The sequence below is a fragment of the Psychromonas sp. L1A2 genome, from assembly GCF_009828855.1.
Classification (GTDB): domain Bacteria; phylum Pseudomonadota; class Gammaproteobacteria; order Enterobacterales; family Psychromonadaceae; genus Psychromonas.
The window spans coordinates 57,672-115,342 of record NZ_WUAG01000001.1 but is presented as its reverse complement, the minus strand read 5'-3'; the positions used below and the strand labels follow the sequence as shown (position 1 = coordinate 115,342).

Annotated in this window: 47 protein-coding genes (2 of these 47 cut by a window edge); 17 read left to right on the top strand and 30 right to left on the bottom strand. The window is 36.7% G+C overall.

Annotated features, from left to right (window positions below):
* Window positions 1-23, top strand: the 3' portion of a protein-coding gene (locus tag GQR59_RS00455) for a DEAD/DEAH box helicase (RefSeq protein ID WP_160060223.1). Its footprint begins 1,741 nt before the window's first position; the window shows 23 of its 1,764 coding nt (coding positions 1,742-1,764); its start codon lies beyond the left edge, outside the window; its stop codon occupies window positions 21-23.
* A 359-nt stretch (window positions 24-382) separates the two neighbouring features.
* Here the strand turns inward: GQR59_RS00455 and glmU are convergent, their stop codons facing one another.
* The 4 genes from glmU to GQR59_RS00435 form a co-directional block, all read right to left on the bottom strand.
* Complete coding sequence (glmU, locus tag GQR59_RS00450) at window positions 383-1,744, bottom strand: bifunctional UDP-N-acetylglucosamine diphosphorylase/glucosamine-1-phosphate N-acetyltransferase GlmU (RefSeq protein WP_160060222.1); 1,362 nt, start codon at window positions 1,742-1,744, stop codon at window positions 383-385.
* Window positions 1,745-2,099: 355 nt separating this feature from the next.
* Window positions 2,100-2,828, bottom strand: a complete 729-nt coding sequence (locus GQR59_RS00445; protein ID WP_160062292.1) for an amino acid ABC transporter ATP-binding protein — start codon at window positions 2,826-2,828, stop codon at window positions 2,100-2,102.
* 25 nt (window positions 2,829-2,853) lie between these two features.
* Window positions 2,854-3,801 carry an amino acid ABC transporter permease gene (locus tag GQR59_RS00440; RefSeq protein WP_160060221.1) on the bottom strand — a complete coding sequence of 316 codons (948 nt, stop codon included), beginning with the start codon at window positions 3,799-3,801 and terminating at the stop codon, window positions 2,854-2,856.
* Window positions 3,802-3,872: 71 nt separating this feature from the next.
* The gene (locus GQR59_RS00435; RefSeq protein ID WP_160060220.1) at window positions 3,873-4,670 is read right to left on the bottom strand and encodes a transporter substrate-binding domain-containing protein; all 798 of its coding nucleotides are present in this window, start codon (window positions 4,668-4,670) and stop codon (window positions 3,873-3,875) included.
* Between the two features lie 437 nt (window positions 4,671-5,107).
* On the opposite strand from GQR59_RS00435, the gene nadE reads away from it, so the two are divergent.
* Both nadE and asd read left to right on the top strand, forming a co-directional pair.
* Window positions 5,108-5,941, top strand: a complete 834-nt coding sequence (nadE, locus tag GQR59_RS00430) for an ammonia-dependent NAD(+) synthetase (RefSeq protein ID WP_160060219.1) — start codon at window positions 5,108-5,110, stop codon at window positions 5,939-5,941.
* A gap of 242 nt (window positions 5,942-6,183) precedes the next feature.
* Entirely contained in the window at window positions 6,184-7,296 is a 1,113-nt protein-coding gene (asd, locus tag GQR59_RS00425; RefSeq protein ID WP_025564995.1) for an aspartate-semialdehyde dehydrogenase, read from the top strand.
* A 134-nt stretch (window positions 7,297-7,430) separates the two neighbouring features.
* On the opposite strand, the gene GQR59_RS00420 is transcribed toward asd, so the two are convergent.
* From GQR59_RS00420 to GQR59_RS00400, 5 genes are read right to left on the bottom strand one after another with little or no spacing between them, the layout of a single operon-like run.
* Window positions 7,431-7,670, bottom strand: a complete 240-nt coding sequence (locus GQR59_RS00420; protein WP_160060218.1) for a hypothetical protein — start codon at window positions 7,668-7,670, stop codon at window positions 7,431-7,433.
* A 23-nt stretch (window positions 7,671-7,693) separates the two neighbouring features.
* The gene (gene gpsA / locus GQR59_RS00415; protein WP_160060217.1) at window positions 7,694-8,698 is read right to left on the bottom strand and encodes an NAD(P)H-dependent glycerol-3-phosphate dehydrogenase; all 1,005 of its coding nucleotides are present in this window, start codon (window positions 8,696-8,698) and stop codon (window positions 7,694-7,696) included.
* A 28-nt stretch (window positions 8,699-8,726) separates the two neighbouring features.
* Complete coding sequence (secB, locus tag GQR59_RS00410) at window positions 8,727-9,188, bottom strand: protein-export chaperone SecB (protein WP_025563746.1); 462 nt, start codon at window positions 9,186-9,188, stop codon at window positions 8,727-8,729.
* A gap of 40 nt (window positions 9,189-9,228) precedes the next feature.
* Window positions 9,229-9,477 carry a glutaredoxin 3 gene (grxC, locus tag GQR59_RS00405; RefSeq protein ID WP_025563744.1) on the bottom strand — a complete coding sequence of 83 codons (249 nt, stop codon included), beginning with the start codon at window positions 9,475-9,477 and terminating at the stop codon, window positions 9,229-9,231.
* A gap of 7 nt (window positions 9,478-9,484) precedes the next feature.
* Window positions 9,485-9,913, bottom strand: a complete 429-nt coding sequence (locus GQR59_RS00400) for a rhodanese-like domain-containing protein (protein WP_160060216.1) — start codon at window positions 9,911-9,913, stop codon at window positions 9,485-9,487.
* Window positions 9,914-10,125: 212 nt separating this feature from the next.
* Between GQR59_RS00400 and gpmM the strand changes: the two genes are divergently transcribed.
* From gpmM to panM, 4 genes are all read left to right on the top strand, one after another.
* Window positions 10,126-11,655: a 2,3-bisphosphoglycerate-independent phosphoglycerate mutase gene (gene gpmM, locus GQR59_RS00395; protein ID WP_160060215.1), complete on the top strand. Its 1,530-nt coding sequence runs from the start codon at window positions 10,126-10,128 to the stop codon at window positions 11,653-11,655.
* A gap of 282 nt (window positions 11,656-11,937) precedes the next feature.
* Window positions 11,938-13,182, top strand: coding sequence for a murein hydrolase activator EnvC family protein (locus GQR59_RS00390; protein WP_236546609.1), 1,245 nt, complete (start codon window positions 11,938-11,940; stop codon window positions 13,180-13,182).
* Window positions 13,183-14,022 (top strand): divergent polysaccharide deacetylase family protein, encoded by an 840-nt coding sequence (locus tag GQR59_RS00385; RefSeq protein ID WP_160060214.1) that lies wholly within the window; start codon window positions 13,183-13,185, stop codon window positions 14,020-14,022. It begins immediately after the preceding gene.
* A gap of 18 nt (window positions 14,023-14,040) precedes the next feature.
* Window positions 14,041-14,469: an aspartate 1-decarboxylase autocleavage activator PanM gene (gene panM, locus GQR59_RS00380; RefSeq protein WP_160060213.1), complete on the top strand. Its 429-nt coding sequence runs from the start codon at window positions 14,041-14,043 to the stop codon at window positions 14,467-14,469.
* Window positions 14,470-14,548: 79 nt separating this feature from the next.
* Here the strand turns inward: panM and GQR59_RS00375 are convergent, their stop codons facing one another.
* The 3 genes from GQR59_RS00375 to gpmI all read right to left on the bottom strand — a co-directional run bounded on the left by GQR59_RS00375 (window position 14,549) and on the right by gpmI (window position 18,222).
* Window positions 14,549-15,151, bottom strand: a complete 603-nt coding sequence (locus GQR59_RS00375; protein ID WP_160060212.1) for a DUF4136 domain-containing protein — start codon at window positions 15,149-15,151, stop codon at window positions 14,549-14,551.
* 9 nt (window positions 15,152-15,160) lie between these two features.
* Window positions 15,161-16,135: a tRNA dihydrouridine(20/20a) synthase DusA gene (gene dusA / locus GQR59_RS00370; RefSeq protein WP_160060211.1), complete on the bottom strand. Its 975-nt coding sequence runs from the start codon at window positions 16,133-16,135 to the stop codon at window positions 15,161-15,163.
* 581 nt (window positions 16,136-16,716) lie between these two features.
* Window positions 16,717-18,222, bottom strand: a complete 1,506-nt coding sequence (gpmI, locus tag GQR59_RS00365; protein WP_160060210.1) for a 2,3-bisphosphoglycerate-independent phosphoglycerate mutase — start codon at window positions 18,220-18,222, stop codon at window positions 16,717-16,719.
* A 369-nt stretch (window positions 18,223-18,591) separates the two neighbouring features.
* Here gpmI and GQR59_RS00360 point away from each other — a divergent pair, with 369 nt between their 5' ends.
* On the top strand, window positions 18,592-19,476 hold the full coding sequence (locus tag GQR59_RS00360; protein ID WP_160060209.1) for a fructose bisphosphate aldolase: 885 nt from the start codon (window positions 18,592-18,594) through the stop codon (window positions 19,474-19,476).
* Window positions 19,477-19,879: 403 nt separating this feature from the next.
* Here the strand turns inward: GQR59_RS00360 and GQR59_RS00355 are convergent, their stop codons facing one another.
* The 6 genes from GQR59_RS00355 to GQR59_RS00325 all read right to left on the bottom strand — a co-directional run bounded on the left by GQR59_RS00355 (window position 19,880) and on the right by GQR59_RS00325 (window position 33,241).
* Window positions 19,880-23,467, bottom strand: a complete 3,588-nt coding sequence (locus GQR59_RS00355) for a restriction endonuclease (RefSeq protein ID WP_160060208.1) — start codon at window positions 23,465-23,467, stop codon at window positions 19,880-19,882.
* A gap of 735 nt (window positions 23,468-24,202) precedes the next feature.
* Entirely contained in the window at window positions 24,203-25,798 is a 1,596-nt protein-coding gene (locus GQR59_RS00350; RefSeq protein ID WP_160060207.1) for a BCCT family transporter, read from the bottom strand.
* Window positions 25,799-26,538: 740 nt separating this feature from the next.
* Complete coding sequence (locus GQR59_RS18420; RefSeq protein ID WP_201287993.1) at window positions 26,539-29,382, bottom strand: TRAP transporter permease; 2,844 nt, start codon at window positions 29,380-29,382, stop codon at window positions 26,539-26,541.
* Window positions 29,383-29,617: 235 nt separating this feature from the next.
* Window positions 29,618-30,583 (bottom strand): TAXI family TRAP transporter solute-binding subunit, encoded by a 966-nt coding sequence (locus GQR59_RS00335; RefSeq protein ID WP_160060206.1) that lies wholly within the window; start codon window positions 30,581-30,583, stop codon window positions 29,618-29,620.
* Between the two features lie 286 nt (window positions 30,584-30,869).
* On the bottom strand, window positions 30,870-31,760 hold the full coding sequence (locus tag GQR59_RS00330; RefSeq protein ID WP_160060205.1) for an aspartate aminotransferase family protein: 891 nt from the start codon (window positions 31,758-31,760) through the stop codon (window positions 30,870-30,872).
* Window positions 31,761-31,909: 149 nt separating this feature from the next.
* Window positions 31,910-33,241: a D-serine ammonia-lyase gene (locus tag GQR59_RS00325; protein ID WP_160060204.1), complete on the bottom strand. Its 1,332-nt coding sequence runs from the start codon at window positions 33,239-33,241 to the stop codon at window positions 31,910-31,912.
* A gap of 305 nt (window positions 33,242-33,546) precedes the next feature.
* On the opposite strand from GQR59_RS00325, the gene ushA reads away from it, so the two are divergent.
* Complete coding sequence (gene ushA, locus GQR59_RS00320; RefSeq protein ID WP_160060203.1) at window positions 33,547-35,283, top strand: bifunctional UDP-sugar hydrolase/5'-nucleotidase UshA; 1,737 nt, start codon at window positions 33,547-33,549, stop codon at window positions 35,281-35,283.
* A gap of 122 nt (window positions 35,284-35,405) precedes the next feature.
* Here ushA and GQR59_RS00315 read toward each other — a convergent pair whose 3' ends face one another.
* From GQR59_RS00315 to GQR59_RS00295, 5 genes are all read right to left on the bottom strand, one after another.
* Window positions 35,406-35,939: a DUF6436 domain-containing protein gene (locus GQR59_RS00315; protein ID WP_160060202.1), complete on the bottom strand. Its 534-nt coding sequence runs from the start codon at window positions 35,937-35,939 to the stop codon at window positions 35,406-35,408.
* Window positions 35,923-37,272 carry a methyl-accepting chemotaxis protein gene (locus tag GQR59_RS00310; RefSeq protein WP_160060201.1) on the bottom strand — a complete coding sequence of 450 codons (1,350 nt, stop codon included), beginning with the start codon at window positions 37,270-37,272 and terminating at the stop codon, window positions 35,923-35,925. The genes GQR59_RS00315 and GQR59_RS00310 overlap by 17 nt, the downstream gene beginning before the upstream one ends.
* A gap of 537 nt (window positions 37,273-37,809) precedes the next feature.
* Window positions 37,810-39,201 (bottom strand): ethanolamine permease, encoded by a 1,392-nt coding sequence (gene eat, locus GQR59_RS00305; RefSeq protein ID WP_160060200.1) that lies wholly within the window; start codon window positions 39,199-39,201, stop codon window positions 37,810-37,812.
* A 65-nt stretch (window positions 39,202-39,266) separates the two neighbouring features.
* Window positions 39,267-40,100 carry an ethanolamine ammonia-lyase subunit EutC gene (gene eutC / locus GQR59_RS00300; RefSeq protein ID WP_160060199.1) on the bottom strand — a complete coding sequence of 278 codons (834 nt, stop codon included), beginning with the start codon at window positions 40,098-40,100 and terminating at the stop codon, window positions 39,267-39,269.
* Window positions 40,097-41,497, bottom strand: a complete 1,401-nt coding sequence (locus GQR59_RS00295; protein ID WP_160060198.1) for an ethanolamine ammonia-lyase subunit EutB — start codon at window positions 41,495-41,497, stop codon at window positions 40,097-40,099. Before GQR59_RS00295 ends, eutC begins: the two co-directional genes overlap by 4 nt.
* 175 nt (window positions 41,498-41,672) lie before the next feature.
* Between GQR59_RS00295 and GQR59_RS00290 the strand changes: the two genes are divergently transcribed.
* From GQR59_RS00290 to GQR59_RS00275, 4 genes are all read left to right on the top strand, one after another.
* Window positions 41,673-41,861 (top strand): hypothetical protein, encoded by a 189-nt coding sequence (locus GQR59_RS00290; protein WP_160060197.1) that lies wholly within the window; start codon window positions 41,673-41,675, stop codon window positions 41,859-41,861.
* Window positions 41,862-41,985: 124 nt separating this feature from the next.
* Window positions 41,986-42,717, top strand: a complete 732-nt coding sequence (locus GQR59_RS00285) for an AraC family transcriptional regulator (RefSeq protein WP_160060196.1) — start codon at window positions 41,986-41,988, stop codon at window positions 42,715-42,717.
* 233 nt (window positions 42,718-42,950) lie between these two features.
* Window positions 42,951-43,388 (top strand): transcriptional repressor, encoded by a 438-nt coding sequence (locus GQR59_RS00280; protein WP_160060195.1) that lies wholly within the window; start codon window positions 42,951-42,953, stop codon window positions 43,386-43,388.
* 43 nt (window positions 43,389-43,431) lie between these two features.
* Window positions 43,432-43,896 carry a chemotaxis protein CheX gene (locus tag GQR59_RS00275; RefSeq protein ID WP_160060194.1) on the top strand — a complete coding sequence of 155 codons (465 nt, stop codon included), beginning with the start codon at window positions 43,432-43,434 and terminating at the stop codon, window positions 43,894-43,896.
* Window positions 43,897-44,063: 167 nt separating this feature from the next.
* Here the strand turns inward: GQR59_RS00275 and polA are convergent, their stop codons facing one another.
* The 7 genes from polA to trxA form a co-directional block, all read right to left on the bottom strand.
* Window positions 44,064-46,862, bottom strand: a complete 2,799-nt coding sequence (gene polA / locus GQR59_RS00270; protein WP_160060193.1) for a DNA polymerase I — start codon at window positions 46,860-46,862, stop codon at window positions 44,064-44,066.
* A gap of 380 nt (window positions 46,863-47,242) precedes the next feature.
* Window positions 47,243-48,352: a 1-acyl-sn-glycerol-3-phosphate acyltransferase gene (locus tag GQR59_RS00265; protein WP_160060192.1), complete on the bottom strand. Its 1,110-nt coding sequence runs from the start codon at window positions 48,350-48,352 to the stop codon at window positions 47,243-47,245.
* Window positions 48,353-48,425: 73 nt separating this feature from the next.
* Window positions 48,426-49,610: an HDOD domain-containing protein gene (locus GQR59_RS00260; protein ID WP_160060191.1), complete on the bottom strand. Its 1,185-nt coding sequence runs from the start codon at window positions 49,608-49,610 to the stop codon at window positions 48,426-48,428.
* 75 nt (window positions 49,611-49,685) lie between these two features.
* A complete protein-coding gene (fre, locus tag GQR59_RS00255; RefSeq protein ID WP_160060190.1) occupies window positions 49,686-50,381 on the bottom strand; it encodes an NAD(P)H-flavin reductase in 696 nt (231 codons plus the stop codon).
* A gap of 82 nt (window positions 50,382-50,463) precedes the next feature.
* Window positions 50,464-51,933, bottom strand: a complete 1,470-nt coding sequence (gene ubiD, locus GQR59_RS00250; RefSeq protein WP_160060189.1) for a 4-hydroxy-3-polyprenylbenzoate decarboxylase — start codon at window positions 51,931-51,933, stop codon at window positions 50,464-50,466.
* Between the two features lie 249 nt (window positions 51,934-52,182).
* Entirely contained in the window at window positions 52,183-53,451 is a 1,269-nt protein-coding gene (rho, locus tag GQR59_RS00245) for a transcription termination factor Rho (RefSeq protein WP_160060188.1), read from the bottom strand.
* Window positions 53,452-53,616: 165 nt separating this feature from the next.
* Window positions 53,617-53,943: a thioredoxin TrxA gene (gene trxA, locus GQR59_RS00240; protein ID WP_025563658.1), complete on the bottom strand. Its 327-nt coding sequence runs from the start codon at window positions 53,941-53,943 to the stop codon at window positions 53,617-53,619.
* 124 nt (window positions 53,944-54,067) lie between these two features.
* On the opposite strand from trxA, the gene rhlB reads away from it, so the two are divergent.
* The 4 genes from rhlB to GQR59_RS00220 form a co-directional block, all read left to right on the top strand.
* Window positions 54,068-55,327: an ATP-dependent RNA helicase RhlB gene (gene rhlB, locus GQR59_RS00235; RefSeq protein ID WP_160060187.1), complete on the top strand. Its 1,260-nt coding sequence runs from the start codon at window positions 54,068-54,070 to the stop codon at window positions 55,325-55,327.
* A gap of 1 nt (window position 55,328) precedes the next feature.
* A complete protein-coding gene (locus tag GQR59_RS00230) occupies window positions 55,329-56,246 on the top strand; it encodes a Ppx/GppA phosphatase family protein (protein WP_160060186.1) in 918 nt (305 codons plus the stop codon).
* A 279-nt stretch (window positions 56,247-56,525) separates the two neighbouring features.
* On the top strand, window positions 56,526-57,173 hold the full coding sequence (locus GQR59_RS00225) for a hypothetical protein (protein WP_160060185.1): 648 nt from the start codon (window positions 56,526-56,528) through the stop codon (window positions 57,171-57,173).
* Window positions 57,174-57,616: 443 nt separating this feature from the next.
* On the top strand, window positions 57,617-57,671 hold the 5' end (the start) of the coding sequence (locus GQR59_RS00220; RefSeq protein WP_160062286.1) for an MIP/aquaporin family protein. The gene runs 770 nt beyond the window's last position; the window shows 55 of its 825 coding nt (coding positions 1-55); the start codon lies at window positions 57,617-57,619; its stop codon lies beyond the right edge, outside the window.

Here is a 57,671-nt window from a genome sequence, read left to right as displayed (position 1 = left end):
CGTTAAACCTTAAAAAAGTCTAAATTTAAATAAGACTTTATATCAAGGAGGCCTCGGCCTCCTTTTTTTATATCTGCAATTTAAGCATCCCTTTCAAAAGCACCTTCTAATACCAATCTAAGTAATTATCTAGTCATTTATGCTTGTTAAAATGAAGCCTAAATAGACCATTTATTTATCCAGATTGGAATAATCTAGACTTTCGATTTCTCATTAAACAGACTTCATTACGTAATAAATGATGTGATTGATATAATGAAGAAGGGTTAAAAAATACAAAATAAAGTACAGTGGGTCTCGATAACCCTATTAATCCGATGCAATAAAAAAGGCCGATAACCTAAGTTACCGACCTTCTATAATATTGCTTAACAATTAAGTATTATTTTTTCTTAACTGGACGAGTCCAACCTTCAACATTACGTTGCTTAGTGCGTGACACACATAATGTATTATCAGGTACATCCGTAACAATTGTTGTTCCAGCACCTGTTGTTGCACCATTACCAATCGTCACAGGCGCGATAATTTGGCAATCACTCCCCAAAAACACATCATTACCAATAATGGTTTGATACTTGTTAACACCATCGTAATTACATGTGATCACACCAGCACCAATATTAACGCCGCTACCCACTTGGCTATCGCCAATATAACTTAAGTGTCCGCATTTAGTGCCTACGCCTAACGTTGATTTTTTCACTTCAACAAAGTTGCCAATATGTACTTCATTAGCAATAACAGTATCAGGGCGAAGTCGTGCGAAAGGTCCAATGGAAGCGTTTTCACCAATACTCGCACCTTCAATGATAGAGTTTGCTTTAATTTCAGTATTATCAGCAATCTCACAGTTCTTTAGAATACAACCAGCACCAATTTTAACGCCATAACCTAACGTCACTTTACCTTCGATAATAACGTTGATATCAATATCAACATCTTGACCACACGTTAATTCACCACGTAAATCAAAACGAGTTGGGTCACGTAACATCACACCATCTAATAATAAATTATTAGCATTTTGTAACTGGAAAGCACGTTCTAAATTAGCAAGTTGTAAACGGTTATTCACACCTTCAACTTCAAACGCATTTTCAGGCTGAACCGTTTCAATAGAACAACCCGCTTCATGTGCCATTTTAATAATGTCAGTAATATAGTATTCACCAGCCGCATTATCATTAGATAACGCAGGCAACCAACGGTTTAAATCGTTAGCATTTGCCACAAGAATGCCAGTATTCACTTCTTTAATCGCTAGCTGAGTTGGATTTGAATCTTTCTGTTCAACGATGCCCACGACTTTATCGTCAAGACGTTCTATACGACCATAACCTGTAGGATCATCTAACTTAATCGTTAATAGCCCAATTCCGCCTTCTGGTTGTACTGCAATCAGTTTTTCTAATGTCGTTGCTGATAATAAAGGAACATCACCGTAAACCATTAAGATTTTTTCATCTGCTTTAAAGTGAGGTTGTGCAATTTGCATTGCATGCCCGGTACCCAATTGTTCCGTTTGTTCAATCCAATTTAAACGACTATCTGTAATATTTTGCTTCATGATGTCGCCACCATGTCCGTAAATTAAGTGGATATTGTCAGCGCCAATCCCTTTCACAGTATCGATAACATGTTGCACCATCGGTTTATCTGCAATTTTATGTAGTACCTTAGGTAAAAGAGAACGCATACGAGTACCTTTACCAGCAGCAAGAATAACAACACTTAAAGACATAATTGGAACCTTAATATAATTAATATAAAAGAAATCAGATGATCATTTTAACGGAGTTTGTAGCGAGAACGTATAATAAAATAAAAATTAATACCGATTACATTAAATAAGTAATCTAAATTTTGCGCAGGAAAAATGAGTTAGTTCAAGGCGAAAATTGAGCTAAATTGTTGATCCCTTTACGAAATTTACAACGAAGAAATAAGTTATTTTAACAAGTAAAATAGATAACTTAATTAGTGTGATTGGTATAACAGGTTTGAATAAATAATATAAAGGTCAAAAGGGAGCAGGGCGACAGAAATATATTTCTGAATTCAAGCCATGCCCCTTTTAAAATAATTTAATAAAGTCATTATAAAATGTTAGAAAGGAATTTTTGCAGTCTTGGGTGATTTGCAACTTTACCAAAAATATTCTCTGGAATGTCATCAACTAATAATGCGCCATCTTCCATAAAGATAACACGGTCTGCGACCTCATTTGCAAAGCCCATTTCATGCGTCACCACCACCATGGTCATACCTTCAGCTGCCAATGACTTCATTACATCCAATACTTCACCTACCATTTCAGGATCAAGCGCTGAGGTCGGCTCATCAAATAACATCATATCAGGCTTCATTGCTAAGGCCCTTGCAATCGCTACCCTTTGTTGTTGCCCACCAGAAAGATGGCTTGGGTAGATATCCATTTTCTCAGCAAGTCCAACACGGGTTAATAATGCTTCGGCTTCTGAAGTCACCTCCGTTTTGCTTCGTCCAGTTACTTTTAATGGTGCCAGCATGACATTTTCTTTAACTGATAGATGTGGAAATAAGTTAAACGATTGAAATACCATACCGATATTTTCTCTCAACTTATTAATATTTGTTTCTCCGCCATACATTTTGACACCATCAACTATAATTTCACCGCTCGTGATAGTTTCTAATTGATTTAAAGTACGTAAGTAGGTGGATTTACCTGAACCAGAAGGGCCAATAATCACAACCACTTCGCCACGTTGAATATTGGTTGTTACTTTTTTTAATGCATGACAACCATTAGGATAAATTTTATCAACATCAATGGTCACGATCATATCGTTACCTTTATATTTTTTCTTATCAATCATTAGTCGCTAACCTTTTTTCAATACGCTGAATGGCCCAAGATAAAGTTGATGTTAACAGTAAATACAAGGCTGCAACCGTAAACCAAACCTCAAAAGTAGCAAAGCTACCACTCACTACTTCTCGCCCTGCTTTGGTTAAATCAGTGATTGATATGACTGATACTAATGAAGAATCTTTAATTAAGTTAATTAATTGTCCAGCCATTGGCGGTAATGTTCGTTTGAATGCTTGTGGCAAAATGACATACATCATCGCTTTAGGGTAAGTCATTCCTAAAGAACGAGCCGCTTCCATTTGCCCAGCAGAAATAGATTGAATACCAGAACGTAAAATCTCTGCAACATAAGCCCCGGTAAAGACTGATAAAGCAACCACGCCTGCAGTAAATCGGTCTAAGTCAAAAATAGTGCCTAAGAAGAAGTAAACGATGAATATTTGCACCAGTAAAGGCGTCCCTCGAATAACTTCTATGTATAAAATGGATAGGTTCTTACTAAATGGATTATCTGAAATACGCATTAAAGCAGTCATCAAACCAATCACAATAGAGAAAAACAGTGAGATCACTGAAATCTTCAAAGTCATATATAAGCCATCAATTAAAAGACCACTTTTTATACTTTCCGAACGTGCAACGAGATCGCCTTCAAAAATCAAATCACCATCATAAATAAGCACTTCACTTGCGTTAGTAATGATGGTGTCAGGATCACCGTTATCATAAGTTAAGGTTATCACTCCTTCAGCATTAATCGCTGCATTTGCATCACTTTGAGCAATAATATCAATAGGCGCCGTATCAACAATATAAGGCCAGACAAGATGCCATTGCCATTTATAATTAATACTTTGCGATGCAGAATAAATACCTGCAGCAAGTAGACCAATCGTAAAAATAAATAGCAGATGCCATTTTAATTTATTAGATTTTTCGTTCATTAAATTCACCGGTAACAGAAAAACAAAAACCAGAGATATGCTCTGGTTTTAAAGGGTTTACTTAAAAGGAATTACTGAACTTGGCTTAACCAAGTATCGCTTTTAAACCATTTATCATAAATACGTTGGTAATCACCATCGCCTTTAGTTTGTCTTAAGAAGTTATTAAGAAAATTTAAGATATCTGGATCTCCTTGCTTAACAGCCCAGCCTAATGGCTCATAAGTAAATGGTTCAAGGATTGCCGTTGTTTTGCCTTCTGACTGTGCAGCATAAATTGATATATATGGCATATCGTAAATCATTGCATCGGCTTTACCATTAACAACTTCAAGTGCCGCATCTGTTTGTGTTTCAAAGGCATTATAAGATGCTTTTGACAGCATTCTTTTAATAGCTTGCTCGCCTGAAGTGCCTAATTTAGCAGCAATGGTATACTCAGGACTGTTTAAATCTTTATAGCTAAGCACTTTATCTTTATGCTTTGGATTCAATAAGATAGATTGACCAACGACGATATAAGGGTCAGCAAAGTTAACACGCATATTGCGTTTTGCATTCACAGTCATACCAGCCATTATAATGTCACATTTACCCGTTAATAATGCTGGAATAATACCATCCCATGCGGTATTTACTGGTACATACTTAACCCCCATTTGCTTCGCCATCAATTTACCTAAATCGATATCAAAACCAATGAATTTACCATTTTTAGCTTTCATTTCAAACGGCATATAACCCGCATCAAAACATGCTCTTAACTCACCGGATTTACTTATATCATCTAATGTACCTGCATTTGCAAAGCCTGCGGATAATGCAAGGAAAGAAGTGGCTGTAACGAGTTTTCCGAGTTTTTTTTTCATTTAAAAAATCCTTTTTTTGTTTTTAAATTGAAATGAATAATACTGTTAAGCAATAGTGCTTTTTATTCACTTTTTTATTAATAGAATAATAGCAGCAATAAGTGCGCCAAGAATAAAGGAGTCACCATAGACGTCATTGTTATAAATAATCAATTGAAATATCAAACGGCACAAGGCTCGCACAATAAAATCGACTAAAATACGAACATAATTTTACATCATTCTAATGCATAAAAATTATGAATATTTTACTTTAGCACTCAAAAAGAGCGCAAGCACCAATTAAGTGCAGTTATTGTAAGGTAATGTAGATTCAAAAGAATCGATGATGTTGATAAACATCGTTAATTAAAACGAGTTTTTCCTATAAAACATGGCTATTTTTTTGCATAATAATTAATAGCAATGCATTCACCTTCAAACTAACGGACAACATCATGAAACAAAAAATACTACAAGAGATGTGTGTTTTAGCAGACATCAATATAGAAAATGAAATTGAACGTCGTATTAGTTTTATTAAAAGCACATTAAAAAAAGCCTATTGTAAAACACTAGTATTAGGTATCAGTGGTGGTGTTGACTCAAGTACAGCTGGGCGACTATGCCAGCTATCGATAGACCAATTAAATCAAGAAGAAAGTACTAACGACTATCAATTTATCGCAGTACGCTTACCTTACGCAGTACAGAAAGATGAAGATGAGGCACAACTAGCCGTTAGTTTTATTAAACCGACAAACTGCATCACCGTTAATGTTCAAACTGGCGCAGATGGTATCCATGAAACAACCGTCGCCGCGCTACAAAACAGCGAAGTAAAATTAGCTGAAAATGCTAACTTTGATTTTGTAAAAGGTAATGTGAAAGCGCGAATGCGTATGATTGCACAATATGAAATTGCTGGGTTAACTGGTGGCTTGGTGGTGGGAACCGATCACAGTGCAGAAAACATTACCGGTTTCTATACTAAACATGGTGATGGTGCCTGTGATTTAGCGCCTTTATTTGGCTTGAATAAACGTCAAGTAAGATCACTTGCTAAGCATTTAGGCGCACCTAGTCTATTAGTCGAAAAAGCACCGACAGCTGACTTAGAAGAAGATCAGCCACAGCTTGAAGACGAAATTGCATTAGGCATGACTTACGATCAAATTGATGATTTCTTAGAAGGCAAAGAAGTAGCAAAAGAGATTGAAGATAAACTTATTGCTATTTATCTGCGCACTCAGCATAAACGCCAGCCCATTCCGACAATTTACGACGAATAAAAGCCACTTTAACGCTAAATAGTAAGTCATATTTATTTGCTGATTTTAACGATTATCAGCACACCAGCCATAGCTTACCTTGATGATTTGATAAAAATTAAGCAATCAAGGTAAGTTTCTACACTTTTTCCCCTACAAACCATCAAATAACTAGCCTTAATAACGCCTCTAATGATAGATTCTCTGTTCGGTTAATGATTAACCATTTTATTTAAACTATCAAATTTAAGGAAATATAGACCATGAAAAAAGTGGGTTTAGTTGGTTGGCGCGGTATGGTTGGATCTGTTCTTATGCAAAGAATGCGTGAAGAGAATGATTTTGCAACGATTGAGCCTGTATTTTTCACCACCTCACAAGTTGGTCTAGCTTCTCCAGATATTGGTAAAAAAACCGAAACCTTAAAAGATGCCTCTTCAATTGAAGATCTAGCGAAAATGGATATCATCATTACGTGTCAAGGTGGCGATTACACTAACTCTGTTTACCCTGCACTACGTGCAAGCGGTTGGAATGGTTACTGGATTGATGCAGCTTCTTCATTACGTATGAAAGACGACAGCATTATCGTATTAGATCCTGTCAACAAAGATGTGATTCAACAAGGCTTAGCTGACGGCGTAAAAACTTACGTTGGCGGTAACTGTACTGTTTCACTGATGTTATTAGCATTAGGTGGTTTATTCGAAGCAGACTTAATTGAGTGGGTTTCTCCACACACTTACCAAGCTGCATCAGGTGCTGGTGCACGTAATATGCGTGAATTAATTAGCCAAATGGGTGCAATTGAATCATCAGTAGCAGATGAGTTAGCAGACCCTGCATCTGCTATTTTAGAAATAGATAAAAAAGTTGCTGAATTCATTCGTAGTGATGCATTACCAACTGAACAATTTGGTGCGCCATTAGCAGGTAGTTTGATCCCGTGGATTGATGTACCAATGCCTTCTGGTCAATCTAAAGAAGAGTGGAAAGCACAAGTTGAAGCGAACAAAATTTTAGGCACATCTGATAACCAAACGCCAATTGACGGTTTATGTGTACGAATTGGTGCAATGCGTTGTCATAGCCAAGCGATCACAATGAAACTGAAAAAAGATGTATCAGTGGCTGAAATTGAAAAGATCTTAGCTTCTCATAACGAGTGGGTTAAAGTGATTCCAAATGAACGTGAAGCAACGGTTTCTGAGCTTTCTCCTGCTAAAGTAACAGGTACATTAAGCATTCCAGTGGGTCGTATCCGCAAACTAGCAATGGGCCCTGAATATATCAGTGCGTTCACTGTGGGTGACCAACTATTATGGGGTGCAGCTGAGCCATTACGTCGTATGTTAAACATATTACAAGACGCTTAATTTGGATTGGCTTTATCGCTTAAATTAAAAAAGCGCTTAAATTAAAAAAGGCCTCGAATGAGGCCTTTTTTGTGTCTAGCGTTTTAAAAGTATGCTTATGCCAATCACACTAAATAACTGATCTATTTTACTGATTAAAATAACTTATTTAATATAATCGGCATTAATGTAATCGGCATTAATGTAATCGGCATTAATGTAATCGGCATTAATGTAATCGGCATTAATGTAATCGGCATTAATGTAATCGGCATTAATGTAATCGGCATTAATGTAATCGGCATTAATGTAATCGGCATTAATGTAATCGGCATTAATGTAATCGGCATTAATGTAATCGGCATTAATGTAATCGGCATTAATGTAATCGGCATTAAAATCTTAAAGAAACGAAATATTATTCGCCTTTCTTACTACGTGATAACAAGTCCATAGCCGCTTCTTTTACCGCTTTACCTTGATAAAGCACGTAATAGATTTGTTCACAAATCGGCATTTCGATGTTAACGCGTTTAGCAAGGTTATAAACTTCTTCAGTATTACGGTAGCCTTCAACAACTTGGCCAATTTCAACCTGTGCTTCATCAATACCTTTACCAGAGCCTAATGCTAAACCAAAACGACGATTACGAGATTGATTATCTGTACAAGTTAAGACTAAATCACCTAAACCTGCCATGCCCATAAATGAAGCCTCAGTAGCACCTAAAGCGACACCTAACCGCGTTAACTCCGCTAAACCACGCGTGATTAAAGCAGTACGAGCATTCGCACCAAACCCTAAACCATCAGCCAAACCTGCACCAATTGCAATCACGTTTTTAACAGCCCCACCTAATTGCACGGCAGTGAAGTCTTCCGAAATATAGGTTCTAAAATTACTATTATTATGGAAAAGGTCAGCAATATGTTGGGTAAAGTGAGTATCAGTACCCGCCACAGCAACGGCTGTTGGTAAGCCTTTAGCGACTTCCATCGCGAAAGTAGGGCCTGATAAAACAGCAAGGGGATAATGGTCACCCACGATATCTCTCGCGACTTCTTGTAACAAGCGGCCTGTTTCAGCTTCTAACCCTTTTGTTGCCCAAGCAATACGATGCTCTGGACGCAATAAAGGTTTAACTTGAGATAATACCAAACCAAACACATGGCTAGGCACCACCAACAAAATAGTATCGGTTGCGGCAATACATTTTGCTAAATCACTTTCAGGTTGGAGACGTTCAGGAAATGTGACTCCTGGTAGAAATGCTTTGTTTTCACGATCAGTTTGTAGGCGTTTAATGTGATCATTTGAGTGACCCCAAATTAACGTATTATGTCCGTTACGAGCCAATGATACAGCAAGAGCAGAGCCGTATGACCCTGCTCCTAATACTGTAATGGCAGTTTTTTCAGCCATTAGATTACCTATTTAAGAAAAGACTTAATTAAGAGTTTAGTGTTTCTACTTCAGCTTGCTTACTCGCCATTGCTTGCTGGAATAAAGCATCAAAGTTTACTGGCGCTAAGTTTAACTGTGGGAAAGTACCACGAGTTACTAAGCTAGAAACTGCTTCACGAGCATATGGGAATAAGATGTTTGGACAAAATGCATTTAAACAATGAGCAAGTTGTGGACCTTCAAGGTCTGAAACAGAGAAAATACCTGCTTGTTGTACTTCACATAAAAACGCAACTTCACCTTCAACGCTAGCTGTTGCTGTTAATGATAATGTCACTTCGTATACACCTTCTTCTAATTTCTTAGATTGTGTATCGATGTCCATTTTTACTTCTGGAGCCCATTCTTTTTTGAAGATTTCTGGTGAATTAGGACATTCAAAAGAGATATCTTTAACATAAACACGTTGGATGTTGAATTCTACTTGTTTTTCTTGTTGTTCTGGCATGATCTTTCCTTAATCGTTAAAAATATTTAATCGTAGTAAATTAGCTTAATAGTTTATCAAGTTCGTTAGCGCGCTCTAAAGCGTATAACTCGTCACAACCGCCTATCGGCTTATCATTAATGATAATTTGCGGAACCGTTGTGCCACCCGTAATTTTAGTCATATTAGGGCGAAGAGAACGGTCTGATACATCAATTTCTTGATACTCAACTTCTTTGCTGTCTAATAATTGCTTTGCACGCATGCAATATGGGCAATACGGTGTCGTATAAATAGTGATAGTAGCCATAATATAATTACTTCTTAGTTGTTGGTAAGTTTGCAGCCGTCCAGCCACTCATACCTGAAAAAAGATTATTTACTTGCTCAAATCCAGCTTTAGCTAATTTATCGCCTGCGCCGCCTGAACGAGTACCTGTTGCACATACAACTATAATGGGGGTCTGTTTGTCATTTTCAATAGCAGCAAACTTTCCTTCATCAATTTGTGACACAGTTATGTTTTTAGCATTTACAATATGCCCTTTTTTAAACTCTTCAGCAGAACGAACGTCAACAACAACCGCATCTTGTTTGTTAATTAATAACGTCGCTTCCTGAGGATTAATGTTGTTTGTTTTACTTAATTTAGCTTTTACTACACTATGAATTAACATTGCAGCAATCACTACCCAAGCAATCGCAAGCATTGGGTTATTAGTAACAAAATCAATATACTCTTGCATAACTTTTTTCTTCTTCTATAAGGATAAATTCGAATCTGAGTATACCCTGTGGAAAACAGAATATCAGCCTTGAGATTTAGAATAATAAATGAAAATGTCTTTTTTTTGTCTATTTCAACTTGCTTTGATCTCACACTAGGCTTTTTCAGTGACAAGCCGCACAAATGTTGTAAAATCAACAGCAGATAATTTGAACAATAAAGAGGTTTAATATGACAACTCCTAAGAAACCATTAGTACTATTAATTCTAGATGGATGGGGCTACCGTCCTGATATGCCAGATAACGCAGTATCGAATGCAAAAACACCTGTTCTAGACCAACTATGTAAAGATTATGCAAATAGTCTTATTTCAGCTTCGGGCATGGATGTCGGTTTACCAGATGGTCAAATGGGTAATTCAGAAGTGGGCCATACTAATATTGGTGCGGGTCGTACTGTTTACCAAAACCTAACTAAAGTGACTAAATCTATTGCTGACGGCGATTTTTTCGAAAATCCTACCTTTGTTAATGCAATAGATAAAGCAATTGCAGCTGATAAAGCAGTTCACATCATGGGGCTAGCTTCACCAGGTGGCGTTCACTCTCACGATGACCATATCTTAGCCGCAATAGAACTAGCAGCAAAACGTGGCGCTAAAAAAATATTCGTACATGCATTCTTAGATGGTCGCGATACACCACCTCGTAGTGCAGCGGGTACATTAGCTAAATTTGAAGAAAAATATAAAGAAATGGGCGTTGGTCGTACGGCTTCATTAGTCGGTCGTTACTTTGCAATGGATCGTGATAATCGTTGGGATCGTGTTGAGCAAGCTTATAGCCTACTAACAGAAGCAAAATCAGAATACACAGCAGAAAGTGCATTAGACGGTCTTGAAAATGCGTACGCTCGTGATGAAAACGATGAATTTGTTAAAGCGACAGTCATTGGCGAAGCTGCGCCAATGTCAGATGGTGATGCAGTCTTGTTCTTAAACTTCCGTGCAGACCGAGCACGTGAAATTACTTACACATTTACTGATGAAAACTTCAGTGGTTTTGAGCGTGCCGTAACGCCTAAGCTAAATTTTGTAACGTTAACTGAATATGCAGCAAATATCACTGCACCAGCCGCTTACCCAAGTGAAGAATTAACTAACACGCTTGGTGAATGGCTATCTAAAGAAGACAAAACACAGCTACGTATTTCTGAAACTGAAAAATACGCACATGTTACTTTCTTCTTTAACGGCGGTGTTGAAGATGAGTTCCCAGGTGAGCACCGTACTTTAATAAGCTCTCCAGCGGTTGCAACTTATGACCTACAACCAGAAATGAGTTCTGTTGAATTAACAGAGAAACTAGTAAGCGCAATCAAGAGCAGCGAATACGATGTGATCATTTGTAATTACCCGAATGGCGATATGGTTGGCCATACTGGTGTTTATGAAGCAGCAGTTAAAGCATGTGAAGCAGTTGATGCTTGTATTGGTGAAATTGTAGGTGCATTAAAAGAAGTCGGCGGCGAATGTTTAATCACTGCTGACCACGGTAATGCAGAGCAAATGATTGATCCTGAAACAGGTGGCATCCATACCGCGCATACTAACTTACCAGTACCATTTATCTATGTTGGCCGAGAAGCAACAATGGCTGAAGGTGGTCGCTTGTGTGATATCGCACCAACAATGTTATCGCTAATGGACATGAAAATCCCAGAACAGATGACAGGTAAGCCATTAATTACTATTAAGTAATTAACTTATCTTAGGTGCTCTATACATACATGGAGCACCTAAATTTCCCTTTCAAACGAAGATAAATTATTTTCAGCTGACTTTTCACTTAATCACAACAATTTTTTCTTTCATCTAATACAATAGTCCTTTAATCTCAATTATTTTTATCTAACTTTTCTAAAGTTTGTAAGTCATATTTAACATTGCTTAATTGATAACTTAATAATTAACTTACTATAACTAAGTTAATAGATGGTTTAATTCAAAATATTGTTTCCGTTTATAAGGTCGAAAATTACAGTGACATTTAATCTACTTTCTTTCAATAAGCTAGCGCGTGTAAGCCAATTAATCTGTATTTCTTTTCTGATAGCGACTCTTTTTAATACTCAAGTTTCAGCAGCTAACCTGAATAATTTGCAACAGCAAATAAAAGAGAGCAAGCAAACTAAAGCGCAAAAACAAAAACAACAAAGATTACTTGAAGAAGAATTATCTGATAGTGAACAAGCCATTGCTAAAGTGTCTCAACAAGTCAACGAAACCAAAGAAACCATCGAAAAAAAGCGAGCTGCGCTAGTATCGTTAAAAAAGAGCACTGAACAGCTCGAAGAAGATAAAATAAAACAACAATCATTATTACAACAGCAGTTAGTCAGTGCTTATATGACAGGTCAAAATGACCTTATCAAACTAATGCTAAACCAAGAAGATCTAAGCAGAATTGTTCGTGCTAAAAGCTATTATCAATACCTCAATGAAGCACGATTAGAAAGTATAGAATCTTTACATTCCACACAACAAAAACTGCTCAGTAATGAGAAAGAGCAAACAGCAACACTTGCTGCATTAGAAAAAATGTATAAAGACCAAAAAGAAAGGCAAGATACTGTTAACGCTCAAAAGATAAAACGTAATAAAGCATTAAGCTCACTAAGAAAAGATATCAATTATCAAAATCAAAAATTATCAGAACTCGGCAATTCAGAGAAGGCATTACGTGAACGCCTCAAAAAAGCAGCAAAAGAACGCAAGATAAAAGAATTAGCGGCAGCCAAAGCACAAGCAGCTAAAGAACTTGAAGATAAAAAGAAAGCAAAAACAAAGTTTTTATCAAAAGCAAAAGAAAATACATTTTCTAAATTAGCCAGCCAGAAAGGTAAGTTACAATGGCCGATACGCGGCAGTGTTTTACATCGTTTTGGTAGCTCACGCAGTCGCAGCAGCGAAGTAAAATGGAAAGGTATTGCGATAGCCGCTAATGAAGGTGAAAAAGTAAGGGCCGTTGCGACAGGGCGTGTTTTATTTGCAGGTTACTTTAAAGGTTACGGTATGGTGATTGCACTTGATCACAGTGATAACTACATCACTTTATATGGTTACAATCAAACGTTGTTACAAAAAGCCGGTGATGTGGTATTACAAGGTGATGCGATTGCTTTAGCTGGACATAGTGGCGGCCAAGAAAGAACAAGTTTATATTTCGAGTTAAGCCATAAAGGCAAAGCAGAAGATCCATTACGTTGGTTAACGAGAAAAAAATAAGTGCTAAAATTTTTTAATCTATTCAATAAAGCGTTTCTCTGCTTTTGCCTATTTAGTTGTTCTGTTAATACAGCAGTAGCAACACCCATTGGCAAAATTGCCATTATCATTGACGATATGGGCTATAACCGCCATAACCAATCATTTTCTAAACTACCTAACCCTATTACTTTTGCTATTTTGCCATTCACACCCTACTCGCAAAAAATTGCTAACGCGGCTCACCAGCAACATAGAGAAGTCATACTGCACATACCAATGCAAGCTCAATCCCACAATCACTTATTAGGGAAAGGCGCATTAATGGAACAAATGACGAAGCAATATTTTCAACATGTATTAAGCCATGGTTTAGCCGATATTCCTTATGCGATTGGCGTTAATAATCACATGGGCAGTAAACTGACTGAAGAAATCATTCCTATGCAATGGACAATGGAGTTACTGTCTAAACGTGGTTTATTCTTTGTTGATAGTCTAACCACTGCGCACAGTGTGGCACAAAGTAGTGCAGTATCAGCTGGATTACCGTCATTAAGAAGACATATATTTTTAGATAATATTCGCACTTCCGCAGCAATGGACAAACAGTTTCAACAAGCGATTGAGCATAGTCTAAAAGCGCCCTACACCATTCTTATTGGCCACCCTTACCCTGAAACATTGCAGTACTTATCGCAACGTTTAGGTGCGCCAAACAAAGATTTTCAATTGGTTAAATTAAGTCAATTGATCCCAGAAAAACAACGTGTCATGTTAGAAAATAAAAAAGTACAATATCAACAAGAGAAACAATACAACCTGCTTTATCCATTAACAACCACCTCAAAAATTCAATAATATTATAGTGAGTACTGTATGCGATTATCCGTTTTCATTGCCAACACCGTATCAACACAACTGGTTATAGATTTACAAAAGATCTACGCAAATTACCTCCCTGAAGCATCATTAACAGAGCAAGCCCTTGCAGAGCTGATAACCCAATCGTCATCTCGACTTTATATGACGATGTTTAACGAGCGTCATATCGGTGCGGTTAAAGTACAAATAAATGCAACTCAAGCAACGTTATCGCAATTAACAATTAGAGATCTAACTCGTCGTCGTGGTGTAGGTAAAAACCTGTTAAAACAGCTAGAGAAGTCTTTAACGGCAGAAGGCATGACTGATATTGAATACAACTTGAAAGAAGTGGCAGAAGTAGAATTGTTAGCCACTCAAGCGTTTTTATCAGATAGCGGATATCAACTGAATAACCATATCGCGACTAAAAAACTGTTATAAAAAAGCGACAGACCGCCCATAAAAAAACCACACAATTGTGTGGTTTTTATTAACAGTATGATGAATAAGCTATAATGACTTATTGACCCGCTTCAGGAAAATCTTTCAGCATCATATTTAAAATCCCCTGCATCCGAGTTGAACCAGACTCTACTTTATCTTTTTCTAAATCAACGAAACCTTGTACCGCTGAACGCCAGTAAATAGTCTTTTGTTGATTATCTAATACCGTTAATAACAGAGAACCTTTTTCATAACGAGGGTCGCTGGCTTTAGCGCGTCTTAAACCGGGCAATAAACCAAAACGCTCTTGAATAGTTCGATCAGCAATGGCATCTTCTAACGCAAACAAAAAGCCAAAAACTACATTCGCTTGTTTAGGATCTGCTTTATATTCATAGCCTTTAGTACTTAAATAAGCTTTTATTTGATCGCGAATATAGGTTTTAAACTCTTGTTGATTTTGTCCTGCAACACTCGATAAAACTTGATTGTATTCTTCACTCCAACTGTAAGTAGTAAAAGCAGGTAATACCTTAGAAGGTTTACCGCTACTGACAATCATTAAACGCTTCGTTTCAGTCTGTTCTTGTACTTCTTTTACAGGTGTTGTTTGTGTACTACAACCAACAAGGGTAAGTTGCATACCGACTAATACGAATAAAAAATACCATTTTTTCATCTTATTACCTTATTCTTCGTTAACAAATGACGCTGCTTTTTGCATCACTTCAATACCTGAACCTGGTATATGTCCATTTTCACTTAAATGACGTCGCCATGCACGTGCTCCAGGTAACCCTTGAAACAGCCCTAACATATGTCGAGCAACACGATTCAAATGTACACCATCAGTTAACTGAGACTCAATATAAGGGTACATTTTTTCTAATACTTCAAAACGTGTTAAGGGTATTTTATCACAACCAAATAGCTGTTGGTCAACACCACTTAATAAGTATGGGTTCGCATAAATCTCTCTTCCTAACATCACACCATCAACATGCTGCAAGTGAGTTTCACATTCAGAAAGTGTTTTAATGCCACCATTAATCGCAATCGTTAACTCAGGGAAGTCTCGCTTTAACTGATAAACGCGTTCGTAATCTAACGGTGGAACATCACGATTTTGTTTAGGGCTTAAACCACTTAGCCAAGCTTTACGTGCATGCACAATAAACGTATCACAACCTTGCGACTTTACTTTTTCAACAAAGTCACATAAAAACTCATAAGAATCTAAATCATCAATACCAATACGGGTTTTTACTGTAACGGATAAGCCACTAGCATCTTTCATCGCTTTTACAGCATCACCAACTAACGCCCCTTCCGCCATCAAACACGCACCGAAACGTCCATTTTGAACTCGATCTGAAGGACAACCCACGTTTAAATTAATCTCATCAAAACCACGCTCAGCCCCTGCTTTAGCAGCTTGCGCTAAATCTAAGGCTGCAAAGCCACCTAACTGTAATGCGACTGGGTGTTCAGCTGCATCTCGTTGTAAATAATCGCCTTTGCCATATAAAATTGCGCCAGTCGTCACCATTTCAGTATACAAGAGAGTATTTTTACTCATTAAACGATGAAAGTAACGACAATATTGATCAGTCCAATCAAGCATCGGAGCAATAGAGAAACGGTTTGTAGGGAAATTTTGCATAAAACACCAAGATTAAAATGAAAGACGATCAATAAGCCAGATCAGAGTACTAACCCGTCCACATTAAAAATGTGATGACGACTAACCTTCAACTGGCATTTCAAAAGAAGAATTATAACAGAAAATCATTACTTAAAAATGCCATTTAACAACTGTTTAAAGCCATAAAAAATGACCAATACAATCATCAATAAGGAAGGAAAAAGGAGAAAAAGTGCTTCTTGCAATAATAGCTAGCCACATAATTAATAAACTAAAGGATTAAAAACACAGTTAAATAGACAGCCTTACAAAGACATTAAAAACACTTTTATGCGCCAAAAAATGTCAAATAGAACACTTTAATGCGCATAAAAATGTAATAACTTGCTTTTTTATGCGCATTAAAGTGTAACAAAACAAATGATTTGGGATTAAGGTGTAAAAGTGTCGATATGAAAAGATCACGCATAAACAGATTAATTGAGTGGAAAGAAAAGGAAGCACGTAACCTCCTATTAATCGATGGTGCTCGTCAAACAGGTAAAATGAAAAACTAGACGCCATAACTTTTATTTGCGTATTCTTTCATACCAAAATATTTAATATAACAACAAACTGTGGCCGGTCATCACCTCAGGTTTGGGTAAATCGAGTAATTCCAGAATAGTTGGCGCTACGTCAGCAAGGCTACGCCCGATACCCAATTGCACATTTTTTTCTCCGATTAAGAGGCACGGTACCGGGTAGGATGTATGCTGGGTATGTGGCTCCCCTGTTTGTGGATCAACCATTTCATCACAATTCCCGTGATCAGCCGTGAGAAGTATTCGCCAGCCACGTTGTAACGCACTTTGTATAATACGCGAGCTTTGCAGGTCAACGGTTTCAACTGCACTAATGACTGCCGGACGCACCGCTGTGTGACCAACCATATCAGTATTGGCAAAGTTTACTAAAACAAATTGGTATGAATCACTTTCAATGGCAGTAATAACCTCGTTAGCGACTGCAGGGGCACTCATTTCAGGTTTTAAATCGTAAGTAGCAACCGCAGGTGAAGGAATGATTTTACGGGTTTCTCCAGGGAAGGGAGGTTCAACTCCACCGTTGAAAAAATAGGTAACATGCGGGTATTTTTCAGTTTCAGCACAATGGAACTGTTGCATGCCAGCTGCACTGATGATCTGTGCTAGCACTTGTTGTGGTAATTGTGGTTCAAATAAAACTGGAAACGGAAATTGTGCGTCGTATTCAGTCATGCAAACTATTGAACGCCCTCCTTCGTTGGCACGATCAAAATCATTAAATGTCTCTAGACCAATAGCCGCAGCCAACTGACGAATACGATCGCTACGAAAATTGAAGGACAAGACGGCTTCATTCTCAGCAATTCCTTTGTAATCACCAATGATGGTCGGTTGAATAAATTCATCGTTTTCATCGCGCTGGTAAGCCGCTTCTAAGGCATTGCGTGCAGTATCACTCTTTAATCCTTGGCCCGTGACTATAGCTGACCAAGCCTGTTGGGTTCGATCCCACTGATTGGTTCTGTCCATGGCTAAGTAGCGACCGCTTAATGTTGCAATTTTGCCAGATCCCAATTGCTGTAATTTGTCTTCTACTTGTTGGATATACATTTGTGCAGAGCGTGGTGCAGTGTCTCGCCCATCGCTGATCATGTGTATGACGGGTTCGATGCCTGCCTTCACTAGCAATGGTAAAAGTCCACAAAGGTGGTCAATATGAGAATGCACTCCGCCATCTGATACTAAGCCGACTAAATGTAAGCGCGGTGACTGACTAAGCATGGCCTGCCACTTAAGGTTTGAGGACAATTTATCACTGCTAATCGCGTCTGAAATACGTGGCAGTTCTTGTTTCAAAACACGACCAGATCCGAGAGTTAAATGTCCCACTTCTGAATTTCCAAACTGACCATCTGGAAGACCGACAGCTTCTCCTGATGCATTTAATACAGTGTGTGGCCAAGTAGAAAAATAATGGTCAAGATGAGGCGTTTTCGCTAATGCCCAGGCGTTATGAGCTCGACTAGGATTAACGCCTAGGCCGTCTAATATAATTAGTAAAACAGGTGTTTTTTTCATTATTTATGCCTTTATGTATTTTCTGCCTTTGTGTATTTTTCCAGTTTATCTACTCATCGAATTATTTTAAAAATTGAATATTTAGCCATCTTTAATGTGTATTTTACAAATATCTCCATCCAGATTATTCCAATCGTTGCAGATAGTAAATAGGTTATTAATCGACCTATAAATATAGCAGCAACGCCGCAATCGTTGCTGTTTTTATATTGTTGTTAGCATCTGTTCGGGAAGATAAAATAGGAAAACGCTGGCGAACTGTAAAAAGTAATTATGTTGTAAGTTTGATTTGACTATAAGCAAAAATAAGCTCACTTTGAATGATAATAATATTAACGGTTACTGATATTTATTATTTGGAGGTTTTCGATGAATAAAAAACAATTAGAACGAATGAGAACAGGAAAAGGTTTTATCGCTGCACTTGATCAAAGTGGAGGGAGCACCCCAAAAGCGTTAAAAGGCTATGGTATTGAAGAAAGTGAATATCATTCTGAAGAAGAAATGTATGACTTAGTCCAAGCGATGAGAAGTCGAATAATACAAAGCCAATCTTTTACCTCTGAACATATTTTAGCTGCTATATTATTTGAAAAGACAATGGATAGAAAAATAGAGGGGTTGTATACAGGCGATTATTTATGGGATAAAAAAGGCATAGTACCCATTCTAAAAGTAGATAAAGGACTTGCAGAACAAAAGGATGGCGTTCAGTTAATGAAGCCGATGCCAGATTTAGATCGTTTATTAGAAAGAGCGAAGGATAGGAATATCTTTGGAACAAAAATGCGCTCAGTAATACATGAAGCAAATGCAGCTTCTATTAAAAAAATTGTAGAACAACAAATCCAAGTTGGTACACAAATAGCTGCAGCAGGGCTAGTGCCAATTCTTGAGCCAGAAGTAGATATTCATAGTAGTAGCAAAAAAGAAGCTGAAATAATGCTCATTGCTGAAATTGAAAAGCAACTATCGCAATTAGATAACTCAGTTAAAATAATGTTAAAAGTATCTATACCAACGGTTAGTGGTGTTTATAGCACATTAATGAATGATGCTCATATCGTTCGTATTGTCGCTTTATCTGGCGGGTATAGTCGTCAAGAAGCCAATACATTATTAGCAAAAAATCCTAATTTAATTGCAAGCTTTTCACGTGCGCTACTTTCAGATTTATCAGCAAAACAAACACCAGCAGAATTTGATAAATTGTTAGCAACAGCGATTAACGAAATATATAAAGCTTCAGTTTAAAATATCCCGATGTTTTGATGGCTCATCTGCGGTCGTTCATTCTTTATAACTCATTATAACTTGGTGTTTCGCCACATCTCTGTGGCGAGTTTAGCTAGCACGTCTGCTCATAACCCAATACAGTCGTATAATTACTGCCTTAGCTTACTAAAGGCAGTGATTAATTCAGAAAAACTCAATGGAGGGATTTAACCATATTGTTCATTTTAACTTGTTAACTTATTGATATTATTTAATTAAATGAGTGGCTGTCCAATAATTTTTTATTTTTCATTGGATAAGATTCTATCTCTAAATTATATCTAATCACTAAGTCGCTTTCGCCCCAAAGCGAGTTAGAGACCTATAGTTATAGAGCTAAATAGTACTAACACAACTAATTAATGAATTACGTTACTTTCTATTAATTAATATCGTTGCTTTCCAACCAAATTTTATAAATTCTTTCTATACAAAGACTTATAGGCTTAACTCGCTTTTTTTCGAAAATTTCTAATTGTTCTTTCGTTATCAAAGTTAGAAACACATTTATGTACTTTTCAAACATCTGCGCATTAATATGGTCCCAATCATATTCAATAAAGGACTCTAGAAACAAATTTGCTAATCTGTCATCCCATTCGTTTTTGCAAACATGTTCTATTGTCGGGTAGAACATGTAGTGCGATAGGAGTATCAATAAATATTTTTCCATAAATGATATAGGAGAGAAAGCTAAGTCGTTGATAAGCAAGTAGTTAATTGCACTAATTTTTACATCTGGATCGATTATTCTATTAGAGTAATAATTAAGCTTTTCCTTATCAATGGAAGAAAGTATTTTAAGCTTAATGATCTTATTATCGTCTGAGCATTCAGTGTCTATCAATAAGAATTTTATAGCATCTTTTTCGCATAAGTTTATGTCTTCACATTTTTTATCTGATAGAAAATCAAAAATCATATTATATTCAAAGAAAGAACCAATATAATTTTCTCTAGCTATGCTTTCTGGCGATAAATGCCTTAGTTTTTCTGTTATTTTTTTGTTTATTAAACTAAGAGCAAAACTTTTAGACTTATGTTTGTAATAATAATGGATATAATATTGGAATATCCCTTCATATTTACCATTGAGGGATTCGAAATAATCATCTATTTTTTGTTCTAGGGAGCTATCTATAGTTAACTCATCGGAATAAGAAAGATAACATATGGCATTATTGATTTCTTCTGGAATTTTTCTTTCATAAGCGAGTGCTACTATAGGCAAAAAAGATCCAGGTTTTCCATTTCTTGCTAAACTCCATATTAAACGGTTGTAGTAGAAGTCATCTTTAAACCCTAGGCTTTTATAAACGCTTATCAATATTTTTATTTTTTTATCATCTAACTTCGTTTTTTTAATAAAATCAACTAGCTTACCCAATGAATACAAGTGTTCATCTCTCGCTAATTCTTCTTCTTTTTTTTCACTTTGCTCTATAAAGTAATTAAACTCATCATCCACACTGCACTCAATCCCTATTGAAAAAAGGAATTGTTTTGCCCAGTATAAAGTTGATTGCTTTTCAGTTATTATCTTTGAGAGAGCCTCAATGAGAGAGTTATTGTCTATTTGAAAAAGGGCTTTCGCTGCATCGTAAAACTCTTGTTCCTCATCGGTATTTTCTAAAACAGAAATTAGCATATTAATATCAAAACTATCTCCAAATAACGCAAGAGTCCGTAAACTCATGCATAAGGGAGGCCGTTTGTTGTTCAACCATTCTTCAACACGACCTCTAGCAATGTCAGTAATAATTGCAGGAGGAGAATTAAACCATAAATCGTATTCACCTCCAGATATTTTTATTGGAGCTTGTACTTGATGTTCATTTTCACTAATTATTTTAAGCAAAATCTCTCTATCACCATTAAGTGCTAGTGCTCGGAGCCTTTGATAGGGGTGGTGTTGGTCTTGATACCCCTCTTGGGATTTTAGCCTATTGTAGCAACTTTCAGTTCCCAATATTCCTAACGCAGAAATGGCATTGCTTCTTGTAAGAACTTTGCTACATTGCTCAAGGTTTAAAAGTCTATTTTGGATTTCATTTGTGTAACTTCCTTGAAATTTATTTGCAATCTTTGCTCCTAGGCAAATATCAAAATTGAACACTGTATTTAAATAATCTTCTCTATCTTCATTAACTATGAAATTACTGCAATATAACCAAATATCGTAATGTGAATTGATAAATGTAGATTTATATTTACGCCATTTTCTAGAAAGTAATTTAGAAGACAAGTAGTCAGATATTATTGCGTGTGGGGTTGTGTAATAGCCATCAGTATTTTGATATAAAATTTCATAATGATGCACCATAGAGATGAACTCATGAAGGTCCAATAGCCTTGTTAAGTGCCCCTTGTAAGAAGCTAATTCATCATAAGACTCTTCTATTAATTCTATGAAAGTGTCTTCAGATATTGATGTAATATTTTTCTCAAAGCTAGCTTTATAAAGAATTAATGAGAAGGCCTCTTCAATTTTACTAACTGGAACTCTATTTAATTTTATAGTTACATCTGTAACCCTTTTTTTATCGCTTTTTATTTTATTTGATATCCAATCTTCAATAACATCTTCTATACTTTTAGGTAAGCTGTTATTTATCTTGTAATAATCTATAGATAATGACAAAACAAAAGGGGATGAAAGGAAGTTATAGCCAATAGTACTAAGTTTGTTTCTGTATTCAGAATAGAAACCTAATAGCTCATCGCCTTTAAATATATCACTAGCGATGTTAAAAGCACTTCTATACGATAATGGTTGAATTGAGAAGCAAGCATGAATAGATTTAGAACTTGTCTCAACGCCTATCCCAGTATCTCTCACTGTAAGAATATAGTTATGCCCCCCTACCGTAGAAGCAAGATTGTCATAGAATGCTTGTGTATCATGCTGCAACATTTCATCAAGCCCATCAAAAAGAAAAATGAACTTAAATGGTAGGCTTTTCCATGATCCATAAGTTATTCCTAGTTCATGCTCTATCATGTTATTTAATGTGTTTCTTGAATAACTTCTCAGCTTTATTTTAACAGGGATATACTCTACGTCACTTTGAATGCATACTAACTTTTTTTCAATTATCGATAGCGAGCTTGACTTTCCACTGCCTCCTGGAGAAGATAAAACGATACACTTACTTTGCTTTAACAACGATATTATTGCATCTATTGAAAAAACAGAATCTCCATATCTCTCTAGTTTAATTTCACTTTTTAAGTTGTTCGGTAATAGTGATTGGTTATAGTACAAAGGAGCTAATTTTACTTCTTCTTCCAATTTTTTATTTAGATATACATTGAGATTAAAGTCGGGCGTTGGTTTATCTTTTAATACAGCCTCGATTGAAAAGTTTTTTTCTAATACATCATGTAAACTACTCCATATGCAGAGCAATTCATTTTGAAAATCCACACCAGACCATACTAATAATTGATCTAAAGAATCTATATATTTTTTTACGGCACTTATTGGATCAATACTATTATTCTTTACCTTCTGTAATAGTGCAGGCTGGAATCTTTCGTTTTCTATTATTTTTTTACATTCGTCTTTAAGTGATAAATAGTTATCTTGACGAAGTATTTGACGTAAAGTTCCAGATACGGTTCCTGAAGTTATTATATAATGTTGTTTAACCGTTGATCTATTTAAGATCCCCTCTAAAGCAACTTTAATAACCTCTTCTGCAACTGTTTTTTTCTGTAATGTTGTGTTGTATCGTTTACACTGGATACAAATTAGTTCATTGCTTCCTTTTGTCTTAGCTGTGCAATCAAAGCCTTGATCGCCAGAAGGTTGCCGACCACTTTGCATTTCAAATCGTTTTGATTTACCTAATAGTGATAACGCTTGGTAGACGAAGTCTTCAAAAGAATCAGGAGAAAGGTCACATATAGGAAGTGGAAAGCCCCGATGAAGAGTGGGTTTAATTGCTGATTCTATATTTTGCGTCATAAGTTCAGTTCAATCTTAATAATTAGAATAATAAAAGATTAAAACATATCATATATCGAGTTTCTGGGGGCCGTTCTTGCCTTTTGCTCTTTTGTTTTATCGATCTAGGAATTTTAAGGCGAAAAATGCGTACCCACAGCTCCCATTTGTGTTTTCCTTAGGCGATGAATCACTTCAGTGTCAATCGGGTCGCGTCTTGCCTTTTGACTTTATTAAACTGAAATTGATTAGTTTCACAGATAAACGCAGTAAAATTTCCTATCTCGGTTTGTGCCCCTTAGCGACCTAGAAAATGAAAAAATTGTCGTGAATATAATTAAATGAAAAGTATAAAATAGATCTAGATATTAGCTTTGAAGTTAGAGATTAATGCAGCCAATTGGAGCGATAACTAAAACCCGTTCAACCCAGTACGCCTTATAGCTTAACATTAAAATCTAAAAATAACGGTACGCCGATAGCACTCCAAAAAACAATAGAATGCCAACAATAGACTAAAAATCAAACCTATAAAACAGTCTGTTATCAAATTTATTACTAACAACAATCACACTAATTAATTGACTTATTTCACTTGTAAAAATGGCAATTTAGGGACTCGAATTAGTTCTGAAATATAATCAGTCCCTAAACGCAAAAAACTCCCTTATACAGAGTACAAGAGAGTTTCATTATAAAGCCTCAATATCAGCTAAGCATTTGCTTTTGGGGTTGCTTATAGAATTACTTTTCTTTTTATTTAATCACTGATTTTGGTTTTTCTACTTCAGTTAGTAACCCTTTCACCAAGCTAACGCAACCAAGCAGTAAAATGATAGTAAAAGGCAGTGCTGCGATGATAGTAATTGATTGCAGTGCTTGAATAGACTGGGTTCCACCAATCCACAACATCACCATGGCGATCACGCCAGAGATAACAGCCCAGACTATTTTCTGTTTCATTGGTACTTCTAACTTACCACCTGCTGTCATGCTATCGATAACGATAGAACCAGAGTCTAGAGTTGTCACAAAGAAAACAACAATCAGTACCACTGCGATCACTGATAAAATATCACCAATCGGGTAAGCGTCTAACATATAAAAGAGGCTTAGCGATACATCGCTAATACCTTGTTCTGCACCTAGTAAACCAATATTATCAATGATTTGCTCAATCGCTACGCCACCAAATACTGACATCCAAAGCGTTGTTACTACCGTAGGAATAACCAACACGCAAACAAGGAACTCTCGGATCGTACGTCCTTTAGAAATACGTGCAACAAACATCCCAAAGAAAGGCGCATAAGCAACCCACCACGCCCAATAAAATACAGTCCATCCATGCAACCATGCTGTATCATCACGGCCCGAAGATTGACTTAAAGGAATAATATTTTTCACATAACCAACCACAGCCGTAGCCAAAGAATCTAATACGGTTGTGAAATTCAATGCAGCAATTAACCCAAGGAATACAAAAGCAATAACCATATTGAGATTACTTAATAACTTAACCCCGCCATCCATGCCACGCGTGACAGACAGAATAGCTAAGCCCATAATTAATACAATAATGGCCTGCTGAAGATAAAGACTGTTTTCGAAACCAAACACATGGCTAATACCGCTGGCGGCTTGTGTTCCACCTAAACCAAGTGATGTTGCTAAACCAAATAAGGTCACTAATACTGTCATGATATCAATAATATCACCGGTTATTCCCCACACTCTATCACCTAGAATAGGGTAAAAAACAGAACGCATTGAGAGTGGTAAGCCCTTGTTATACACAAAATAAGCTAAACAAAGTGCAGTCATACCGTAGATAGCCCAAGCGTGTAGCCCCCAATGGAAAGCCGTTGCACCTAATGCAAGTTCACGAGCTTCTGGTGTAAAGGCTTCAACGTTTAACGGAGTACCATACCAGTTAGTGAAGAATGCGGTAGGCTCTGCCACTCCCCAGAAAATTAACCCAATGCCCATGCCGGCAGCAAATAACATTGAAATCCATGACATTGTTGAATAGTCAGTATTGGCGTTATCACCACCTAGTCTAATTTTACCTAAAGGTGAAAATGCGATGACAACAGCAAACAACAATAAAGCGTTTGCTCCCCACATAAATAGGAAGTCAAAATTAGAGAGTACTGCCCCTTTAATTGAATCAATGCCCGCTTTTGCGACGGCAGGATCTAGCATTAATAATGAGACGATAAAAATAATTGATAAGCCTACGGAAACCGTAAAAACGGTGTTATGGACATCAAAGCCCCATTTATTGATGTTATCCTGACCAACTTGATAATCGGTGGATTCAATACTGTATTTGTTCGATTTAAATTTCATAAATGACGGTATTTATCTATTCGCATTAATGAATAGAAAAAACCTGCTCCATATTTAATTAATATTTGATTAATATTCAATCAGCTAACTCACACCATAAAAACGATGGTCAAGCTCGCTCTATTTAAATGAGTTTAGGCATCATGCTAATCTCAGGTTGCGCACTCTACCATAAAAATATGTATTAACAGGTTCTAACTATGTCCCTCAGAAAAATAGAAAAATTAAAGGTAGAGAACTTACTCACCATGGATAAATTTAAGAAGGTAAATACAAAAAGTGCATAAAAATAAAGAGTAATTAATGAAGTTTTAAACTCGTATTTATATCGATTACATTAAATAAGTGATCTAAATTTTGAGCAGGAAAAATTAACACTAATAAGGCGTGAGTTGTAGGAGATAGTTGTTCTCACTTCAAAACTCACAACGCAGTTAGGGGTGATTTTAACCAGCAAGAATGGTCATCTTATTAATTCTTTTTGTATTAGTGTTGCACGCAAAATGAAATCAAATGAAGAACAATATTTAACTTGTCATCGTCTGCAGGGGAATAAATAAAAAGAGGTTAGTTAGTGTTGTTGGTATATACCCGTTACCATTCAAGGTACAAAATCCAGTAAGCGGTGAAGTGACAGATGCTAGGCAGAAAGAGGAAGATCTAACGGGTATGAATAGCATAATCAAATAAGCATCCGTCATCAATACATTGATGACGGATGCTTATATTAACCGAATACTTTATGCGCTAACGGTTTGGCTAGTGCCTTTATCGGTATTGCCTAATGCAGGACCATCCTTGTCACGACGTCGACGTTGTAGTCGAATAATCAGAGCAAGCAATAATAGTGCAGGTATAAAGAACCATTGTTTAGCAGGTCGTACTACAGGTACACCAACATCTACAATAATTTGGTCGAAATCAAAACCAACTTTCTCAGCCGTACTATCAAAGCCAATACCATCAACCATGATTGAACCATCACTCTGTGGAAGCAGTTCTAATCCATAGTTTTCTACGCGTTCTTCACCTGTTGTGCCTTCGCCCACTTCCATTAACATAGTTAATGTAACTGGGTCACCAACATCATTTTGGCCATTAACCAGAATACGAAGCTCTGTTCCTGGCTCTACTTCTGACATAACGTTCACTAGCTCAGTACCAGGTCGCTCATCATAAGGTGGAATAACGTAATCTAACCAGAATCCAGGACGGAATAGAGTGAATGCAATAATTAATAACGCAAAAGACTCCCATAGTCTTGATTTAGCCACAAAGTAACCTTGGGTTCCGGCTGTAAATATCAACATTGCCATGGTGGCGATAATAAATACTGCGATCCCCTCCATAAAGGTCACATCCATTAATAACAAGTCTGTATTAAAGATGAACAAGAAAGGCAATAAGGCGGTTCGTAGGGAATAGAAGAAGGCAATAAAGCCCGTCTTAATAGGGTCACCTCCGGATACCGCGGCGGCGGCAAAGGAAGCTAAGCCAACAGGAGGTGTTACATCGGCCATAATACCAAAATAGAATACAAACATATGGACTGCGATAAGCGGTACAATCAAGCCATTCTGCTGCGCTAAACTAACAATAACAGGCGCGAGTAAAGAAGATACAACAATATAATTAGCGGTGGTTGGTAAGCCCATGCCTAAAATTAGACTAAGAATACCAGTCCATAATAGCATCAGCATAATATGCCCCATCGATAGAAACTCAACGAGAGCAGCTAGCTTTAGACCAATACCTGTTTGCGATACAGCACCTACTATAATACCTGCGGCAGCTGTTGCGATCGCAATACCAATCATGTTTTTAGCACCAGTAATTAAACCATCGACTAACTCATTAAACCCCTGTTTAACCATACCTGATGTTGATTTTTTGCGGAAAAATGCAAACAGATGACGTTGTGTTAACAGAATAAATAACATCAACGCTGTTGCATAAAATGCTGAAAGCCCTGGCGATTTACGTTCAATCATTAAACACCAGATCAACACAACAACAGGTAATAAGAAGTGCAAACCAGATTTAACCGTTGGTCCAACTTCAGGAAGACTTAACACTGGTGAATTTGGATCATCCATTATTAAATCAGGGTAAGCAGAGCTGATTTTAGCTAGTACAACATAGGTAACAAGGACCAGTGCAGCTATCGTCCAAAACATAAAATCAGGCGCGATAAAAGATTTTAAAATGCTAATTAAAAAGAATAATCCGAAGGCGCCAATCACCATATTACCTAGTACAATTGCACCAGTAGAAATGGTTTTAGCAAGCTTATCTTTGCTTGTGTTAGCTTTCAGCTTTTTAAATACAAAGTACTGAATTGCTATCACGGCTAACACACTGCTTACTCTTGCAGCAGGTGTTGCTAAGGCTTCATAAAGCTCTGAAAGGTAAAAAGCACCACCAGCAAGTGCAATGATAGGTAATAGTGTCATTGCCCATGAAATCAATACGTCTTTCGCTGTTTTACCGGTATCTTCTCGAGTCAGACCTTGCATGTTCAGTTTCACAGCTTCTAAATGAACAATGTAAACTAATGCAATATACGAAATAATCGCAGGTAAGAAGGCATGTTTTACAACATCAAAGTAAGGAATATTAACGTATTCCACCATTAAGAAAGCAGCTGCTCCCATTACTGGCGGCATAATTTGGCCATTTACTGATGAAGCAACTTCAACTGCCCCTGCTTTTTCGGCAGAGAATCCAACACGTTTCATCATTGGAATTGTAAAAGTACCCGTTGTCACTACATTGGCAATAGAAGAGCCAGAAATAAGCCCAGTCATACCCGATGCAACAACGGCTGCTTTTGCTGGTCCACCACGTAGATGTCCCATCAAAGAGAAAGCAACCTTAATAAAGTAATTCCCTGCACCCGCTCGGTCTAATAGTGCACCAAATAATACAAATAAGAATACCAGATCGGTTGAAACACCTAATGCAATACCAAAAACACCTTCAGAAAATAACCATTGGTGATCCATTACGCCACCAAATGATGAGCCTTTCCAAGCGATAAGCTCAGGCGCATAAGGCCCTAAAAAGGTATAGCCTAGGAAGATCATCGCAACAATCATTAAGGGAAGACCCAATGCACGTCTTGTTGCTTCTAAAAGCGTTAACATACCAACAATGGCGACACCAATATCAAAAGGTTTAGGTGCACTTGGTCGGTCACTCAAACGCATTCCAAATAAGCTATCAACAATCATTGAGTCAGCAATCAGTGGATAAAGCGCACAAAGACAGGCAATAATCGCTAACGCCCAATCGGCCATGGGTATTTTGTTTCTTGAAGAGGCTTTAAATGCTGGGTACGAAAGAAAAGCTAAGAAGATAGCAAAGCCTAAATGAATCGATCTTGCTTCACCACTTGAAAACACACCCCAACCAAATGTAAAAGGTAAAGGAGAGGCTATCCAGATCTGAAATAATGACCAAGCTAGTGCAACACCAGTTATCAGTTTTACTATTGATTTATTGCTTGGATTTCGCCCACCCGTGTCGGTAGAAGCAACAAGGTCTTGCAGTTCCTCATCGCTCATTAACGTTTTTTCAGTCATCAGAAATTTCCTATTGATACGCATGTCTCTGCGATTTTTTAAAATTAAACCACTCTATATGATGCGTGTTTGATGCTTTTAGATTGCTTGTATTTATACCCAAACCACTTCGAATAGTACTTCGAGTTAAAGTAGCTTGGGTATATTTTCTTTTAAAATGTTCTTTTAACGCCGTATTTTAAAAAAAAAACAGCGGAAGTATCACTACTTCCGCTGTGTTTAATTTACTGGTTAATTACATCCAGCCTTTTTCTTTGTAGTAACGAACTGCACCGTCATGAAGAGGTGCTGATAGATTTTTAGTAATCATATCGCTCTCTTTTAAGTATGCAAATGCAGGGTGCATCTTTTTGAAACGCTTAAAGTTTTCAAATACTGCTTTAACCATTTGGTAAACAGTTTCTTCATCCGTTTTAGTTGAGCTAACAAACGTTGCAGCAACACCAAAAGTAACCGTATCTGTATCTGTACCGTTGTACATGCCAGCAGGAATACTAGTCATTGCGTAATATGGGTTATCAGCTGCTAATTTTTTAGCCACTGCATTATTAACAGGAATTAAGATAGCATCACAAGACGTTGTTGCTTCTTTAATTGAACCGTTAGGGTGACCAGCAGTGAAGATAATTGCATCTACTTTTCCGTCACATAAAGCGGCAGCTTGCTCTGATGATTTAAGTTCTGAAGCAACTGCAAAGTCACTCATTTCCCAACCCATCTTAGCCATTAATACTTCCATTGTGCCACGTGAGCCAGAACCTGGGTTACCAACGTTTACTTTTTTACCTTTTAGATCATCAAAGGTCTTAATGCCTGAATCACTACGAGCAACTACCGTAAATGGTTCTGCATGTACTGAGAAAACAGCACGTAATTCTGTAAATGCACCATCAGGGAACTGGTCTGGCGCTGTACCATTGTAAGCATGGAACTGCCAATCTGATTGAGCAACACCCATATCTAGATCACCAGATTTAAGGCCATTGATGTTAGTAACTGAACCACCTGTTTTATGTGTACAATTGATTTCATGCTCAGCTGTACCTCTGTTAACTAGACGACAAATAGCACCACCAACCTGATAATAAACACCAGTTTGACCACCAGTACCGATAACAACGTGCTTAGTTTCTGCAAAAGCAGATGTTGTCATTAACGTTGCGCCTACAGCAGCCGCCATAGCTAATTTTTTAATAAACATATTTAACTTCCTTTTAGGTTTCATTTCAGTGCTACTTTCCTATATAGGCAAGCAAGAATCAAGCCTACCACTTAAAATATGTGGCCTCTCAAACACTTACTTACTTAACTGATTTAAAATCACACATAATGATTGTTAATCAACCACTTAAAGTGTGTTTTTTTGGTGCACTTTTTATTTCTTTTGCAACAAAATAGAGCAATATATTTTAAGTATTAATTTCATTTTTGAGAGCTTAATATTTTAATCTTTGAGTATTATGCTCATAGATTGATATTATCCTTAATTAAACACTGTCATTAGCCATCGCATCGTAAATTTCATTACTCACAACAACAGCACCAATTGGTTGGTAACCTGCGCCAAGCCCTTTGGCAATCGTCACTAGGTCTGGCACAATTTCATCTTGTTCGAAGGCGTAAAAATTACCCGTACGGCCAATGCCACACATCACTTCATCAAGAATTAACAAGACATCATATTTATCACAGATCTCACGAATACGTTTAAAATAGCCAGTCGTAGCAGGTAGTGCGCCAGCCGTTACGCCAACAACTGGTTCAGCAACAAATGCCATCACATTTTCAGCACCCATTGTTAATATTTTACTTTCTAGTTCATCAGCAACACGATGGGAGTAAGCTAACTCAGTTTCATTTTCTCGTTGGTCGCGATAGGCATAACAAGGAGAGACATGCTCAACTTCTGCCAATAAAGGCCTAAAGTTTTCTTTTCGCCATTCATTACCACCGACTGCAAGCGCACCTAGCGTATTACCGTGATAGCTTTGACGTCTCGCAATGAATTGTGTTTTATTAGGTTTACCTATTTCAACAAAATACTGACGGGCCATCTTCAAAGCAGATTCCACCGCTTCAGAACCACCACTCACAAAATAAACATGATCAAGATTATCAGGCGCTAAGTCTGTTAGTAACGTTGCCAGGTCTTCACTTGGCTGATTAGTAAAAAAACCAGTATGAGCGAAAGGAATAGCTTCAACTTGCTCAATAATAGTTTTTTTAACCGTCGCATGACTATGTCCTAAATTAGACACTGCAGCTCCACCACAACCATCCAAATATTTTTTACCTTCGGTATCAAATAAATAGACACCATCACCTGAAGAGACAGTAGGAAGTTCAGCATGGCAGTGACGGTGCAATAGATGAGTCATTTTAATAAACCTTATGTGATGACCGAATGAATAAGAATAGATATTCATCCTTTTTTATTCATTTCACAAAGGAATTAAAATTGAGGGGGTTGAGCAAGAGGAATATCCTTACTCATATTAAACATTAAATAAAAGCGATAAGACGTTAACTATAAAGCAGACTTTGCAAGATACGATACCATCTCTTTTTTCGGCACCATACCGCCGCCAGTAGCCCAGACAAGATGGGTGGCATTTTTCATTTTGGTTTCATCAAAACCAAGACGCTGTTTATATTGTGTATTTTGGGTGACGATAATTGGTCCAATCACACCAGCTAATGCTGAAGGCTCTAATTGAATATTCTCTAATTGGTTCATATCACCTAAGTGACGATACATACGCTGATCTGAAATAGTGTAATAACCATCTAATAATCGTTGCATTGCTCTGCCAACAAAACCAGAAGCACGCCCTACCGCCAGTCCATCTGCAGCGGTAATATTATCTATTCCAATATCTTGCACTGAAATAGTATCTTGTAATCCAGTATGTACACCTAACAGCATACAAGGTGAGTGTGTTGGCTCAGCAAATATACAATGTACATTATCGCCAAAAGCCATTTTCAAACCAAAAGCGACGCCACCAGGCCCACCGCCAACACCACAAGGTAGATAAACGAATAAAGGATGTTGTGAATCAACTTCAATATTTATCTCATCGAACTGTTTTTTTAAACGCCCACCAGCAACAGCATAACCAAGAAAAAGTGTTTGTGAATTTTCATCATCAATGAAGAAGCAATTAGTATCACTTTCAGCTTCTTTACGACCTTGTTCGACCGCTATGCTGTAATCTTGTTGATACTCCACCACATTTACTCCATGAGCACGAAGCTTATCTTTTTTCCATTGGCGTGCATCAGCAGACATATGGACAGACACTGAAAAGCCTAATTTAGCGCTCATAATACCGATAGACATACCTAGATTACCTGTCGAGCCTACCGCAATGCGATATTGGCTGAAGAATTCTTTAAACTCATTTTGACTGAGTTTACTGTAATCATCTGACTCTTTTAATAATCCCGCTTTTATTGCTAACTTTTCAGCATGAGTGAGCACTTCATAAATGCCACCACGCGCTTTAATTGATCCTGATATAGGTAAGTGACTGTCTTTTTTCAACATTAATTTTCCAGAAATAAGCGAGGTATAATCTTGCTCTAATTTTGCTTTCATTTTAGGAATGCTAACAACATCAGATTCGATAATGCCATGCTTCACAGCTGTTTCAGGAAATGCGCTAGATAAATAAGAAGCGAACCGGTCAAGCCGATCACTTGCCTCTTTAATGTCATCCGCACCCAGCCCAACATAAGGTAACCCCACTTTTAAACTGGTAATGTTTGGATTAAACCAACTTACTTCTTTCAGTTCAATCAATTCAATAAGCAAAGGGTACTTACTAATCAGCATTTTTATATTAAATGTATTCATGTCCGTTCCTAATGTTAATGATGAATGAAAGCATTTAGTGATCAACGCTCATATCAAAATACTCATAAAAAGGTAAAAAATAATAAAAATTAAAAATAAATGGTGCATATTCAAATAACTATAGGTAGTTTATTTCAGTAGTTGACTATTCGGTCAGCTGAATGCCACTAATATTATTAAATTTACTTGTAATGTTAGATTTTAATTAATCTGTCATCTTGCATGCGTAAATTTACTGTGATCGATAATACTATCGAAATTAATATAAATAATAATAAAAGCATATGAAAATATAAGGGAAAATCATGTTAAACAAAAAAGTAAACGGTATTACTTGTGCCTTACTAGCAGCAGGCATTTTATCTGGATGTAATAGTGATAGCACTGACAGTACGGACATAGAAGTCCAAGAAAAAGTAACATTTACGATATTACACACTAATGATAACCACGGTCGTTTTTGGCAAAATGATGACGGTGAGTACGGTATGGCAGCCCGTAAAACGTTAATCGATACAATCCGTGCAGAAGTAGAAGCGGAAGGTGGTGTTGCATTAGTATTATCAGGTGGCGACGTTAATACAGGTGTACCAGAATCTGACTTACAAGATGCTGTACCTGATTTTATTGGTATGAATAGAATTGCATACGATGCGATGGCTGTCGGTAACCATGAATTTGATAATCCACTTCAAACATTAGAAATGCAAAGAGATTTAGCTAATTTCCCAATGCTTTCGGCGAATATTTATAATGCAGATAATAGTCGTTATTTTGATGCTTATAAAACCTTTGATATCAATGGCGTTAGCTTAGCATTAATTGGCTTCACAACAGATGACACAGCAAAACTATCAAACCCAGAATTTATTGGGGATCTAGTCTTTACTGACCCACAAATAGAAGCGCCTACTGTCATTTCAGAGATCGAGGCGGACGGTGGTGCTGATATTATTATGGCTGTGACCCATATGGGTCATTACGCTAATGCTGCTAATGGTAGTAACGCACCGGGCGATGTTGCTTTAGCGCGTTCTTTGGAAGAAGGTCAACTAGATGCAATCATCGGTGGTCATTCTCAAAACCCTGTCTGTATGGAACCTGGTGATAATACTGCTTACGCTGACTTTACCCCTGGTGATGATTGTGTACCTGATCAACAAAATGGCACTTACATCATGCAAGCACATGAATGGGGTAAATACGTAGGTCGTGCTGACTTCACATTCGAAAATGGAGAATTAACATTAGATAGCTATGCATTGATTCCAGTTAATTTAAAAGAAGAAGTCATAGTACTTGATGAAAATGGTGAACCTGAACTTGATGATGACGGTGAAGCAATAACTGAACTAGTATTTATTCAAGATGAAATTACAAAAGATCCTGAATTATTAGCAACATTACAGTTTTATCAAGATCAAGGTTCAGCAAGTTTAGATGAAACATTAGCAACATTAACTGGCGGCCCCCTGAATGGTGAGCGAGCTGATGTGCGTAGCAAGCAAACTAACATGGGTCGTTTAATTGCGATTGCTCAAAGTGAAAACGTCAATGCTGATTTTGGTGTGATGAACTCAGGTGGTGTACGTGCGTCTATTGCAGAAGGTGATATTACTTACCGTGACGTATTAACCGTGCAACCTTTTGGTAATACAGTGACATTAGCAACGATGACCGGTACAGAAGTTAAAGAGTACTTAAGTACTGTCGCAACGTTCACACAAGGTGCAGGTGCATATGCTCAAATCACCGATGTTAACATGACAGTCGACTGTACTGCTGGTTCAGTAGATATCATTAGTATTGGTAACAAAGACTTCTCTGAAACAGATGAATACACTTTCTCTATCCCAAGCTTTAACGCGGCAGGTGGTGACGGTTACCCTGAACTAGAAGTGATTGATGGCGGTACGGTTGATGCAGATGCTTTACAAGCATTCTTTGTAGAACAAGGTAGCATTGTAGCAACTGACTATGATCCGATTGGTGATATTATTTACGCTAACTCTACAAGCTCTGAGGGTTGTGTTGCAGAGTAAGTGATTTAAAGCGCTTAACGTGTAAAGTCATTACTGAATTAAATCGATAATAAATAAAAGCCTCAATTTTAATAAAATTGAGGCTTTTTCACTTCTTCGCTTCTAGAACATTTCAAATACCATCACAAGTTACAATAACAACCCGATGCATCACTTAAGATTAAATCCGAACGATAACCTTTGCCATAATTTTTCATCACTGTTTCAACATAACCATTAGACTCAGTACAAGCTAGACCAATTGAATAAGGGCCCAAATAGAGTAAATCTTGTGTATCACTCACAATCATTATGGAAGGTGTCGAAGGGATAATAGTTGATAGTTTTGCAGGTAAGTTAACGTTAATAACCTTAAAACCCGTTAACCCCGCTTGTTCATTAATCTCTTTTTTATGTGCTTCAGAATATTGTGTGCAAGCACAATGGTCACTAGTGAAATGAATGATCGTATCACTTAGATCGACATTGTTAAGTTGCGCTATTTTTCTCAACTCCTGCATTACAAAAACACTGTTTTGACCGGTTAGCTTTTCTTCTGGATCATAACTGACTAAACGGCTACTAATGAAATAAATAGCCGCAATGACAGTAAAAACAAGCCAAATAATAAAAACCATATAGTGAAAATGCGTGATTTTACTATTTGAATCTTGCAATGCTTGCTTCTAATAATGTAACCGAATGAGAGATGTTATCGGCTTCTTGCGCCAACATATCTACTTTTTTAGCATCATCCCTGCTTAGTGAACTCACTTTCTCTGTGCTTTGTGCAATATCGTTGGTCGCTATAGATTGCTCTTCAACAGCCGCAGCAACCGAATGAGCAATATCATTAGATAATGAAACTAATGAAGAAGCATTAATGATTTCTTTATTAGCTTGCCCTGCTACAGAAATAACAACATCGACAGCATCAATGCATTGAACCATAGATTGAGTAGATGATTGTGAATGGTTAGCAAGTTCTAATAAGGTTTCATTAACTCGTTGTGTGCTATCTTTAGTTCGGTTTGCAAGCGCTCTAACTTCATCTGCAACTACGGCAAATCCACGCCCTTGTTCACCTGCTCTAGCAGCTTCAATGGCAGCATTAAGTGCTAATAAATTAGTTTGATCGGCAATACTAGTAATCTCTGATAAAACCTTAGTAATCACATCACTTGCATTAGCCAAAGCAGTTATTTCAACACTGGTTTTATTTAATATCCCTGTAAGCTCGGCATTTTGAATATTTATTTCATCAATATAGTCATTCGCTTTTTGTGTTGAGGACGTTGCATCTTTCATCTGGTTACTTAACTCATTAGTATCCCTTGCTATTGACGCAACAGTCACTGCCATCTCTTCCACCGAAGAGGCAATATTTTCAGTTTCTGCTTGTCTGTGATTAGCTGAAACTTCAAGTTCAGTCTTAGCTGAGGTGAGATGATTTGAATTAACGATGAAATCATTCGTTTGATTCTTAACGCCCATAACTACATTATCAAGTACCGTTAAAAGCTCATTAAACCCTTTCAATACAATATTGTTATTAGCATTAGCTCGTACTTTTAAGTCAAGTAAGTTTTCATTTTCAGTTAATATTTTTGTTACTCGGGCTAATTCTTTTCCTACTTGGCTATCGTCGTATAATATTTTTGCAATATATCCAGCAATAATAGCTTCTACCACAGCGTAAACAGCATGAATAATAACGGTCGAGAAAAATAATCGATCTAAATCAAATATATAAACGCCAGATCCATTCACTTGCATAAAGTAGAAAGAAAGGTGATGCACTGCAATTAATAAAGTAGCTGAAATATACACTTTCCAATCGCTAAAAATAATTAGAATGGCCATTAATATAAATATTTCAAAATGGACTTCTATCAATCTATTCATTTGGTGTATATGTAAACAAGCGAAGATCATCGCTGCTAATGCAGAAGCATGCTTTGTTAATGTTGCATTAGGTGCACTTTGCAACAACCATAATGGAACTAACATGGCAGGCAAACCTATTAATATCGCTTCCGCAAAAGTCCCATAAATAAAAGCAAGTCCGATTGACTCAACAAATAATAATACTAGGACACTCGAAAACGCTTTATTTATTTTATTAATTATTCACCTTTGCATATTCAATATAAAAATATGCATTTAATTAATATGCTCAAAAAGGAAGCGGATGATACGGTAAAAAAGATAATATAGATCATTTAATCGTCATATATTACCTAAAAATGATTAAAAAATATAAAGTTCGATCATAGTTCACACATGACGTATTGATTAGTAGAAGTAGGTATTAAAGCGAAGTGTAAATAGTTAGCAATAAATTCAGAGAGTTAAAAAATGTTGTTAATAATACCAATCATAATAAATAGCTTACTATTTTACTGGTTAAAACAACTCACTTTACGCCTTAAATTGAGCTGTTTTAACAAGTAAAATTTAGACAGCATATTTAATGTAATGGGTATAAAGTTAAAACCTACCTTATTCAGATAGGTTTTAACTAGATGATAACTTATCTGTTAAATATTAATTAGTCACAAGCTCATCTTCAGCACGAGATAACATCGCAAACTCTTCTTCAGCAGATGAAGCCACTAGGCTATTTCTACCAATTAAAGCGTAATAAAGCATGCCAATAACAAATAACACGAACGTAAAGTAGAAAGCTCTTACATCGTAAGCATAAACACCCGTTAATGCGATTAAAGACAATACGAATGAAATACCAGAAGTCACAACACCGCCTGGTGTTTTGTATGGACGGTTAAGATTAGGTTGTTTAATACGTAATAATATATGGCTACCAGACATCATTGCGTATGACACTGTTGCACCAACAACCGCCATTGATAACATTAGGTCACCTTCACCCGTAAGTGATAATAGAAAACCTAATACACCAGGAACGATCAATGCACGTACTGGGACTTTACGTTTACTGGTTAATGAAAGCTTCTGTGGTAAATAACCTGCACGAGATAATGCAAAGACTAAACGGCTATATCCGTAGATAATAGAGAAAAATGACGCGACTAATCCAGCTAAACCTAATACATTAACCATAGTGGCAATATTTGGGTTACCTGTCATTTTTAATGCATCAACTAACGGTACAGCACTACCTGCTGTTACTTGCGCACCAGCGGCACCTGCCACTAATACAACAACAAGGATTGCAGTAAACAATAAGAAAATCATCGCAGCAATAATACCTTTAGGCACATCTTTCGCTGGATCTTTTGCTTCTTCTGCAGCAAGCGGTACACCTTCAACGGCAAGAAATAACCACATTGCAAAAGGTAACGCAGCCCAAACACCGTAATACCCCATTGGCAAGAATTCTGTACCACCAGCTGAAGGTACGATATCAAATAGATTATCTACATTGAACTCAGGTAATAAAACAATACCTGTGACGATGATTGCTAATACCGCTAACGCGCTGATCACCATCATCACTTTTAATGCTTCACCCGCACCAAAGATATGGATACCGACAAAGATAAGATAAAAAGCAGCATAAACAAGCGGACCATCAAGCCCTAGTAGTTCATTAACAGAAGAACCAATGAAAATAACAATGGCAGCAGGTGCAAGCGTATATTCAATTAATACCGCTAAACCTGTGAGGTAACCACCAGCTGGCCCCATTGCTTGACGCGCAAAACTATAACCACCACCAGCAGCAGGGATCGCAGCTGACATTTCAGCAAGTGATAATACCAATGTTAAGTACATAATGCCCATCAGTACTGCAGCAATAACAAAACCACCCCAACCTGCTTGAGCAATACCAAAGTTCCATCCTGCGAAATCACCAGAAATAACATATGAGATCCCTAAGCCTGCAAGCAAGATCCAACCTGCCGCTCCCTTCTTTAATTGTCTTTGAGCAAGATACTCTTCGTTATTAGACATAATACTTCCTTTTTTATTTTGGTTAGATAGTTAAAATTAATTGTTATATATGAAGCAATAACGGCTTAAACCGTTAAGCAAAATTGTTGTGTATCATCGGTATCAATCAATGAATCTTCAGAACGATCTTTTAAATTCACCCCTGTTAGCTCAAGACGATGGGATTCAGTTAATAAATAATGTCCTTTATGTACCGCAGCTTGATACTTCAAGCCTTCAGGGCGAATATTTGAAATGCAATTACGTAATGAATCTTCAATACCGCGTTTAGCATTCCATGTTAGATACATCCCCATACTGTCAGGTGAACTTAACCCCGGACGTTCACCAATAAGAAGTACAACTTGTTTAGCATTCAAGGCTTCACAAACATCGTCTCCCACTGCAACTCGGCCTTGTTGAACCACACAAATAGGGGCGATATTTAATTTTTTGTTGGGCTCTTCATTGAGACGACTAATAAATAGTTCTATAAAGTTTTTAGCATGGTGGCTAATCGCGTAAGAAGATAAACCGTCAGCAAGCACAAATACTAAATCGTAGCGGTCACCTGTCGCAGGCTGTAAAGCAGAGATAGATTGCTCATCTAATTGACGGCCTAAATCGGGACGTTGTAGATATTCCATACGGTCACGTGCTTTACTATGTAGTTTCTGCATTGGTAAATAAGGTTTTAATATTTCGGACTGTTCAAATTGTTCACATAATTTATCGACATCCAGTGGTACATGAACTGCATCAATAGCTTGCGCATGAGAAAGCTGAAAACGTAGTAGTTCTGATGTTGGAAGACTCGTGCCAACACGGCCTAATCCAATACGAGCATCAGTAAACTGACGTAATTTTTCCCACGGGTCTTTATGTACTATGTTTGACTCGTTAGGTTTAATGTCACTCATAAAAGCTCCTTGATCATATTTAATGGATGAGCAAAGCGATCAGGCAATGTGTTACTTAATTGAGTAAGGTTATCAGCGGGTGCGATTTGCATTTTTTTAAGCCACTGATCAAATTCAGGTGCAGGACGAAGACCTAATACCTGACGAGCATAAAGTGCATCATGGAATGAAGTCGTTTGGTAATTAAGCATGATGTCATCGGAACCAGGAATTCCCATGATAAATGAGCACTCAGCAACACCTAGCAGTGTCAGTAAGTTATCCATATCATTCTGATCGGCATAAGCATGGTTGGTATAACAAATATCACAGCCCATCGGTAAACCAAGTAGCTTCCCACAAAAATGGTCTTCTAAACCGGCACGAATGATTTGTTTGCCATCAAAGAGGTACTCAGGACCAATAAAGCCAACCACTGTATTAACTAATAATGGCTTAAATTTACGAGCTACCGCGTAAGCACGTGTTTCACAAGTCTGTTGATCTACGCCGTGATGACCATTGGCAGAAAGTGCACTACCTTGACCAGTTTCAAAGTACATCACGTTATTACCGACAGTACCGCGCTTTAATTCTAGTGCCGCTTGATGAGCTTCATTTAAGACGTTTAGGTTTACACCAAAACCTTGGTTGGTTGCTTCTGTGCCACCAATTGATTGAAAAACAAGATCCACGGGGGCACCCAGCTCTATCGCTTCAATGGTATTTGTCACGTGAGTTAATACACAAGACTGAGTTGGAATTTCATAATGTTGGATAACATCATCCATCAATTTCATTAATTTCACTGCTTGTGAAACACTGTCCGTTGCAGGGTTAATGCCTAATACCGCATCGCCATTACCGTACATCAAACCATCAAAAATAGTTGCTGCAATACCGTTTACATCATCGGTTGGGTGGTTAGGTTGTAAACGTGTCGATAAGTGTCCAGGTAGGCCAATCGTATTACGAAATTGAGTAATAATATTGCACTTTTTAGCGACCAAAATAAGGTCTTGATTGCGCATTATTTTACTCACTGCAGCCACCATTTCAGGTGTAATACCGGCGCGAATACGTTTAAAATCAACTTCAGTTGTTGTTTCTTGTAATAACCAATTACGAAAATCGCCAACGGTTAAATGAGAAATTTCCGAAAATGCGTTTGCATCGTGTTCATCAATAATAAGACGCGTTATTTCATCTTTTTCATAAGGGATAAGTGTTTCTTCGAGAAACGTTTTTAACGGTAATTCTGCCAATAACATTTGTGCGACAGCACGTTGCTCTGATGAAAGAGCTGCAACACCGGCTAGTTGATCACCTGATCTCATAGGTGATGCTTTTGCCATCAAATCGGCAAGATTATCAAATCGATAAAGATGGCTACCTAGCTGATAGCGATAATTGGACATGTTAAGTACCTCAAAACATTAAATTCGGCGCAAACTTTGCAAACTAATTACACCGCAAAGTGCGAGGATCGATCCAACTGAATAACGCTATTGCGCAAAATAAAATAACGATTCAAAACAATAAGTTAAATGAAGTTTGCCTCAAATTGAGGCATAAATGATAAAAGGCGGAAAAATGGGTTTTATAAAGCAGCACCAAGGTAGTACCGCCTCTGCACTAGAGAGGTGCAAATCATTTACTTTTGATGTTAATCAACAAGCAGAAAGCTTAATACAATGGGAACAACGCTATAACCAACATAGCAGTGGCACCTTTAGTGGCTGTTTGGATGAATTAAAATTAGGGGGAATTCATTTTTTTTGAAGAGTTCACTAATCGCACATTACAACAACAATGTTGTGTTAAACACGATAACTTATGGCTTGGTTTTTCGTTACAACCACAAAGACCCAAAATAAATAACAGTGAAATTATTGGAGGGCAATTAATGACTCGTCCTTCAGGTATTGAATTTGAGCTGATAACACCACCAGACTTTCATATTTATGGACTAGTGATCAATAAAAATAGTCTCAGTGAAGAGATGATTGGAGGAGATAATGATCTATGGCAAAACCAAAGTAATACAATGCAGGCTTCACGTCCTAATCATTATGTTAGCTATGAATTAGCCAAGTTAATTAGTTTATTATTGGATAACAATAATTCACCTACGGGTAGTAATAGCATTTTCGGTGATCAAAACCCTGAACGATTAGCAAGACTAACACCCCTTATTACTTCTAAAGTTGCCGATCTATTAACACAAACAGAATATGGCTTTAATGAAGGTAAAGTAACACAGCAAACAACTCAGAGAGTGATTGCCGATATTACTCGATACATTAAAGAAACCAATAATTACCCACTCACCATTACCGAATTATGCCAAATAACCAATGTCAGTAGACGAGCACTACAATATTGCTTTGAACAAGGTTTTGGCATGTCGCCTATTCAATACATAAGAGACTGCCGCCTTAATGAAATAAGAAGACTTTTATTAAACGCGGATAATGATATTGGTATTGCAGACCTTGCCCTTGATTTTGGATTTTTTCATATAGGTACATTCAATGCACAATATAAGCATTTGTTTGGTGAAACACCCTCTCAAACTATAAAACGTTCAGTGACTTATCAAAATCCTATTATTAGCCAAGATACATCGAATAAATGACATTTAGTATTGAGATATCGTATGTAATCTAAGCTAATCAGTACAACCAAAATGAATGAAATCCGCTCAGCTTGTAAAGGCGACTATTTGTCAAAGAGAGCCATCTAGAAAAGAGGATTATAAACAAGAACCAATGAAAATATTAAGTCTGTTACTCTCAACAATAATTGCTCTCTTTAATCTGCTATCTCTATGATATTATAACGTCTCTTTTACTGATAGAAGTTGTTACTATGCCTCATCCATTACTCGCTCAAGCAATCGAAATTTGTAAGTCAAATAATGTACGCTTTACAGCCGTTCGCCAGCAGGTATTTACTTTAATGGCGGAGCATAAAGATGCTATTACTGCTTATGAGCTATTAGAGCAATTGCAGAAATTTGATAGTAAAGCGAAGCCACCTACTATATATCGTGCATTAGATTTTTTATTAGATAATCACTTTATTCACCGCATAGAATCACTGAATGCCTACTTAATGTGTTGCCACTTAGGTTGCGAACACCCAATGCAATTATTGATTTGTGAGAAGTGTAAACAAGTGATTGAATTGAGTGATCCTATTATTGATGAGGCATTTTCAACGAAAGCTTCACAATTTGGATTCAAAATTACCAATAAAGTGTTAGAAGCACATGGAGTTTGTAATAAATGTCTTTATAATCAATGATTAAATAACTTTCATTAATCAGCCCAAAAGTAGTAATCAAACTATGAATGCAGCATTTGTAAATCCTTTTTTATCTTCATTTATTCATGTTTTACAAACAATGGCCATGACCGAAGTTAAAGCTGGTCAAGCTAGTTTAAAAAAGGACTCAGTAGCTCGTGGAGATGTTTCAGGGTTAATTGGCATGGTTGGCCCAACCGTTTCAGGTTCATTCTCAATTAGCTTTGAAAAAAAACTCGCACTAAGTGTATTTCAAAAAATGCTAGGTGAATCAGTTGATAATATTTCAGAAGAGATTATCGATATGGTTGGTGAAATAACCAATATGGTCGCAGGAGGCGCAAAACAACAATTAAGTGAAAAGGGTTATGACTTTAATATGGCTATTCCTATTGTTGTAACAGGTGACGCTCACTCGATTACACATCAAATTAAAGCGAGTAAAGTTTTAATGCCTTTCCAATCAGAGCAAGGTAATGCTTACATTGAAATTTGCTTCACTGAATAATGTTATAAACGAGTCATCTAAGATGTTTAAAAATAGATAAAAAAACCCCCAATATACGGATATATTGAGGGAACAGGGAAGAGATCATGAAATATCTATATCTTCAAATAGTTAGTCGATTGATATTTCATTTAGTTCAAAAATTATACAACAAATAAATAGCTAATTTAATGCGCTTCATCCCAATTATTACCAACATCTGCATCAGCAATTAATGGCACATCTAAATCGGCAGCATTCGCCATAATTTTTTGGATCTCTTTTGTATACTCTTCAACACACTCTTCTTTAATCGCAAAGACTAATTCATCGTGTACTTGCATGAGTACTTGTACACTACCTTGTGGTTTTTGTTTCACCCAAACCGCCATATCGATCATTGCTTTTTTAATGATATCCGCAGCAGTACCTTGCATTGGTGCATTGATAGCAGCTCGTTCAGCCGCTTTCTTCAACATACCATTTTTAGCGTTGATATTCGGAAGCTGTAGTCGACGTCCAAAAATAGTCTCGACATACGCTTTTTCATTCGCTAATAGACGCGTATCTTCCATATAAGTTAATACTGCAGGATAGCGACTAAAGTAACGATCCATGTAAGTTTGTGCTTCTTGGCGACCAATGTTTAATTGTTTTGCTAAACCAAATGCGCTCATGCCATAAATTAAACCAAAGTTAATCGCCTTAGCACTACGACGCTGATCAACGGTCACTTCATCAAGCTCAACAGAGAAAACCTCTGCGGCAGTTGCTTTATGGATATCTTTACCCGTTGAGAAAGCCGTTAATAAGCCTTCGTCTTGAGATAAATGAGCCATAATACGTAATTCAATTTGGCTGTAATCGGCAGCGACTATTTTATATCCTGGTTTTGCAATAAACGCTTGGCGAATACGACGACCTTCTGCACTACGGATTGGAATATTTTGTAAATTTGGATCGCTTGATGATAGACGACCAGTCACTGTTACTGCTTGGTGGTATGAAGTATGAACTCTGCCAGTTTCTTCATTGACCATTAATGGTAATTTATCAGTGTAAGTCGATTTTAATTTACTTAACCCACGATGCTCAATAATCAGTTTAGGTAATGGATAAGTTAACGCTAATTCTTGAAGCACTTCTTCTGCTGTCGAAGGTGCGCCTTTAGGCGTTTTTTTAATGACAGGAATATTTAATTCTTCAAATAAAATAGTCTGTAACTGCTTCGGAGAACTCAAGTTAAAAGGCTTACCAGCTTCTTCATAGGCTAATTCTTCTAGCTCTAATAGGCGTTTTGCAATTTCAACGCTTTGTATACCCAGTAACTTACTATCAATTTCTACGCCGCCTCTTTCTATCTCAGATAAGACAGTTAATAACGGCATTTCTATTTCATCTAATACTTTCAATAACTCAGGTATTTCTTTTAAGCGAGTTTGTAACTCAAGATGTAAACGTAACGTTATATCTGCGTCTTCAGCAGCATAAGGAGCCGCTTCTTTAATTGCTATTTGATTGAAAGTAAGTTGTTTTTTACCTTTACCTGCAATATCTTCAAAGCTGATGCATTTATGTCCTAGATATTTTAATGACAAGGTATCCATGTCATGTTTACCTGTACTATCTAAGACATAGGATTCCAGCATCGTATCAAAAGCAATACCGCCTAATGTAATACCATGATTCAGTAATACACTGCGATCATATTTTAGGTTTTGCCCTACTTTTTTGTGTTCATCTGACGACAATAAAGGTGTGATCAGAGCAAGTGTTTCAGTAAGATCTAATTGCGTAGGCGCATCTATATAATCATGTGTTAAAGGTAAGTATGCAGCTTCAATAATAGGTGCGGCTTCTTCCCCTACATTGGTTTGAATCGCAAATGAAAGCCCTACAATTTTAGCTTTCATGTAATCTAAGCTAGTTGTTTCAGTATCAAAAGCAAAAACGTCTGCTTGCTTTAATTTTTTAATCCACTGTAACAATTGACCTTTTGTATAAATTGTTGTGTAACTTTCACGATCAACCATCGATTTAGCTGCTTCTATAGGTGCAACGAATTGCCCTTCTTGTGATGAAGAAGCTTTTGCTACTAAATTATCACCCGCTAATAATGATGCTAACCAACGCTTAAACTCTAATTTTCCAAACAGTTTAATTAACTCATCTGTATCTTGCGGAGAAGGTTTGAAATCTTCATAACCTTGCTCTAATTCAACATCTAGCTTAATGGTTGCTAATAAGTAAGATAAGCGTGCCATGGCTTCATTATCTTTCATTTTAACGGCCATAGTTTTACTACCACGGAACCCTAGTGCGGCTAATTTATCTAAGTTTTCATAGATATTATCCATGTTACCTAAACCTTGTAACATCGCTAATGCCGTCTTTTCACCCACACCTGGTACACCAGGAATGTTATCAACCTTATCGCCCATTAATGCTAAATAATCGATGATCATTTCAGGTGGAATACCGAATTTTTCTTTAACACCCTCAACATCTAAAATAGTGTTGGTCATGGTATTAATCAAAAATGTATGCTCATCAACTAATTGAGCCATATCTTTATCACCAGTACTGATCAGGGTCTTAATCCCCATTTTGCTAGCTTGTAAGGCTAACGTACCGATCACATCATCTGCTTCTACGCCTGGGATAGTTAAAATAGGTAAACCCATTGCTTTTATTACTGCGTGTAATGGCTCTATTTGACTACGTAAATCATCAGGCATGCTAGGGCGATTAGCTTTATATTCGCCATACATATCATCACGGAAGGTTTTTCCTTTCGCATCAAAAACAACGACGATATGTGTAGGACTAAATTGCTTTAACAAGCTTTGTAGCATATTGACTACACCGTAAACTGCTCCTGTCGCTTCACCCGCAGAGTTGGTTAAATGTGGAGGAGAGAAAAAAGCACGGTATAAATACGAGGAACCATCAACAAGCACAAAAGGATTTTCAGGAACTACAGCCATAGATTAACTACCAATCAGATAAAATTGGTACATAGTATACCTACACGCCATAAAATTGTGATCACGTTTTGTTATATTGTCGAATTGAAGCAGAAAGAACAGATTTACAGGCCTGATATAAAAATCATTAAAATTTAAAAAAGCAGTTATAAACCCCAAATATAGAGTGAGGCAAAAGGTAAGTGGTCATTCACTTTCAATGTAGAGTTATCTGTGGATAACTCTGTTAATGAATTTACTTAAAATTTGAGCCAGAACAATAAACTATAATTTCTCTTTATTTTTCAATGATATAAAAACAAAAACAAAACGAAAAATGCACATCCAATTAATTATTGAATGTGCATAACAAATATAGGAAGTGCCTAATTTAATTTAGTTTAGCTTGTGTAATGGCCAACAGGGTTAGCGTACATTTTTAATACCGTATCTTGTAATTCAGGTTTAATCGCTTGGATACGCGCTTTAAATGCTTCGATATCCTGTGCTGGTATATTGTCTACATCTTGTTCAGCAGCGATTAAATTAGAAGGGTGTAGAAAATAATTTTGGTAAATTTGAGCGTCAATCTCTTCGGCAACTTGATCCGCATTTTCAAAGGCACAATTTAAAGGTTGACCAAATGCAACATGTACATGGCCTTTTTTACCGATAATCCCACTGACAATACTTTCAATATCTTCAAACTCAGATTTTTTATATTCTCCAAATTCTGCTTTTTCATATAGCTCACGCGCTTTTTGTTGATCACATGGGTCAAGCTCATAAGAAACAGCAACGGGAACGATATTCAATGATTTGATATATTCTGTAAATGGGATTTTTTGCTTTTTACCGTTCACATAAAACATTTTAATAATCGCAGGATCTGTTTTATCAAAACCGTCTTTTGCACGCCCTTCTTTTTGTGCAATCCAAATACTACTGTCTTCTTTTAATGAACTACAAATATAATCAGATAAATGTAATAACGATTTCATCATCTCACGAACACCAGTAACAGAACGTTTAACGATAAAACTTTTATTCATACGCATTAAGTCAGAAACAAAAGGTTTACTCAGTAAGTTATCACCAATTGCAATACGTACCGTTTTAAAATTCTCTGAATATAAAGCCCAGTTGACAAAAGAGGGGTCCATAGCGATATCACGGTGATTTGAAACGTACAAGTAGCTTTGGTTAGGATCTAGGTTTTCTAAGCCTGAATAAGTGAATTTAGTGGTTGTAGAGTCGATCATCTGTTGAACATAATGACCCATTACTTTCTGCATTTTATCAATGCTATCAATATTGCCCCATTTATATAAAAAATAACGGCGAATTAACGGTTTAAGTACAAAACCTAAAAACTTAGATAGTTTAGAAAAACGAAAGCTTAATATTGCATCGATAAACTCTTCGCTATTAATGACGCGTTTGATAGCTGGCTGTATCTCTTCATCATTATAAGGGCGAATATCACTAAATTTATCAATGTTACTTGGCATGTTTTAATTCTCTATAAAATGGATGACATATTTTACATGCTTTTAGCTATTTCAGCGAGCATATTCGCGAGTTCTACCAATCAGGTTTAAATCGAAATAACTCTTGCTTAGATAACAGCTGAAAAGCTGCTTGATCAATGTGAGCTGTTTTCAAATAATCAGCTAACCATTCACCTTTGAATAAACGAGCAGCACGAAGTTGTTCGTACTTTGCGAAATATACAGCTTTGAATAGGATTTTTCCTAATTGCGTACGTTTATCAAATTCAATACCTTTCACTTCTTCTGTCAATGCAACTATCAAATGAGGAAAGTCTTTAGAGAATACTGGAGTAGCAAGCGCTATGCTCATCATTAAATCCGATTTAGTGATCAATAACGATTGTAATGAAGCAAGATCAGAACTCAGTTCGTAAAAAAAATCATGTACCTTTCCTTGATCTTGCTTACGAGCAGCCATAATCATATCAGTACGAACATGGTCAAATGAGGCTAAGTATTCATTAAAAGAAGCAGTATAGGCAAAGTTAAGCATTGCCGATAACATTTGTCCTTCATAAGGGCGATGATAATCCTCTTCTAACATTAATGAAGTACAAGCTTGGCCCAAGGTCAATTGATAACGCCATAATTTTCTAGTAAACAAACGATTATGCTGGTTATAAATATTAATACGACGTTTAAACATCAATGCAGGAATTAAATAACGTAATCCATTAATACCAATCATACCTACTGCGGTTTGAATATCATGAACAATACGGTTTGATCTGCCTAATCGCCCCATAAAATCTTGATTGGAAACGAGACCAATAACATGATTCCGAGCATGTGGATTACGATCTAATAATTCAGCTAAGACCGAGTAACGTGTATCTTTAACGATTAAGGTAGTTAATAATTCAATGCACTCTTTATGCATCTGTAAATGTTCAGATATTATCGTTTGTGTCTTTGTTAGCTTTGCGTTGACTGTCGTTAATAACGACCTTTGAAAGCGACTTATTAATAAGGCTTTACGCCTTTCTTCTAATTTTTTTTCCTCTAACACCCTCATTTTACGTTCTTTCTCAACGCTCAATAAAATCCGCTGATTCCAACCATTTTCTTGCTCAGGGTTTAAATCTTGGTTATTTTCTTCTTTTTCATTGAGGCCATCATTATAATCATCTTCTTTATATATTTTACTTTTACCAACTAAGAAACGAAGAAATAACTGTTCCATATTGGTTGCTTTAGAGAGTAATTTATTGACCATGAAATGATTGAAACCTAAGAGTAAGTATTCAAAAAAATGATAAAACAGAAGTTAATTTTATCATTTAATCAAGTATTAAATAAATGCAAACGCATCGCCGTATATGTTATCGATTAAAGCACCTTGTTTAATGAAATCTTCACGTGCAATTTTTGCCATTTCAAAACGACCTACAATATAGATATCAAATTCAGATAAGTCACTAAATTCATCTAATACAGCCTGATGAACATAACCTTTTTTACCTTGCCAAAACGCTTCAGGCAATTCAACAACAGGATGAAAATGAATATTTTGATGTTCAATAGACCAATTGATAGCTTGCTCTTCAAAGTAAAAGTGTGAGTACTCCTTAACTCCCCAATAAAGGTAAACTGGGTTCTTTAATTCAGACTCAACAATTTGTTCTAATATAGATTTTACATAAGAGAAACCCGTTCCACCTGCCATTAAAATAATTGGACGAGTTGAAGACTCACGTAAATAAGCAGCACCATTAGCAATTTCAACCTCTAATGGTTCGCCTGATTGCATTTTTTCAACCACTTGCATTGCATATTTATTATCTTCAGTAGCACCAATGTGCAACTCAATTAAATCACTTGAAGGTGTATTCGCAATCGAAAAATGACGTTTATCTCCTTCACCCATGATCACTGATACATACTGTCCCGCTTTAAAAGAAACAACACTGGTTGGGGCTAAAAATATACGGTACAAAAACGCATTTAATTTTTCAATTGACGCTACATTACAAGTAATTTGTGACATTCTTTTCTCTTTATTTTTTGGCGAAAAATATGACTTAAAATAGGATTGAATGGCTAAGACTAACCAATTCAATCCCTTTATATTATGACAAAATATCTAACTCATTCCAAAGGTCATCTATTTTTTCTTTTACTTTTTCATCCATGACAATAGGGGTTCCCCACTCACGCGTTGTTTCACCTGGCCATTTATTGGTGGCATCTAGCCCCATTTTTGAGCCTAAACCTGAGACTGGTGAAGCAAAGTCTAGGTAATCGATAGGAGTATTATCAATTAATGTGGTATCACGGCTTGGATCCATGCGCGTTGTAACGGCCCACATAACATCATTCCAATCACGAACGTTAACATCATCATCACACACAATAATAAATTTAGTGTACATAAACTGACGTAAGAAAGACCAAATACCTAACATCACCCTTTTCGCATGACCAGGATAGCTTTTCTTCATCGATACCACGGCCATTCGGTACGAACAACCTTCTGGCGGTAAATAGAAATCAACAATTTCAGGAAATTGTTTTTTAATAATAGGCACAAATACTTCATTTAATGCCACACCAAGAATCGCTGGTTCATCAGGTGGACGCCCTGTATAAGTACTATGATAAATGGGATCTTTTCTTGTAGTAACATGAGTTACTGTCATCACTTGAAAATCATCTACTTCATTATAATAACCAGTATGGTCACCATAAGGTCCTTCTGGTGCTTCTTCACCAGGCATCAAGTAACCTTCTAAAATCATTTCAGCCGTAGCCGGAACATCTAAATCATTACTTAAACAGGTTGCAACTTTAGTACGAGAACCACGTAATAGGCCTGCAAAAGCATATTCTGACAACGTATCTGGCACAGGCGTTACTGCACCTAAAATAGTCGCTGGATCAGCACCTAACGCGACACTGACAGGAAATGGTTTACCTGGATTTGCTTCTTGCCATTCACGAAAATCAATGGCTCCACCGCGATGTGATAACCAACGCATGATAATTTTATTTTTGGAAATTAGTTGTTGACGATAAATACCTAAATTTTGACGCTTTTTATACGGTCCTCTGGTAATGGTTAATCCCCAAGTAATTAACGGAGCAACATCACCAGGCCAACATTTCATAATAGGTAATTTAGTTAAATCGACTTCGTCACCTTCCATAACAACTTCTTGGCAAGCAGGTGAACTTACCTTTTTGGTGGGCATATTTAAAACTTGTTTGAAAATAGGCAGCTTTTCCCACATTGCCTTAAGGCCTTTAGGCGGCTCAGGCTCTTTTAAATAAGCAAGCCACTCTCCTACTTCACGTAACTCACTGACTTTCTTTTTGCCCATCGCGAGTGCAACACGTTCAGTAGTGCCAAAGAGGTTGGTTAAGACAGGTGTTGTGTAACCTTTGGGGTTTTCAAATAATAATGCAGGTCCGCCAGCACGTAGAGTACGGTCGGATATTTCAGTCATTTCTAAATTCGGATCTATTTCTTGGCTAATACGCTTTAATAGCCCTTTTTCTTCTAGCTGATTTAAAAAATCACGCAAATCATCAAACTTCATATTCACCTGCTTATTATGTTGAACGGTTACATCTTGTTATATTGAGTCATTATCTGAAATTAATACGAAAGAGAGTCAATAACTGATCAAGTTTACTGATTAAAATGAATAATGTCTTAATTGAATAGAAGAATAAGAGTAATTCAACTCAATCGTTGCTCGATATTGCTTAATTAAGCGCACAAGATAAAATTTAAAGTAAAAAAAACGCTACCTAAGTAGCGTTATTATTCAATAAAACAAAATTAATTATTTTGATTTTTGATTTTTCATTGCATCAAAGAAGCTATCGTTAGTTTTACTTAGACCTAGCTTATCGATCATGAATTCTGTTGCGCCGATTTCACCCATTGGATGAACAATCTTACGTAAAATCCACATACGTTGTAATTCATCAGCTTTAGTCAGTAACTCTTCACGACGAGTACCTGAACGCGTAATATCAATCGCAGGGTAAACACGTTTTTCAGCTAATTTACGGTTTAGATGAATCTCAGAGTTACCTGTACCTTTAAATTCTTCATAGATAACTTCATCCATTTTAGAACCTGTATCGATAAGTGCAGTAGCCAGAATAGTTAAACTACCCCCTTCTTCTACATTACGGGCAGCACCAAAGAAACGTTTAGGACGATGTAATGCATTTGCATCAACACCACCTGTTAGTACTTTACCTGAACTTGGGATCACGGTGTTGTATGCACGAGCTAAACGAGTGATCGAATCTAGCAAAATAACCACATCTTTTTTATGCTCTACAAGACGTTTTGCTTTTTCGATAACCATTTCAGCTACTTGTACGTGTCGGCTAGCAGGCTCATCAAATGTTGATGCCACTACTTCACCACGTACCAAACGACGCATTTCTGTTACTTCTTCCGGACGCTCATCGATTAATAAAACAATCAGTTCAGCATCAGGGTAATTAATCGAAATACTTTGTGCGATATTCTGCAATAGCATAGTTTTACCGGCTTTTGGCGGTGCAACTATCAATCCACGTTGGCCTTTACCAATCGGAGAAACTAAATCTAAAATACGTGCTGTAATATCTTCTGTACTACCGCTACCATTCTCTAAACGGAAACGCTCATCAGGATGGATAGGCGTTAAGTTTTCAAATAAGATTTTATTGCGGGAGCTTTCTGGCTTGTCAAAATTGACTTGCATAATTTTCAGCAATGCAAAATAACGTTCGCCTTCTTTAGGCGGTCTTATTTTACCTTCAACACTATCGCCAGTTCGTAAGTTAAAACGACGAATTTGACTAGGAGAAATATAGATATCATCTGGGCCAGCTAGATAAGAACTATCCGAGCTACGTAAAAAGCCAAAGCCATCTTGTAAAATTTCTAAAACACCAGCACCGAAAATATCAGCACCACTTTTAGCATGGGCTTTTAATATTGCGAAGATAATATCTTGTTTTCTAAGGCGGGCTAAATTTTCAAGCCCCATAGAACTTCCAAGCTCAACAAGCTCAGGAACGGGAGTATTTTTTAATTCGGTTAGATTCATAATTCTTTTGATGTTTTAATATGGATTAAATGGGTAGATAACGTGTGTTTGAATAGCTTAAATATGAATTGCTCATAATTTGAGCGTAAAGGTAGCATTAATAATTGGAACTGTCCAGAATGAAGATTAAGCTAGATTAACTTAACCTCATTCTGAGAAGAATATTTAAACGTTAGCGTCTAAAAACTCTGTAAGTTGTGATTTAGAAAGTGCGCCAACCTTAGTTGCTGCAACTTTTCCATCTTTAAATAATAATAAAGTTGGGATACCACGAATACCAAATTTTGGTGGTGTTTCACTGTTTTGATCGATATTTAACTTACCAACAGTTACTTTACCTGCATATTCAACAGCGACTTCGCTTAAAATGGGTGCAATCATTTTACAAGGACCACACCATTCAGCCCAAAAGTCCACTAAAACAGGACCAGCTGCATTTACGACATCAGTGTCAAAACTTGCATCACTTAAAGTTACGATATTTTCGCTCATTTTTATCTCCAGAAAAGATTTACTAGTAGAAAGTTATTATAACATGCTCACTGGTAAAATATATTTTTTGATATTTGAATCGATCTCAATATTTATTGCAAGTATAAACTGCTATGCTCTGCAAATGAATAAAACACACCTAACTCAAACAAAATTTTCAGACTTGCCTCTAGAGCCAAGTCTACTTTCAGGTTTAACTGCTATAGGTTTTGAATACTGTACGCCGATTCAAGCTTTGTCACTGCCAATTACCTTACAAGGTAAGGATATTGCAGGCCAAGCTCAAACGGGTACAGGCAAGACTTTGGCATTTTTACCTGCCGTTTTCCATCACCTATTAACTAACGATGTACCTGAAAATCGTCGTAAGAATCAGCCTAGAGCTATTATTTTAGCACCTACACGTGAACTTGCGATTCAAATACATAAAGATGCCATCACTCTTTCGAAATCAACATCTTTGCGCCTTGGTTTAGCATATGGGGGCGAGAAAGTTGAAATTCAACAAAATAAACTAGAAAAAGGTGTTGATATATTAATTGGTACCACGGGGCGTATTATCGACTTCGTTAAACAAGGTGTCATTAATTTAGATTCAATACAAAGTGTTGTCTTAGACGAAGCGGATCGTATGTTCGATTTAGGCTTTATTAAAGATATTCGTTATTTATTCCGTCGTATGCCTGCTGCTGAGCAACGTTTGAATTTATTATTCTCTGCAACCTTGTCACATAAAGTACAAGAACTTGCATTTGAACATATGAATAGCCCTGAGCATGTGCAAATTGAACCTGAAGTAATGACTTCAGCCAATATTACCGAAGAGCTTTTTTACCCTTCGAACGAAGATAAAATGTTGTTATTACTGAGTCTGATGGAAGATGAGTGGCCAGAGAAAGCCATTGTATTTGCTAACACTAAACATGCTTGTGAAAAAGTATGGGGTTATTTAGCAGGTGACGGACATCGTGCTGGCTTATTAACGGGTGATGTTCCACAGAAGAAACGTGAGCATATTTTAGAGCAATTCACTCAAGGTGAAATTGATATTCTAATCGCAACTGACGTGGCAGCACGTGGTTTACATATTCCAAAAGTATCACACGTATTCAATTTTGATTTACCAGATGATTGCGAAGATTACGTACATCGTATTGGCCGAACAGGCCGTGCTGGTGAAAAAGGATTAGCAATTAGTTTGGCTTGTGAAAAATATGTCTTTAATTTACCTGGTATTGAAGAGTATATTAAACATAACATTCCGGTTAGCGAATATGATAAAGACTCTTTATTAGATTCTTTACCAGTAATGAAAGTCACTAAATATAAAGTACATTCGAACAATACTCGTAAAGATAATTACCATAGGTCACATAAAAGATAATATGACAGCAGCGCGTTATACCATTATTGATTTAGGCTCCAATAGCTTCCATATGCTGACAGTTGTTAAGCAAGGGGATGGTTTTAACGTTGTATCAAAGCATAAGCAAAAAGTACGCTTAGCAGCTGGCTTAAATGGTGATAAACAACTCGATCAAGCAACAATGGAAAAAGGCTGGGCTTGTTTAGAAAGCTTTAGATTGTTGCTAGATCAAATCCAACCAGTTTGTATTCTCATCACAGCGACCGCAGCATTAAGGATGGCCGTTAACAATCAACAGTTTTTAAGCAAAGCTGAAAAGATATTACAACATCCCATCAACCTTATTTCTGGTATTCAAGAAGCAGAAACTATTTTCAAAGGTGTTTCTTTTACCGAAAATACAGATAAAGAATTATTAGTATTAGACATTGGAGGCGCCAGCACTGAATTGGTTTTAGGACAAGGCAACAAAGTTCATATTGCGAATAGTTTAAACATAGGCTGTGTGACTTGGCTAAGTCATTATTTTGCGGACGACCTACTTAATGAATATAACTTCAACAATGCAGTTAATGCCGCAAGGCAAGTTATTTCAACCGTTAAAGCGCAATATGTTAGCTTTGATTGGGAACTAACTTTGGGTGCATCAGGTACCATTCAAGCCGTCAATGAAATCAATCAAGCACAACAATTAAGCCATCATTTGTCCATTGAATTGTTACAACAAATCAAACAACAATGCATACAATGTCAGTCAATTAAAACACTCAATATTATTGGATTAGAAGAATCTCGAGTTCCTGTTTTTGCAAGTGGTTTAGCTATTTTAATAGCGATTTTCGAGTCGTTAAATATCAATGCAATGCAACGCTCTAATGGTGCTCTACGAGAAGGCTTAATAAGCATGATGTTTAATGGACAAACACATTTCAATTAATCACTATTAGACTCAAATAGTAAGTGATTATTTCAATTTTATAGAGCATCTATTCCTTCCTAATACTTTATGTTATAAGTACAAAATAGCCTTGTGTAATATAGCTTTTTCATATTCAAACCAATAAAAATAATCATTAAAAACAGTTATATAAACAGTAATAGAAAACATAACACTGATTATTGGTGATCCAAAAAAATTTAACTTGCTAAATAACATCACTATTTATTCAAATTTGTATCGATTCAGTTTAACTTAACGGCGCAATAAGGATTTAACATGAAACATTTAAAATTAAGCATTCTTCTTTTATTCGTTACGTTTATCACCGCTTGTAGCATGACTAAAATCAATACCACCACCACTACTTTTTATACACCAGAATTTACAAGTTCTGGCAGTATCGTTGTTATCCCAGCAGATATTGAAAACAGTAATTCATTAGAATTTGCTCACTATAAGCAAAAAATAGAAGAGAAGTTACGCTTATCAGGTTACTCCATTGCAGCAAACTCTGACACTGCGGAATACATTGCTATTGTTGCTTATGGAATCGATGAGGGTGAAACTTCAATTATTTCCACGCCTATATTTAGTTCTCCAAATGCGCTTCATGGTGGTAGATTAGCCAACCCTAAACACCGTTACTCAATGCCTAGTTACCACCGTAGAGTTGTAGGTACTTCAACGAGTTCAATCACCACTTATAACCGCGCTCTTGCTCTGGATATCGTAGAAGCAGTATCATTAAAAAGTGGATCAGAGGATAACGCTAAAAAAGTATATGAATCTAGAGTAAAAAGCATTGGTGAATGTGGTGTTGTTGCAGGTGTATTCAATGAACTATTGAAAGCCATGTTCACCAAGTTCCCTGGCGAGAATGGTCAAACCATCACTGCAAAAATTCCTTACGATGGCCAATGTTAGACGCTTTAATATGATCCACATGAAATGAACCTAATTCAATAATGAATAAAATAATCTTCGTTTTTGTTAATTTAGAAAAACAATAGGCGTATATGAACATTCATTTCATCGATAAATGTTCATCGTTCTATACCAATAATTTAATTGAATGAATAAACAAAGCTTATCCTCACTTCACCTCCGACCATTCTTTTTTCTACCTTATTTAGATAACATTTTTGATAAATAACAGAACAAAAATTAGAGCTGTTAGCGCTTAATAAACATTTACTCTTTACATCACAAAAAACCCTCGATATCGAACCAAAAATAATACAAATGCTCGATTAAATACAAAACATGACCGAACGCTCAAAATAAAACCTTTTATGTAGCTAAATTGTTAATGATAAGTATCTTTGTGCACATTAAATCGAACATGATTAGTAGTACAATAAAAGGGAATAAACATGAATAAACAACATTCGTTACTCGGTAAATGCATCGCAGAATTTATAG

Bases quoted from the DNA above. Each gene is read 5' to 3' on its own strand.
- glmU (WP_160060222.1), bottom strand. From the start codon at position 1,744: ATGTCTTTAAGTGTTGTTATTCTTGCTGCTGGTAAAGGTACTCGTATG.
- GQR59_RS00445 (WP_160062292.1), bottom strand. From the start codon at position 2,828: ATGATCGTGACCATTGATGTTGATAAAATTTATCCTAATGGTTGTCAT.
- GQR59_RS00440 (WP_160060221.1), bottom strand. From the start codon at position 3,801: ATGAACGAAAAATCTAATAAATTAAAATGGCATCTGCTATTTATTTTT.
- GQR59_RS00435 (WP_160060220.1), bottom strand. From the start codon at position 4,670: ATGAAAAAAAAACTCGGAAAACTCGTTACAGCCACTTCTTTCCTTGCA.
- nadE (WP_160060219.1), top strand. From the start codon at position 5,108: ATGAAACAAAAAATACTACAAGAGATGTGTGTTTTAGCAGACATCAAT.
- asd (WP_025564995.1), top strand. From the start codon at position 6,184: ATGAAAAAAGTGGGTTTAGTTGGTTGGCGCGGTATGGTTGGATCTGTT.
- GQR59_RS00420 (WP_160060218.1), bottom strand. From the start codon at position 7,670: ATGCCGATTACATTAATGCCGATTACATTAATGCCGATTACATTAATG.
- gpsA (WP_160060217.1), bottom strand. From the start codon at position 8,698: ATGGCTGAAAAAACTGCCATTACAGTATTAGGAGCAGGGTCATACGGC.
- secB (WP_025563746.1), bottom strand. From the start codon at position 9,188: ATGCCAGAACAACAAGAAAAACAAGTAGAATTCAACATCCAACGTGTT.
- grxC (WP_025563744.1), bottom strand. From the start codon at position 9,477: ATGGCTACTATCACTATTTATACGACACCGTATTGCCCATATTGCATG.
- GQR59_RS00400 (WP_160060216.1), bottom strand. From the start codon at position 9,913: ATGCAAGAGTATATTGATTTTGTTACTAATAACCCAATGCTTGCGATT.
- gpmM (WP_160060215.1), top strand. From the start codon at position 10,126: ATGACAACTCCTAAGAAACCATTAGTACTATTAATTCTAGATGGATGG.
- panM (WP_160060213.1), top strand. From the start codon at position 14,041: ATGCGATTATCCGTTTTCATTGCCAACACCGTATCAACACAACTGGTT.
- GQR59_RS00375 (WP_160060212.1), bottom strand. From the start codon at position 15,151: ATGAAAAAATGGTATTTTTTATTCGTATTAGTCGGTATGCAACTTACC.
- dusA (WP_160060211.1), bottom strand. From the start codon at position 16,135: ATGCAAAATTTCCCTACAAACCGTTTCTCTATTGCTCCGATGCTTGAT.
- gpmI (WP_160060210.1), bottom strand. From the start codon at position 18,222: ATGAAAAAAACACCTGTTTTACTAATTATATTAGACGGCCTAGGCGTT.
- GQR59_RS00360 (WP_160060209.1), top strand. From the start codon at position 18,592: ATGAATAAAAAACAATTAGAACGAATGAGAACAGGAAAAGGTTTTATC.
- GQR59_RS00355 (WP_160060208.1), bottom strand. From the start codon at position 23,467: ATGACGCAAAATATAGAATCAGCAATTAAACCCACTCTTCATCGGGGC.
- GQR59_RS00350 (WP_160060207.1), bottom strand. From the start codon at position 25,798: ATGAAATTTAAATCGAACAAATACAGTATTGAATCCACCGATTATCAA.
- GQR59_RS18420 (WP_201287993.1), bottom strand. From the start codon at position 29,382: ATGACTGAAAAAACGTTAATGAGCGATGAGGAACTGCAAGACCTTGTT.
- GQR59_RS00335 (WP_160060206.1), bottom strand. From the start codon at position 30,583: ATGTTTATTAAAAAATTAGCTATGGCGGCTGCTGTAGGCGCAACGTTA.
- GQR59_RS00330 (WP_160060205.1), bottom strand. From the start codon at position 31,760: ATGACTCATCTATTGCACCGTCACTGCCATGCTGAACTTCCTACTGTC.
- GQR59_RS00325 (WP_160060204.1), bottom strand. From the start codon at position 33,241: ATGAATACATTTAATATAAAAATGCTGATTAGTAAGTACCCTTTGCTT.
- ushA (WP_160060203.1), top strand. From the start codon at position 33,547: ATGTTAAACAAAAAAGTAAACGGTATTACTTGTGCCTTACTAGCAGCA.
- GQR59_RS00310 (WP_160060201.1), bottom strand. From the start codon at position 37,272: ATGTTAGTTCCATTATGGTTGTTGCAAAGTGCACCTAATGCAACATTA.
- eat (WP_160060200.1), bottom strand. From the start codon at position 39,201: ATGTCTAATAACGAAGAGTATCTTGCTCAAAGACAATTAAAGAAGGGA.
- eutC (WP_160060199.1), bottom strand. From the start codon at position 40,100: ATGAGTGACATTAAACCTAACGAGTCAAACATAGTACATAAAGACCCG.
- GQR59_RS00295 (WP_160060198.1), bottom strand. From the start codon at position 41,497: ATGTCCAATTATCGCTATCAGCTAGGTAGCCATCTTTATCGATTTGAT.
- GQR59_RS00290 (WP_160060197.1), top strand. From the start codon at position 41,673: ATGGGTTTTATAAAGCAGCACCAAGGTAGTACCGCCTCTGCACTAGAG.
- GQR59_RS00285 (WP_160060196.1), top strand. From the start codon at position 41,986: ATGACTCGTCCTTCAGGTATTGAATTTGAGCTGATAACACCACCAGAC.
- GQR59_RS00280 (WP_160060195.1), top strand. From the start codon at position 42,951: ATGCCTCATCCATTACTCGCTCAAGCAATCGAAATTTGTAAGTCAAAT.
- GQR59_RS00275 (WP_160060194.1), top strand. From the start codon at position 43,432: ATGAATGCAGCATTTGTAAATCCTTTTTTATCTTCATTTATTCATGTT.
- polA (WP_160060193.1), bottom strand. From the start codon at position 46,862: ATGGCTGTAGTTCCTGAAAATCCTTTTGTGCTTGTTGATGGTTCCTCG.
- GQR59_RS00265 (WP_160060192.1), bottom strand. From the start codon at position 48,352: ATGCCAAGTAACATTGATAAATTTAGTGATATTCGCCCTTATAATGAT.
- GQR59_RS00260 (WP_160060191.1), bottom strand. From the start codon at position 49,610: ATGGTCAATAAATTACTCTCTAAAGCAACCAATATGGAACAGTTATTT.
- fre (WP_160060190.1), bottom strand. From the start codon at position 50,381: ATGTCACAAATTACTTGTAATGTAGCGTCAATTGAAAAATTAAATGCG.
- ubiD (WP_160060189.1), bottom strand. From the start codon at position 51,933: ATGAAGTTTGATGATTTGCGTGATTTTTTAAATCAGCTAGAAGAAAAA.
- rho (WP_160060188.1), bottom strand. From the start codon at position 53,451: ATGAATCTAACCGAATTAAAAAATACTCCCGTTCCTGAGCTTGTTGAG.
- trxA (WP_025563658.1), bottom strand. From the start codon at position 53,943: ATGAGCGAAAATATCGTAACTTTAAGTGATGCAAGTTTTGACACTGAT.
- rhlB (WP_160060187.1), top strand. From the start codon at position 54,068: ATGAATAAAACACACCTAACTCAAACAAAATTTTCAGACTTGCCTCTA.
- GQR59_RS00230 (WP_160060186.1), top strand. From the start codon at position 55,329: ATGACAGCAGCGCGTTATACCATTATTGATTTAGGCTCCAATAGCTTC.
- GQR59_RS00225 (WP_160060185.1), top strand. From the start codon at position 56,526: ATGAAACATTTAAAATTAAGCATTCTTCTTTTATTCGTTACGTTTATC.